The following is a 53,568-nucleotide window of genomic DNA, read 5'->3' on the forward strand; positions in this document are numbered from 1 at the left end:
GCCGTCCAGCCATCATCCAGCAGCAGAAGCGCGTTCATCCGCCGGTGCACCGCGCTGTTCCCCTGCCGGCGCATCGCCGAAAGGAAATAGGCCCGGTCCTCAGGGGTCAGCACAGCGCCAGACATGAACAGAGCGAATCAGCACACCCCGCGTCGCCGCAAGCTGAGTTCGGCGGAGTCGGGGTTTACAAGGGGGGCGCAGCCGCGCCCCCGCTTCCTCAGCGCATCGGCAGCGCGTACATCAGCCCGCCATTGGTCCAGAGATGGTTGGGCCCGCGCGGCAGCGCCACCGGCGTGTTCTCGCCCATGGTGCGCTCGTAGATCTCGCCATAATTGCCGATGGCGCGGATCACGTTGTAGGCCCAGGCGGGATCGAGCTTCAGCGCCTGGCCGAGTTCCGGCGTCACGCCCAGCAGGCGGCGCGTGTTGGGGTTGGTGCTGGTGCGGCGCATCTCCTCGGCGTTGGCGCGGGTGATGCCCTGCTCCTCCGCCTCGATCACGGCATAGGTGTACCAGCGCACCAGCTCGAACCAGTCCTCGTCGCCGCGGCGGACATAGGCGCCATAGGGCTCCTTCGAGAACCGCTCGGGCAGCACCACCCATTCGCGCGGATTCGCCATCTGCGAGCGCGCGGCGGCGAGCTGCGAGGCGTCGGAGCCGAAGGCGTCGCAGCGCCCCGCCTGCAGCGCGGGCAGCACCTGGTCCAGCCGCTCGAACACCACGGGGCGGAAGCGCACGTTCACGCTGCGGAAGTAGTCGGCCGTCACCTGCTCGTTGGTGGTGCCCTGGATCAGGCAGATCGTCGCGTCCGCCATGTCGCGCACGCGCTGCACGCCCATGTTGGCGCGCACCAGGAAGCCGTGGCCGTCGTAGAAATAGGTGGTGGCGTGGCGCAGACCGAGCGTGGTGTCGCGCAGCATGGTCTGCGTCGAGGTGCGGAACAGCACGTCCACCTCGCCCGAACCGAGCGCGGTGAAGCGCGTGGAGGAGGAGAGCGGCACGAAGCGCACGCGGTTCGCGTCGTTGAAGATGGCGACCGCGAGGCCCCGGCACAGCTCCACGTCGAGCCCCTGCCAGACGCCGCGGCTGTCGGGCAGGGCGAAGCCCGCCACGCCGGTATGGATGCCGCAGACAAGCGTGCCGCGCGCGCGCACCTGGTCGAGAGTGGGGCCGGCCTGCGCCGCGCCGCCGAACCCCAGAACGCACAGCGCCGCCAGCGCGGCGCGAAGCCCTCGCTTCCAGAACATCCTTGCCTTCCCCAACCCTGCGGATCGTTGAGCGCGATGGTCATGCTTCGCCGCAGCATGAGTCAACGGCGCGCGGGGCGGGTGACGAAGGTGTAACCGCGCGGCGAACCCATGCCGCGCAAATGGGCTCAGCGCGCCTGCTCCAGCGCGGCGTGGACGATGCGCCCATCCTCCATCGCCACGATGCGGTCCGCGAGGTCGAGGATGCGCGGATCGTGCGTCACGAGCAGGATGGGCACGCCATTGCCCTTCGCGAGGTCGCGCAGCAGGCGCACCACCTCCTGGCCCGTCTGCTTGTCGAGGGCGGCGGTGGGCTCGTCGGCCAGGATCAGCCCCGGCGCGCCGGCGAGCGCGCGGGCGATGGCCACGCGCTGGCGCTGCCCGCCCGAGAGCTGGGCGGGGCGCTTCTCCGCATGCCCGGCAAGGCCCACCGCCTCCAGCATCGCCCCCGCGCGCGCGAGGCGCTCGCGCTCGGAGAGCGCGCCGTCCAGTTCCAGCGCCATCGCGACGTTCTGCCGCGCGGTGAGGAAGCCGAGCAGGTTGTGGTTCTGGAAGATGAAGCCGATGCGCCGGCGCAGCCGCACCCGCGCGGCCTCGCTCGCGCCCAGCAGCTCCTGCCCCAGCACCCGGGCGGAGCCGAGCTGCATGGCGCGCAGCGCCCCGATGAGGGTGAGCAGCGTGGTCTTTCCCGAGCCCGAGGGGCCGGTGAGGATGACGATCTCGCCCGGCGCCACGCGCAGGTCCACCTCGCGCAGCACGAGCCGGCGCAGCTCCCCGCTGCCGTAGGCGAAGCTCACCTCGCGCAGTTCGACCGGGGCCTGCATCAGAACATGTCCGCCGGGTTCGCGTCGCGCAGCTTGCGCACGGCGAGCAGCCCCGCAGCGAAGCACATGCCGAAGATCAGCAGGAAGACGCCCAGCGCGCGCTCGGTGGTCATCACCAGCGGCAGGAAGGTGGCGCCCGCCACGAAATCGTAGAGGAAGAGGCAGAGCAGGAAGCCCGGAAGGAACCCCACCACCGCGAGGATGAGCGCCGCGCCCAGCACCACCCGCGCGAGGTAGCCGTCGCTGTAGCCCATGGCCTTGAGCGTGGCGTATTCGCTGAGATGCCCCGCGATGTCGGCGAACAGGATCTGATAGACGATCACCATGCCCACCACGAGGCCCATGACCGAGCCGAACAGGAAGATGAAGCCGATGGGCGTGCCTTCCTCCCAGTAGCGGCGCTCCTTCTGCACCAGCTCGGCATGCGTCAGCACGGCCACGTCGCCGGGCAGCAGGGCGCGCAGCCGGGCCTGCACGGCCGCGGGCTCCGCCCCCGGGCGGAGCTGGATGGCGACGAGGTCTATGTTCGAGGGCCGGCGCTCGAAGACCCGGCGGAAGTTCACCTCGCTCATCACCACATTGCCGTCCGCGCCGAAGGAGGGGCCGATCTCGACGAGGCCCACCAGCTCCATCTCGCGCCCGTTCAGCTCGATCGGGAAGGGCCCGCGCTCGCGGAACAGCCGCGCCACGGGGCCGAATTCCGGCCGCGAGCGCAGGTCGAAGGCGAAAGTGTCCGGCCGGGTCAGCGCCCCGGCCACCTGCTCGATGCCGGGGAAGCGCAGCGCCCCCGCCGCCGCGTCGAAGCCGATCACCTGCACGGCGCGCTTCGTGCCCGTCTCGGGATTCCGCAGCGTCACCTGCGTGAGATAGACGGGGATGGACTGCGCCACATCCGGATCGGCCAGGGCCTGATGGGCGCGGCTGCGCGGCATGCGCTCGGGGCGGAAGCTCGCCTCGGTCAGAGGGTGCCAGAGGAAGAGATCGGCGCGCAGCGCCTGCAGCAGGTTGGTCGCGCTGTCGAACAGCGCGCCCTTGAAGCCGAGCTGCATGAACACCAGCACGCAGGCGAACATCACCCCCGCGATGGCGGTGGCCAGCCGCGCGCGGTCGGCGCGAAGCTGCCGCCAGGCCAGGCGCAGCGCGAGGCCGAGCTGCGCGAGCGCCCCGGGCGCGCGCCGCTCCGGCCCCGGGGCGGGCGCGGCCTCGCCCGTGCGCTCGGGGGCCCAGGGCAGCAGGGCGGCAGGGGCGGGAATCTCGTTCATCGGCCGGCCAGCGGCGCGGGGCCGGGCAGGATGGCCACCTGCACCTGCATGTTGCTGCGCCGGCGCAGCAGCGCCGCCGCCTCCTCCGAGAGCGCAAGGCGCACCTCCACCGTGCGCGCGTCCACCGCCGCCACCGGGTCGGTGCCGGCCTGGGTGGTGCGCCGCACCTGCCAGCCGATCTCGCGCACCGTGGCGGCGAGGCGGCGCGGCTCGCCGGGCACGATCACCTCGGCCCGCGCGCCGGGCGCGACGCGGGGGAGGTCCGTCTCATAGACATCGGCCACCACCTCCATGCGCGTGAGGTCCGCCATCTCGAGCAGCCCCTCCGCGCCCACCCGGTCGCCGGGCCTGGCGAAGATGCGCAGGATGGTGCCGGCGATGGGCGCGTGCAGGCGCGAGATGGCGGCATCCGCCCGCGCCTTCTCCAGCGCGGCGCGGGCGGAGGCGAGGCGCGCCTCGGCGAGCGCGATGTCCTCCGGCCGGGCGGAGGAGAGGGTGGCGAGGTCGGCCTCGGCCTGGGCGCGCTCGGCGGCAAGGCGCTGCACCAGGAAGCGCGCCCGCTCGGCCACCGCCTCCGCGCCCGCGCCGGAGGGAACCAGGCGGTCGGCGCGGATCGCGTCGCGCCGGGCGATCTCCTCCTGCGCGGCGAGGCTTGCGATGCGCGCGCGCTGGGCCTCGATCTCGCTGGGGCGGGCGGCGTTGCGCAGCCGCTCCAGCGCGGCCTGCTGCTCGCGCAGCGCCGCCTCGGCCTGGGCCACGGCGGCGTCCTTCTGCGGCGCGTCGGCGAAGACGGCGAGGAGCTGGCCGGCGGCCACCTCGTCGCCCTCCTGCACATGCAGCTCGGCGAGGCGGTCGATGTTCATGCCCCCCGGCGCGGCGAGGCGGCGGATGCGCGAGGCGGGCTCCACCCGCCCCAGCGCGCCCACGCCGAGCGGCGCGGCCGGGGCCGCGGCGGCGGGGGCGGGCGGCGGCGGGGCGGGGCGCAGCGCCACCCAGGCGCCGGCCCCGGCCAGCACCGCCACCCCCGCGAGCAGCCAGAGGCGGCGGCTCATGCCGGCATCTCGGCGAGGCGCGAGAGGGCGGCGCGCAGCGCGGCCATCTCCTCGGCCTCGGGCGCATACATGCCGAACACCCGGGCCATGAACAGCCCGTCCCCGGCCGCCATCACCGCCAGGGCGTGGCCGGGCGGCAGCGCGTCCTGCCGCAGCCGGTCGCGGATGCGGCGGAACACGGCGCGGATGGGGTCGAGCAGCGCCGGGTCATGGTGGAAGGCGGCGAGGAAGACGGCCGCCGCGCGCTGGTGGTTCTCGCAGGCCGCCTCCGGGTGGTCGAAGATCCAGGCCAGCACCGCGCGGGTGGCGCGGGCGGGGTGCGGCGGCTCGGCCTCCAGCACCGCCAGGAACTCGGCCTCCACATGGTCGGCGAGGCGGTTGAGCAGCCCGGCCAGGAGCGCCTCCTTCGAGGCGAAATGGTAGAGCAGCCCCCCCTTGGAGACCCCGGCCTCGCGCGCCGCGGCCTCCAGCGTCAGGGCGGGCACGCCGCGCGCCTGCACGATGCGCTCGGCGGCGTCGAGGATGCGGGTGCGCGCATCCGCGGCCTCGGGGCCGCGGGGGCGGGGTTCGGCGGCGGGGCTCGATCCGTCGGGCATGCCGCTCAACTGGACCGTCCGGACGGTTTGTCAACCGTCCGGACGGTGCAGTCAGGCCAGCGGCCGCGCGGATCAGCCCGCCGGCGCGAGCAGCCGGTCGAGCAGCGCCTCCGCCTCCGCCTCCCGCTCCCAGGCGAGGCGGATGCTCACCACCCGCACCCCGTCGCGGAAGGGGGCGGGGATGCGCACCCAGTCCTTGCGGGTGGTGACGGGGATGGCGGAAAGGCGCTCCGCCTGGGCGAGGATGTCGCGCAGATCGCCCTCGTCGAAGGGGTAGTGGTCGGCGAAGCTCTCCGTGCCGGCCAGCACCGCCCCGCCCTGGCGCAGGGTCGCGAAGAATTTGCGCGGGTTGGCGATGCCGCAGAAGGCGAAGACGTTCTCGCCGGAGAGCTCGGCCATCTCCGGGCCGGGCACGAGATCGCAGCGCAGCACGGGCAGATCGGGCGGCAGCGCGGCGAGCGCGCCGGTCTCGTCGGGGCCGATCAGCACCGCCGCGCCGCAGCGCGCGGCGGCGGCGGCCACGCTCTCGCGCAGCGGGCCGGCCGGGATGACGCGGCCGTTGCCGAAGCCCGCATTGCCGTCGATGGTCAGCAGCGAGAGGGTCTTTTCCAGCGTCGGGTTCTGCAGCCCGTCATCCATCACGAGGCAGCCCGCCCCGGCAGCGATGGCGAGCCGCGCGCCCGCCGCGCGATCGGCGCTGACCCAGGTGGGGGCCACATCGGCCAGCAGCAGCGCCTCATCGCCCACCGCCTCGCTGTCGTGGCGGGCGGGGTTCACCTGCACCGGGCCCTTCACGCTGCCGGCATAGCCGCGCAGCAGGAAATGCGGGGCGCGCCCGCGCGCGGCGAGGCGACGGCCCATGTCGAGGGCCAGGGTGGTCTTGCCCGCACCGCCCGCTGTCGCGCCGCCGCAGCACAGCACGGGCACCGGGGCGCGCCAGCCGGGCCGCGCCATGCGGCGCGCCGTGGCGCCCGCGTAGATGGCCGCGAATGGGGAGAGCAGCCTGGGCCAGACCCCCCCGTCGCGGCCCCAGAAATCCGGGGCTCGCATGCCGATCGTCAGCGTTCCTTCCCTACCCTTCGGCCTTCTCGGCGCGCGGCCCGGCCCTGTCCGACCCGTGGCCGAGCAGGGCGAGCACCTCCTCGGCCAGCCGGCCGGGCAAATCCCGCGCCGGAGACACCGCCGCCGCCGCGGCCGCCGCCATGGCGGCCGCCTCCTCGGGTCTGGTTAGCACATCGGCCACGGCCGCCGCCAGCGCGGCGGGATCGGCGCCCACCCGCCGCGCCCCGCCCGCCCGCTCCAGCAGCGCCGTGGCCTCTGCGAAGTTCTCCATGTGCGGGCCGAGCAGGATGGGGCAGCCGAGCCGCGCCGGCTCCAGCGGGTTCTGCCCGCCATGCGGCACGAGGCTGCCGCCCACCAGCGCCACGTCGGCGAGCCGGTAAAGCAGGCCGAGCTCGCCCATGGTGTCCGCGATGTACACGCCCCCCGCATCGGGCGGCGCGCCCTGGCTGCGACGCGCCGCCCCGGGCGCGAGCGCGGCCAGCTCCGCCCCGCGCTCCGGGTGGCGGGGGGCGAGAATCGCCAGCAGCCCCGGGTGGCGCGGGCGCAGCAGCGCGGCGGCCTGCAGCACCAGCGCCTCCTCGCCCGGATGGGTGGAGGCGGCGAGCCAGACGGGCCGCCCGCCGATGGCCGCGCGCAGCGCCGCCAGCGCGCCCGGATCGGCCGGGAGGGGTTCGGCGGCGAGCTTGAGATCGCCCGGCGGCGCGAGGCGTGGCGCGCCCAGCGCCTTGAGCCGGGCCGCATCCTCGGCCGAGCGCGGCACGATCAGCGCGAAGAGCCCGAGCAGCCGCCGCGCGAGCCCGGGCGCGAAACGCCCCCAGCGCGCCGCCGAGCGCGCCGAGAGGCGGGCGTTCACCAGCACCAGAGGAACGCCCCGCGCCGCGCAGGCGGCAAGCGTGTTGGGCCAGAGCTCGCCCTCGATCCGCAGCGCGAGGGCGGGCCGCCAGCCCTCGAGGAAGCGCGCCACCCAGCCCGGCACGTCGAGCGGCGCATAGCGGTGGATCACGCGCCCCCGCAGAGCGGGGGAGAGCCAGCGCGGAAGCTCCGCCGCCGAGGTGGTGGTGCCGGTGGTGACGAGGAAGACGAGAGTCGGCGCGCGGGCGGCCAGGGCCTCCAGCAGCGGCAGCAGGGCGCGCGCCTCTCCCACGCTGGCCGCGTGCAGCCAGAGCAGCGGCCCCGGCGGGCGGGCCGCGCCATGGCCCTCGCGCTCGGGCAGGCGCGCCGCCTCCTCCTTCCCGCGCGCCGCGCGGCGGCGGAGATGCAGCCGCAGCAGCGGCGCGGCCAGCGTGGCCAGAAACCGCCAGGCGCCGAGCATCGCCGCTCAGCCGCGCCGGGTCCGGCCGAGCCGCGCATCGGCGGCGTCGCTGGCCGCATCCAGCGCGGCGGCGATGGCGGGCAGCGCCGCCGCGCCGCCGCCCGGGGGCACCCGCAGGGCCGGGCCGATCACCAGCGCGGCGCGGCCGAAGGGCAGCGGCAGCTCCATCCGGTCCCAGGTGGAGAGGCCCAGCGCGGGGCGCATCCGCGCGCCCACGGGAAAGACCGGCGCGCCGGAAAGCGCCGCGAGCTCCGCCACCCCCGGCGCGGGCTGGCGGCGCGGGCCGCGCGGGCCGTCCGGGGTGATGGCCACCGCCTCGCCCTGCGCCAGCAGCCGGGCGAGCTGCACGAGCCCCGCCCCGCCATGGCGCGAGGAGGAGCCGATGGCGAGCCTCAGTCCGAAACGCCCGACGATGCGCCCGATCAGCGCCCCGTCCCGGCTGGAGGAGACGAGCACATGCGCGCTCTCCGCGAGGCCGCGGCGGCGCACCTCCAGCATGAGCCAGGGCATGAGCGGCAGCGCCTCGTGCCAGAAGGCGAGGATGGCGCGGCCCTCGGCGCGATAGAGCGCCGCCGCCTCGTCATAGCCGATCAGCTCCCAGCGGGCGGTGCGATAGACCAGGGCGAGATAGGCGCCGAGCAGCCAGGTGGCCGCGGAGAGCACGGCCGGGCGCCGGATCAGCCGTCGGAGCATGGGCGGGGGGCGGGCATGGCGCGCGGGTCGCTCGCATGCCGCCGCCGCGCCGGCAAGAGGGGGGCGGCCCTCTCATGCCAGCGGCCGCTGATTTCCACTCCTGAGGAGCCGGTGCGGCCGCTGGCATGCCTCTGTTTCGGCGCGCAGCCGCCACGCCGGGTCCCACCGAAGCAAAGCTTCGATGGGTGCCCGCCAACTCTGCGCGCGATACGGTTGGCATGTCGTGCCGGCCGCATCAGCCCAGCATGGGTACGAGCTGGCTGCGAAAGGTCTCGGCGCAGGCGGGCCAGGAGAAGCGCTCGGCCTGGGCGCGGGCGCGGGTGCGCGGCACCTCCAGCGCGGCGAGGCTGGCGCGGCGCAAATCCTCGTCCAGCACCCCGCCCGGGCCCACCACGTCCTTGGGCCCCATCACCGGATAGGCGGCCACCGGCGTGCCGCAGGCCATGGCCTCCAGCAGCACGAGGCCGAAGGTGTCGGTGCGCGAGGGGAAGACGAAGACATCCGCGCCGCGATAGGCGTCGGCCAGCGCCGCGCCGTGCCGCCAGCCGGCGAAATGCACGGAAGGATGCGCAAGCTGCAGCGCCGCGCGCTGCGGCCCGTCCCCCACCACCACCTTGGAGCCGGGCAGCTCGAGCGCGAGGAAGGCGCCGATGTTCTTCTCCACCGCCACCCGCCCCGCGTAGAGAAAGACCGGCCGCGGCAGCCCGGCCCAGGCGTCGCGCGGGCCCTGGTCGGAGAACAGCGCGAGGTCCACGCCCCGGCTCCAGGGCAGGATGCGGCGGAAGCCGCGGGCGGCCAGCTCCTCGCGCAGGCTGGGCGTGGCGGCGAAGACGCCCTGCCCCGCGTTGTGGAACCGCCGCAGCCAGGCCCAGATCCAGCGCGGCGGAAGGCCGGTGCGCGCCGAGACGTATTCGGCGAAGCGCGTGTGGAAGCTGGTGGTGAAGCGCCAGCCCCTCTCCCGGCAGAGGGCGCGCGCGGCGAGGCCCAAGGGGCCTTCTGTGGCGATGTGCAGCGCCTCCGGCCGCGCCGCGTCCAGCATGGCCGCGAGCCGCGCGCGCGGCAGGAAGGCGAGGCGGATGTCGGCGTAGCCGGGCATGGGAAAGCTGCGGAAGCGGTCGGGGCCGATCACCTCCACCGAATCGCCCAGCGCCTGCATCTCCTGCATCACGCGCTCCAGCGTGCGGACCACGCCGTTCACCTGCGGCCGCCAGGCGTCCGTGACGATGACGACCCTCATGCGGAGCGGCGCATCAGGCGGGCAGCGCCTCGCGCTGGCGGGAGGGCGCGCGCTGCACCGCCGCCCAGTCGAGCAGCTCGAAGCGGCCGTCCTGGTGTTCGAGCAGCGCCGTGCAGCTTTCCACCCAGTCGCCGTCGTTCATGTACATCACGCCGTTCACCATGCGCATCTCGGCGTGGTGGATGTGGCCGCAGATCACCCCGTCATAGCCGCGGCGCCGCGCCTCTCCGGCCAGCGCCGTCTCGAAGCGGTCGATCGCCTTCACCGCCTCCTTCACCTGGCGCTTCAGCCACTGCGAGAGCGACCAGTAGGGCAGGCCCAGCCGCCGCCGCGCCAGGTTGAACCAGCGGTTCAGCACCAGCGCCGTGTCGTAGGCCCAGTCGCCCAGATAGGCGAGGAACTTGGCGTAGCGGATCACGCCGTCGAACTCGTCGCCGTGCAGGACGAGGAAGCGCCTGCCGTCCGCCGCCAGATGCTCGGCCTCGCGCACCAGCTTCACGCCCTGGATTTCGAGGCCGAGCCAGTCGCGGAACATCTCGTCGTGGTTGCCCGGGATGTAGATCACCTCGGTGCCGTTCTGCGCGAGGTCGAGCACGGCGCGGATCACCGCGTCGAACTCGGGGTGCCAGTACCAGGATTTGCGCAGCCGCCAGCCGTCCACCACGTCGCCCACCAAGTAGAGGCGCTCGCAGCGCACGCGCGAGAGGAAGTCGAGCAGCATGTCGGAGCGCGAGCCGCGCGTGCCGAGGTGGATGTCGGAGAGAAAGACGCTTCGCACGACCATCGGCGCTTCGCGGGTGGGCATTCCGGCCATCCGTGGGCTGTGGATGACGCGCGCAATGCGAGGGATTTCCGCGCTTCGCACGTGAAGCTTGCGTGACCTCCGCGCCCTGCGCATGTCTCGCGGACGACGCGGAACCGAAAGCGAATCGCCACGATCGCCCTGCTATCGGCTCCGGTTCATGTGGATCGTGTTCAACCCGACGGCAGGCGCCGCGCGGCGCCGCCGCCTGGAGCGCGCGGCCGCCCTTCTCCCCTCCGCCCGCATCGTCGAGACCGGCGCCCCCGGCGACGCCACGCGCCTCGCCGCGGGCGCGGCGGCGGAGGGCGCGCGGGTGGTGGTGGCGGCCGGCGGCGACGGCACCATCGCCGAGGTGGCGGCCGGGCTCGCGGGCAGCGGCGCCGCGCTCGGCATCCTGCCCTTCGGCACGGCGAATGTCCTGGCGCGCGAGCTCGGCCTGCCGCTCGATGCCGAGGGCGCGGCGCGCGTGATCGCCACGGGGCGGCGGGGGATGCTCCGGCCCGGCCTCGCGCGCGACGCGGCGGGGAACGCGCGGCTCTTCGTTCAGATGCTGGGGGTGGGCCTGGATGCGGCGGTGGTGCACGCGCTGCCGCCCGGGCTGAAGCGGCGGCTCGGCGCGCTCGCCTATGTGGTGCAGACGCTGCGGCTGCTGCCCAGGCACCCCTTCGCGCCGCTGCGCCTGCGCGCCGATGGCGGGCCCTGGGAGGAATGCGTGGCGCTGCTGGCGATGAAGGGGCGGCTCTACGCCGGGCCCTTCGTGGTGGCGCCCGAGGCGCGGGCGGGGATGGAGGGGTTCATCCTCGTCCTGCAGCGCCGCGGCGGCGCGGGGGCGGCGCTGCTCGCCGGGGCGGCGCTGCCGCTCGGCCTGCTGCCGCGCCTGCCCTTCATCGAGCGGCGCGCCTGCCGCGCGCTGGAGGTGGAGGGCGCGGGGCTGCTCGCCCAGGCGGATGGCGACGCCGCGCCCGCGCCGCCGCTGCGGCTCAGCGACGCGCCCGCGCCGCTGCCGGTGCTGCTGCCCCGATAAGGCAGGGGCTTCGCCCTTTCGCCCCCACCGTGCCGAGACTTCCCGAAGCCCCCGGCGCGCGCCGCGGGGCGAGGACGCGTTGGACAGGGACATCGGGCCGCAGGCCCCCGCGCGAACGACCCACCCGACGGCCACCGCCCGCCGCGCGGCGCGCTTTCGCCCGCGCCGCCCTGCCCGCCGCCCAGGCCGAGAGCCGCAACGCCGAGGCGCTGCTCGCCGCCGCCGAGGCGGGCCGGGAGGAGCTGCGCCTCATCGCCCGCCAGATCGAGGCGCTGGAGCCGCAGGCGCGCGAACTCGCCGCAGGCGCGCGAGCTCGCCACCGCGCGCGACGAGGCCGACCGCACGCGGCGCATGCCTCTGGACGGCGTGGTGAACCGCGTCTCCGTCGATCCGGGCGAATATGTGCTGGCGGGCCAGCGGATCATGCTGGTGCACGACCCCTCCGCCATCCGCATCGAGGCCGATGCGAAGCAGACGGAGCTGCGCCACTTCCGCATCGGCGCCCCGGTGCGCGTGACGCTGGATGCCTGGGGCTGGCGCGCGGTGTTCTTCCTCAGCCGCCAAGCGGCGCTCCTCAGCGCCCCAGCGCCGCGATCTCCTTCTCCAGCGCGGCGATCTCGCTGCGCAGGCGCTGCAGATAGGCGTCGCGCTGGGCGATTTCCGCGCGGGTCTTGAGCTTCCAGTTGTGCGCGGTGGTGATGTCCTGCCGCTTGCGGCGGATCAGTTCGCGCAGCTCCTCGCGCCGGGCGGCGCGATACTCGGCCTCCGGGTCGCGCAGGGTGGGCGGGGGCAGCGGGTCGAGATGCGGTCGGGGCGGGGCCTCCTCCGCGGCTGCGGGCTCGGGCGCGGGCGGCTCGGGCACCCAGAGCGCGCCGCCCGCCGCCACCGCCTCGAAGAGGCGGATCAGCACGGACCAGCGCATCAGCCGCGCCTCGGAGAGCGGAAGGGCCTCGGGCGCATCCTCCCCGCCGCGCAGCGTCCAGCCGGCGCTGCGCCGCGCCTCCACCGCCGCGCGGAAGCGCGCCGCGGCGCTTCTTCCGTAATGCTCGGCCAGGAAGCCCTCCACCTCGGCGAGGCCCGCCACCGGGAGGCCCCGGCGGTGGCGGCGCCAGGCGCGCATCACCTCGCGCGCGTCGAGCAGCGCCTCCAGCCGCTCCCAGGCGCCGTCATGGAAGGGCTCGGCAAGCCAGAGCCCCGCCCAGCGCAGCAGATAGGCGAGGCGGGCCGCGCCCTCGGCCAGCATCTCCGGCGCGCCGCCCCAGCGCAGCACGCCCCAGAGCGCCGCGGCCCCGAGCACGGCCAGCCCCGCCGTGACCGCGAGGGTGCCGGCGCTCAGCCCCACCGCGGCGAAGCCCAGCGCGGCGAGGGCGGCGGCGTCCAGCAGCAGCAGCAGCCCGGCGCGCAGCCGCGCCCGCAGCCCCACCCGGCGCGGCCGCCGCCGCCGCGTCATGCGCGAGGGGGCGGGGGCGGGCCGGGCGCCGGCCGCCGCGCCCTGGGCGGCCAGCAGGGCGCGCGAGCGGGCGAGCAGCCGCGCGACATCCTCCCGCCGCTCGGCAAGGCCGCTCTGCTCCAGCCGCGCGACCAGCGCGCGCAATTCCGCCTGGCGGGCCGCCTCCGCGCGCATCCGCACCTCCTGCGGCCACTCTGCGCGGCGGAGCTTGACAGGCGGTGAATCGGCGCGAACCCGCGGCCGCCCGCCGACCCGGCCTGCGCGATAGGTCCGGCGTGGCCGCCGGCCGTATCATACCAGCGGCCGCTGATTTCGACTCCTGAGGAGCCGGTGCGGCCGCTGGTATGCTTGTGTTTTGGCGCGCAGCCGCCACACCAACCCTGCGCGCGATACGGTCGGCATGTGATGCCGCCCGTATCACGCCGCGAGCGGCCCCGGATCCTCCCCGCCGGCGTAGCGCACCATCGCCGCCACGCGCGCGGCGATGGGCGGATGGGTGGCCCAGAGCGCCGGCCCGCGCGCCAGAGCGGCGTCGTCCAGCATCATCGCCCGCACCAGGCTGGGCAGTTCCGGCAGGGCGCTGCGCCCTTCGATGCGGCGCAGCGCGCGGATCATCGCGTTCGCGTCGCCGGTGAGGCGCACCGCCTCGGCATCCGCCTGGAACTCGCGGTTGCGCGACAGGGCGAAGCGCAGCACCGCCCCGAGCGCGGCCGCGAGCAGGATGAGCAGCAGCCCGACCAGCGCCGCCGCCCCCGCGCCCCCGCGCCGGTCGCCGCCGCCGCGCGGCAGACGGAAGCGCGCGCGGGAGAAGGCCTCGACGAAGAAGGTCAGCATCCCCGCGAAGATCGCCGCCACCACCCCGAGCCGCGCATCCCCGCCGCGGATGTGCGCGAGCTCATGCGCCAGCACGGCGCGCAGCTCCTCGCGGCCCAGCGCGTCGAGGAGGCCGCGCGTCACCGTCACCTGGCCCTCGGCGCGCGAGAGGCCGGAGGCGAAGGCGTTCAGCGCGGGCACCTCCATCACCGCCAGCCGCGGCATGCGCTCGCCGCGGCTGATGCACAGCGCCTCCATCTCGTTCCACAGCAGCGGCTCCTCGCGCCGCGTCACGGGGCGCGCGCCGGTCACGCCGTCGAGCAGGCGCTGGTGCGCGGCCCAGGCGATGGCGAACCACAGCAGCGCGAGCAGGAGGCCCGCGAGCAGGGCGCCCGGCAGCGCATTCCAGGCGAGGCGGAAGGCCTGCGCCTCCGTCTCCGCCACCCCGGCGGCGAAGAGCAGCGCGAGGCCGAAGATCAGCAGCGCCAGCAGAAGCGGGAAGCCCGCCAGCAGCAGCGCGCATTTCCAGTTGTTGTTCCAGACGCGGGTGGAGAGGCCGATGGCCCGCATCCCTCAGAACTTCACCTCCGGCGGGGCCTGGGTGGCGGCGCGCTCGGCCTCGCCCAGCTCGAAGAAGCCGCGCGGGGCGAAGCCGAGCGGGCGGGCGAGGAAGACCATGGGCAACTGCTCGGTGGCCGTGTTGTATTCCTGCACCGCGTTGTTGAAGAAGCGCCTTGCGGCGGCGATGCGGTTCTCGAGCTCCGACAGCTCGCGCTGCAGCTCGAGGAAGTTCGTGTTGGCCTTGAGCTCCGGGTAGGATTCCGCGAGCGCGAAGAGCTGCCGCAGCGCCCCCTGCAGCGCCCCTTCGGCCGCGCCCGCCGCCTCGGGCCCCTGCGCGGAGAGCGCGGCGTTGCGCGCGCGCACCACGGCCTCCAGCGTCTCGCGCTCATGGCCGGCATAGCCCTTCACCGTGGCGACCAGGTTCGGGATCACGTCATGCCGCTGCTTGAGCTGCACCTCGACATCCGCCCAGGCCTGGTTCGTGACCTGCCGCAGCGCGACCAGGCGGTTGTAGAGCAGCACCAGAAGCCCGACCGCCGCCAGGGCGAGGGCGAGAATGATCCATTCCATCGGCGGTCTCTCCTGCGGCGGCGCGCGCAGGCTAGCCGCATCGGCCCGCCCCCGCCCAGCGCCCCTTGCGCCGCGGGCCCGCTTGGCCTATGCGCGCCGCTTCAACGGCCGGGCCGCCATCGCGGCCTGCCGCATCCCACAAGGCCGCGCCATGAAGCCCGACACCCATCCCGACTATCACGAGATCACCGTCATCATGACGGACGGCAGCAGCTTCACCACGCGGAGCTGCTGGGGCAAGCCGGGCGACACGCTGCGCCTCGACATCGACCCGAAGAGCCATCCGGCCTGGACGGGCGTGCAGCGCATCATCGACACGGGCGGCCAGGTGGCCAAGTTCAACAAGAAGTTCGGCGGGCTCGGCATCAAGAAGTAGCCGCCCGGCGCGCCCGGCGGCCGCATCGCGGCCGGCGCCCCGCTCGCTTCGCGCGCCCCGCCGGGCTGGCCTCGGGCGGGGCGCGTCGCGTTGCGCCGCCCCCCTTGAAGCCGGGCGGCGGCCTGCCTAGCTCATGGATCGCCAGGGCGCCCGGACGGGGCCCTGGCGCGGACCCGAAGCGACGCCGCCCGCGTGGGGCGTCGCGGCAGGGCCGCCCCACACGAACCTTGCTCCTGAAGGGGGTTCCATGAACGCGATCGACTTCTCCCCGCTGCTGCGCACCGCCATCGGCTTCGACCGCTTCGCCCGCCTGCTCGACGGCGCGCGGATGCAGGCCGACGCCCAGGCCTACCCGCCCTACAACATCGAGGTGACGGGCGATGACAGCTACGTGCTCACCATGGCCGTGGCCGGCTTCGCGCCCGAGGACATCGAGGTGGTGGTGCGCGAGGACACGCTGACCATCAGCGGCAAGGCCAGCCAGCCCCAGCCCGAGACCGAGCGGCGATTCCTGCACCGCGGCATCGCCGGCCGCGCCTTCGAGCGCCGCTTCGTGCTCGCCGACCATCTCGTGGTCCAGGGTGCGCGGCTGGAGAACGGGCTGCTGCACATCGCCCTGAAGCGCGAGGTGCCCGAGGCTCTGAAGCCCCGGCGCATCGCCATCCAGACCGCCGCGCCCGCCGCGCGGCCGGTGATCGAGCAGGCGGCCTGATCCGCGGGCCGGCCAGGCGCCCATGCCCGAGGGGCCGGCGGGGGAGACCCTGCCGGCCCTTTTTCCTGCGGCCCTGTCGCGCAAGCGGCATGCGATGCCGCCCCCAATCATCGGGCGTTGCGCCCCCGCGCCGCCCGCCGCCAATATCCCCCGTGAAGCCGGTGCGGGGAGGCGCGGGATGCGGGCTGTGCGGCAGGGTGTGGCGGTGGCGGTCGCGGTCGCGGCCTCCGGCCTGGAGGCCGCGGCGCAGGACCGCGTGATCCGCCGCGAGACCTCCGGCGCCTGGCAGGTCGAGGAAAGCGCCCGCGGCAGCGAGCCCAACCTCTGCATGATGTCGAGCTCCACGCCGGATGGGCGTTCCTTCGCCGTCACCTTCCTCGGCGGGGCGAATGCGCTGACGGTGGTGGTCTCCAGCCGCGGCTGGCGCATTCCCTCCGGGCTGCGCGTGCCGATCCGCTACTGGATCGACGGCAACACCCCCTGGAACGCCCAGGCCCAGGCCTCGCGCGACGGGCAGGCGCTGGTCTTCACCATCGGGCGGGACACCATGGCCGAGTGGGAGCGCCAGTGGCGGCTGGGCGCGGTGATGACCATCAGCTTCCCGCAGGGAAACGAGGCGCCCTGGCGCTTCACCCTGACGGGCACCAACGCCGCCACCAGCCTGTTCGTGGCGTGCATGGGGCGGGCCAACGCCACCGCCCGCGCGCCCGGCGCGCCCTCGCAGCCGCATGGCGGCCCCTCGCAGCCCTTCGGCGCGCCCGCGCCCCAGCCCGCGCCGCCGGCCGGGCCGCCCACCAAGGGGGCCGCCCCGGCCCCCGTGCCCGCGCCGGGGCCCGCGCCAGCGCCCTCGCCCATGCCTGCCCCCGCCTTCCAGCCGCGCGCGGGCGAGCTGCGGACATGACGAGACGGCCGGCCTGACCGCCGCCCGGATCAGCCCTCCCGCCCGGCCTCCGGCAGCATGTGGCCGAAACGCTCCGCCTTGGTGGCGAGGTAGCGGTCATTCACCCCATTGCCCGCGAAGGCGTGCGCCTCGCGCCCCGCCACCTCGATGCCGCAGGCGGCCAGCGCCGCCAGCTTGTCCGGGTTGTTGGTGAGCAGCCGCACGCGCGGGATGCCGAGTTCGCGCAGCATGGTGGCGGCGACGAGGAAGTTCCGCTCATCCGCCCCGTAGCCGAGGGCGCGGTTGGCGTCGAGCGTGTCCAGCCCCGCATCCTGCAGCGTGTAGGCGCGCAGCTTGTTCACGAGGCCGATGCCGCGCCCCTCCTGCGCCAGGTAGAGCAGCACCCCGGCCCCCGCCTCCGCCATCCGGCGCAGCGCGCCGCGCAACTGCGGCCCGCAGTCGCAGCGCAGCGAACCGAGCAGATCGCCCGTGAAGCATTCGGAATGCACCCGCGCGAGCGGCGCGCCGCCCTCGGCCACCAGATGCTCGGGCGCGCCCACCAGCATGGCCAAGTGCTCGATGCCGCCATCGGCCGCGCGGAAGGCGACGATGCGCGTGTCCTTCGCGTCCTCCAGCGGCACATGCGCCTCGCCCACGCGGCGCAGCGTGGTGGCGGCCGAGAGCGGGTAGGCGGCGAGCGCCCCCGCATCGAGCGCCATGATCGCCCCGCCCTGGGGCGAGGCCCGCTCGCGCGCGGGCGCGGCGACCAGGGCGGGCAGCAGCCGGCCGAGCTTGGCGAGCGAAAGGGCGAGCGCTCCCAGCGCCGGGGTGGGGGCGCGCTCTCCCGGCTGGCCCTCGGGGCCGAGCAGCAGCTCGGCCGTCGGGTCCGCCAGGGCGCGCAGCCGCTCGGGGCTGGCGAGTTCCGCCGGCAGGCGCAGCGCCACCGCCTCGCCATCGGCCGAGAGGGCGGGCATGGGGCGATGCGCCAGCGCGGCCGCGCGCACGGGGGAGAGCAGCAGCACCGGCGGCGCGGCGGCGGCGGCCATGATCTCGGCGAGGCCCTGGGCCCCCACCGTCTCGGCCGCGGCGACCAGAAGCCCCGGCCCCGCGCCCCCCTGCACCAGCACCGGCGTGCCCCGGCGCAGGTCGGAGACGGCGCGGTGCACCGCGCGCATGGCCAGGGCCTCGGGCGGAAGGGGGGCTTCGCGGCGCTCCGCAGTGGCGGCTTGGGCGTTCATGTGAGAGGGCATTCCCTTCGACGCTTCAGACAGAGTTCCTTCGGAATGTGGCGCGCCGATGCCGACTGCCAGGGTGGGCGGATGAAGTTTTCTTCGTCTTGGCGCATGGTCCGGCCCATGGGCGTATGGTCGCGCCGCGCGGGCGGGGATTCGGTCGGGAAGGGGGCGGTTTCGACATGGCGGCGCGACGCCTTCTGCTGCTGACCGAGGATCCCGCGCTGGCCGCGCTGCTGCCGGCGCAGCTCGCGCAAGGAACGGAGTTCCGCGCCGAGCCCGAGCCCCCTTCGGCCGGCGAGGCGCGGCTCGCCGCCGCCGAGGGCCGGCTGGAGGCCACGCTGCTCGACGCCGACGCCCCCCCGGGCCCCGCCCATTGGGCCCCCCGGCTGCGCGCCGCCGGGGCCGGCCGGCCGGTGCTGGTGCTCGGCGCTGCAACCCCCCCCGAGGGCGCGGCGGACGCCCTGCCCAAGCCGCTGCGCCTGCCCGATCTCGTGGCCCGGCTGCGCAGCGCCCTGGCCGCCTTCGAGGCCTCGCCGGAGGCCACCATCCCGTTCGGCGGCCTCGCCTTCCACCCGGTCGGCCGCTTTCTCGCCGCGCCCGAGGGCCCGCGCATCCGCCTGACGGAAAAGGAGGCCGCCATCCTGCTGCACCTGCACCGGGCCGAGGGGCGCAGCGTGCCGCGCGCGGAGCTGCTGGGCGAGGTGTGGGGCTATGCGCGCAGCGTCAGCACCCACACGCTGGAGACGCACATCTACCGGCTGCGCCGGAAGATCGAGGCCGCGCCGGGCGGCGCGGGGCTGCTGGTGACGGAGGAGGGCGGCTACCGCCTCGGCGCCGCCCCCGCTTCCGGTCAGGCGAACTGCGCCGGGCGCGGCACGTAGAGGAAGCCCTCGCCGTCCCGGATGATGCGGCCGAAGCCGGGCCAGGGCACATGCACGCCGCCCATCAGGATGCGCTCCTCGGCCAGCATGGTCAGGGTGCGCACGCGGCTCTCGACGCCCATCGCCGAATCCACGTCCACGCCCACGCGCCAGCGCGGCCGGGCGAGCTGGATCACCATCTGGTGCGCGATGTCGCCCCAGATCAGGATGGACTGGTTCTGGCTGGTGACGCGGAAGCTGACATGGCCGGGCGTGTGGCCGGGCGCGGGCTCCAGGAAAACGCCCGGGATCACCTCCAGCCCCTGGCGCATCTCGACCGTGCGGATGCGGCCCGGATAGGGGCGGATGGCGCGGCGCGCCGCCTCGATGAAGCGCTGGCCCTGCGGCACCCGACTCTCCATCGCGGGGTCGGTCCAGAACTGGTGGTCGATCTGCGTGACCACCACCTCGGCATTGGGGAAGTTGCGCGTCGTGCCGTCATAGCTGAGGCCGAGCGCGTGCTCAGGGTGGATGTGCGTCAGCAGCACCGTGTCCACCTGCTCGGGCGTGTAGCCGGAGGCGCGCAGCGCGGCCAGCGTCTGGCCCGTGGTGGGGATGAAGCTCGAATGCCCGCCGCAGTCGATCAGCGCGAGGTTGCGGCCCGTGTTGAGCAGATAGGCGCCGACCGGCTGGTGCAGCCCCGCCTCGATGGCGAAGGCGCGCTCGCGCAGCGGTGCGATCTCGGCCGGGGTGCTGTCGGGGAAGAAGTTCTGGATATTGGCGTTGGTGCCCTGCATCGCGCCGTCGAGAAGGGTGGTCACCTCCACATCGCCCACCTTGAGGCGGTGGAAGCGCGGCGGCATCGGGCCGCGCTGCGGCGGAACCCCGTTGGCCTGGGCCGCGCCGGGCAGGGCGGCCAGGGTGGCGGCGCCCGCGGCGCCGAGCAGCGCGGCGCGGCGGGCCAAGGGCAGCGTGCTCTCGTTCATGAGGACCGTCTCCCGTTGCGGTGGCGCAAGTTCTACTGTGGCGGTCGGGAAATGTCAGCCCGTTCATCTTGTAACCATGTGTGACATCATCGCGTGTCGCCGGCAGGGAGCCGCCCCATGAAGGCCATCGCCTACCGCCACAGCCGCCCCCTCGGCGAACCCGACGCTCTGGAGGATGTGACGCTGCCCGCCCCGCCCGCTCCGCAGGGGCGCGACCTGCGCGTGCGGGTCGAGGCCGTCTCGGTGAATCCGGTGGACGCGAAGCTGCGCGCCAAGGCCGACCCGGGCGGCGAGCCGCGCGTGCTCGGCTTCGACGGCGCGGGCGTGGTGGAAAGCGCGGGACCGGACTGCACCCTCTTCCGCCCCGGCGACCGCGTGGTGTGGGCCGGCGTGCCCAACCGCCCGGGCAGCAACGCCGAACTCCAGCTCGTGGACGAGCGCATCGTCGGACGCATGGCGCGCTCCCTTTCCTTCGCCGAGGCGGCCGCCCTGCCGCTGACGACGCTCACCGCCTACGAGGCGCTGTTCGACCGGCTGCGCATCCCGCGCGCCACGCTCAGGCGGGGCGAGGCAGTGCTGATCCTGGGCGGCGCGGGCGGGGTGGGCTCCATGGCGGTGCAGCTCGCCGCGCGGCTCACGGGGCTCTCGGTCGTCGCCACCGCCTCCCGCCCCGAGAGCGCGGCCTGGTGCCGGGAACTCGGCGCGCAGCACGTGCTGGACCATGCGGGGGATCTCGTCGCGCAAGCGAAGGCGCTGGGGCTTTCGGTGCCCTGCATCTTCTCGACCACGCAGACGGCGCGGCACTGGCCCGCGCTGTGCGAAATCCTGGCGCCGCAGGGGATGATCTGCGCCATAGACGAGGCGCCGGGCCTCGACATCGCGCGGCTGCGGGCCAAATCCGCGGGGTTCCACTGGGAGGGGATGTTCGCCCGCGCCCTGTTCCGAACCCGCGACATGGCGCGTCAGCACGCCATCCTGAACGAGCTGGCCGATCTGCTGGAGGCGGGGGCGCTGCGCACCACCCTGACCCGGAACCTGGGCCGCATCTGCGCTGCGAGCCTGCTCGCCGGCCATGCGCTGGTGGAGGAGGGGCGGATGATCGGCAAGGCGGTGGCCGAGGGCTGGCCGGATTGACCCTGCCTGTCGAGGAGGCGCTGCCCGCCCTGCGCGCCGCGCTGGCCGAGGGCGCGACCGCCGTGCTGGTCGCGCCCCCCGGCGCGGGCAAGACCACGCGCGTGCCGCTCGCATTGCTCGAGGAGCCCTGGGCGCGCGAGGGCAGGCTTCTGGTGCTGGAGCCGCGCCGCGTCGCCGCCCGCGCCGCCGCCCGCCGCATGGCCGAGACGCTGGGCGAGCCGCTGGGCCGAACCATCGGCCTCGCCACGCGGCTCGATCGCGTCGTCTCCGCCGCCACGCGCGTCGAGGTGATCACCGAGGGGCTGCTGGTGCGCCGCCTGCAGTCCGACCCCGGGCTGGAGGGCGTGGCCGGGGTGCTGTTCGACGAGGCGCATGAGCGGCATCTGGAGACGGATCTCGGCCTCGCCCTCTGCCTCGACCTGCAGCGCGGATTGCGGCCGGAGTTGCGGCTGCTCGCCATGTCCGCCACGCTGGACGCGCGCGGCTTCTGCGACCTCATGGGCGCGCCGCTGATCGAGAGCGCGGGCCGGGCCCATCCCGTGCGCGTCGAGCACGCGAAGCGCGACATCCAGGACCCGCGCGACCTGCCCGAGGCCATGGCCGCCGCCATCCGCGGCGTGATGGCGCGCGAGGGCGGCGATGTGCTGGCCTTCCTCCCCGGCTGGGGCGAAATCCGCCGCACCGCCGAGCGCCTTGGCGGGATCGAGGCCGATGTGCTGCCGCTGCACGGCGAGCTTTCGCCCGCCGAGCAGGACCGCGCCCTCACCCTGGGCCCGCGGCGGCGCGTGGTGCTGGCGACCTCCATCGCCGAGACCTCGCTGACGGTGCCCGGCGTGCGCATCGTGGTGGATGGCGGCTTCCGCCGCGCCCCGCGGCTCGATCCGGCGACGGGGCTCACGCGCCTCGTCACGCTGCGCATCAGCCGCGCGGCGGCCGAGCAGCGGGCGGGGCGCGCCGGCCGCACCGGGCCGGGCGTGGCCATCCGCCTCTGGAGCGAGGCGCTGCACCGCGGCCTCGCCCTGCAGGACCGGCCGGAGATGCTGGAATCCGAGCTTTCCGCCCTCGCCCTCGACTGCGCGGCCTGGGGGGCGGACCCCGCGACCCTGCCCTTCCTCGACCCCCCGCCCCCCGGCGCGCTGGCCGCCGCCCGCGCCCTGCTGCGCGACCTGGACGCGCTGGACGAGGCGGGGCGCATCACGGCCATGGGCCAGCGCATGGCGCGGCTCGGCGCGCATCCGCGCCTGGCGCGCATGATGGCGGCGGCGGAGAACGAGGGCGAGGCCGCGCTCGCCGCCGACCTCGCGGCGCTGCTGGAGGAGCGCGACCCGCTGCGCCGCGCGAGCGCGCGCGGGGCACAGACGCGCGAGCCGCCGGCCGACATCACGCTGCGCCTCGACGCGCTGCACGGCCATGGCCGCGAGGAGGCGGACCCCCAGGCGCTGCGCGCCATCCGCCGCACCGCCGCGCTGCACCGCCGGCGGCTCGGCGTGCATGGCAACACCGCGCCCGAGGGCGATGCGGGCGCGCTGCTCGCCGCCGGCTTCCCGGACCGGATCGCGCTGAAGCGCGGCGCGATGGACGGCGCCTTCCGCATGGCCTCCGGCCAGGGCGCGCGGCTCAGCGTGGCGGACCCGCTGGCGAAATCCCCCCTGCTGGCGGTGGCGGACCTGGAACTGCGCGGGACGGAGGCGCGCATCCGCATGGCCGCGCCGATCTCCCGCGCCGCGCTGGAGGCGCGCTTCCCCGGGCGTTTCCGCACCGTCGAGGGCGCGGCCTTCGACGCGCGGGCGGGCGCGGTGCTGGCGCGGCGGCGGCTGATGTTCGGGCCCCTCGTTCTGGAGGAGACGCCGCTGCCCCAGGCGGACCCCGCCGTGATCGCCGTCGCGCTCGCCCGCGCCGCCGCCGAGCGCGGCTTCCGCGACCTCGACTGGAGCGAATCGGCGCGGCAGCTCCGCGCCCGCATCGCGCGGATGCGCGCCCTGGAGGGCGAGCCCTGGCCCGATGTGAGCGACGCCGCCCTGGCCGCGCGGGCGGAGGAATGGCTCGCCCCCTGGCTCTCGGGAATGACGAAGCTGGCCGAGCTCAAGGGCGTGGATGTGGCGCAGGCGCTGCTGCCGGGCGAGCTGCGCCGGCGGCTCGACGCCGCGCTGCCCGCGCGCATCGCCCTGCCCCAGGGGCGCAGCGCGGCGGTGGACTACACGGCCGAGATTCCCACGCTGGAGGCGCGCGCCCAGCACCTCTACGGGATGCGGGAGATGCCGAAGCTCGCCGAGGGGCGGGTGCCGCTGCAGGTGGCGCTGCTCTCGCCCGCCGGGCGGCCCATCGCCATCACCCGGGATCTGGCGGGCTTCTGGAAGACGGGCTGGGCCGATGCGCGCAAGGACATGCGCGGCCGCTACCCGAAGCATGACTGGCCGGAGGATCCCTCGGCGGTCTGAACGCGAAAAGGGCGGCGCCCGGCGGCGCCGCCCCCCCCCTGCTTCCTCGCCTGGCGCGCGGATCAATCCGCGCCGGCGATCTTGGCCTCCTTGGTCTCGCCGCGGGTCTTCCACAGCGAGAAGAGCACCCCGCCCAGGATCAGCGCGAGCGTGACGCCGAGCGAGATCGCGGGGTCGAGCTTGCCCACGATGTTGTTCCAGAAGATCTTGGCGCCGATGAACACCAGCACCATGGCGAGCGCGTATTTCAGATACTCGAAGCGGTGCACCATCGCCGCCAGCGCGAAGTAGAGCGCGCGCAGGCCGAGGATCGCCATGATGTTCGCCGTATAGACCACGAAGGTGTCGGTGGTGATGGCGAAGATCGCCGGCACGCTGTCCACCGCGAAGATCAGGTCGGCGATGTTGATGACCACGAGCGCGACGAAGAGCGGCGTGGCCGCCAGCACCATCCGGCCCTTGGCCTCGTCCCTCTCGCGCACGAAGAACTTCTGGCCGTGCAGCTCCTTCGTCACGCGCATGCGCTTGTTGAGGAACTTCACGACCGGGTTCTTCGACACGTCCGGGTCGCTTTCGGGCACCACCAGCATCTTGATGCCGGTGGCGATCAGGAAGGCGCCGAAGAAGTAGAGGATCCAGTCGTATTCCTGCACCAGCGCGGCGCCGACGCCGATCATGACGCCGCGCAGCACGATCACCGCGATGATGCCCCAGACCAGGGCGCGATACTGGTATTTCCGGGGGATCGCGAAGTAGGTGAAGATCAGGCTGATGACGAAGACGTTGTCGATGGACAGCGCCTTCTCGATGAAGAAGCCCGTGAAATAGGTGATGCCGGCATGGGTGCCGTCGCTGGTGGTGATGTGCCCGGCCTCATAGGCCCACCAGATGGCGCCGCCATAGACGATGGCGAAGCCGATGTAGAAGGCGGAGAGCACGAGGCTCTCCTTGATGTCCATCTCCTTGTTCTCCTTGTTGAGAACGCCGAGATCGAAGGCCAGCAGGGCGAGCACGACGGCGATGAAGCCCACCCACATCCAGATGGGCTTGCCGACCCATTCGAGGGCCAGAAATTCCATGACGCTTCTCCTCCGCGGCGGGTCGAATGCTTCCTGGCCGCCGCGATGTTGGCAGGAAGATCCGACATCGCGGTGAACGGGGGATTGCCCGCCCAGCCGCCAGAGGGGCCCGGATCGCGCCGCTACATGGCGCAGCCGTAACGCGGATGCAAGGGGGAACTGAACCGGGGCTGAACCGATCCGTGACGCTGCCGGAAGAAGGGCGCGGCCTCATTGCATCGCGCCGCGCCCCGCCCCACATGGCGGGCGCGGGACGGTTTGCGCTCGCGCCGCGCGCGCACTAGTTTCCCGGCACGAAAAAGCTCTCACGGGATCGAGGCGCGACGATGGGTTCCTTCAGCATCTGGCATTGGTTGGTCGTTCTGCTCGTCGTGCTGCTGCTCTTCGGCAGCGGCAAGATCAGCAGCCTGATGGGCGACCTCGCCACCGGCATCAAGTCGTTCAAGAAGAACATCAAGGACGACGAGAAGCCCGCCGACGCCTCGATGACGGCGGAATCCGCCCCGCCCGCCGCCCCGGCCGGCACCATCCCCGGCCCGCAGGGCGCGACCGCCACGGCGGCCCAGGCCCAGCCCGAGGGCGCCTCGGGCCCGCGCCCCGCGGCCTGATCGCGTCATCCCGCCAGGGCCGGCGCGCCCCCGCGCCGGCCTTTCGCATGTCATGACCCCCATTCCGATCGAGGCCATCGAGGCGATCCGCGCCGCCGGGCGCCGCATGGACGCGCGCGGCTGGGTTCCGGCCACCGCCGGCAACATCTCGCTGCGCCTCGCGGACGGGCGCATCGCCATCACCCGCTCGGGCGTCCACAAGGGCTTCATCCCCGAGGACGGGGTGATGACGGTGGACCTCGAGGGCAGGCCGGAGGCCTCCAACCTCCGCCCCTCGGCCGAGACGGGGCTGCATTGCGGCATCTACCGCCGCTTCCCCGGCGCGGGGGCGGCGCTGCACGGGCATTCCGTGGCCGCCACCACCCTCTCGCGCCGCCGCGGCGACCATGTGCTGCTCGCGGGCTATGAGCTGCTCAAGGCCTTCCCCGGCCTGGCCACGCATGAGGCCGCCATCCGCCTGCCCATCCTGGACAACGACCAGGACATCGCGCGGCTTCAGGCCCGGGTGGAACAGGTCTGGGATGCCGACCCCGCGCATCCTCCGGGCTACATCCTGCGCGGCCATGGCGTATATGTCTGGGCCGAGGACATGCCGGGGGCGCTGATGCGCCTCGAGGCGCTCGAATTCATGCTGGCCTGCGAACTCGAAGCCGCGCGCCTGCCCTGACCACCCCGCTTGGAAGGGAGAGACCGCCATGAGCCGCCTCACCGTCTGGGACGCCGACACCAAGGCCGAGCTGCTCCGCACCGAGAACCCGGAGGAGATCGCCGCCACCCTCAAGGCCGTGGGCGTGCGCTTCGAGCGCTGGCCCGTGGCCGATCTGCCCGAGGGCGCCGGGCCCGAGCAGGTGCTCGAGGCCTATCGCCCGCGCCTCGACGCCTTCCTGGCCGAGACCAAGGCCGGCACGGCGGACGTGATCCAGCTCACGCCCGACCACCCGATGAAGGACGCGCTGCGCGACAAGTTCCTCAAGGAGCACACCCACACCGAGGACGAGGTGCGCTTCTTCCACGAGGGTGCCGGCAATTTCGTGCTGCACATGAACGGCAAGGTCTATGACGCCCACTGCACGAGGGGCGACCTGATCAGCGTGCCCGCGAACACCCGCCACTGGTTCGACAGCGGCGAGGCGCCGCGCTTCACCGTGCTGCGCGTCTTCACCGACAGCTCGGGCTGGACGCCGCACTATACCGGCACGGACATGGCCGAGCGCTTTCCCGTCGTCGTCGGATAGTCTCGGGGCGGGGCCGGCGGCCCCGCCTCCCCCGCGCGGACGCCCCGATGATCACGCATCTGCTCACCGACATCGAGGGCACCACCACCTCGATCGCCTTCGTCCATCGCACCCTCTTTCCCTACGCCGCCGAGGCGCTGGAAGGCTTCCTCGCGGCGCATGGCGAAGACCCCGAGGTCGCGGCCCTTCTCGCCGAGGTGCCTGGCCCCGACCGCCTCGCCACGCTGCGCGAGTGGATGGCGCGCGACGTGAAGGCCACGCCGCTCAAGGCGTTGCAGGGGCTGATCTGGCGCGCGGGCTACGCCTCGGGCGCGCTGCGCGGCCATCTTTGGCCCGATGTGCCGGGGGCGCTGCGCGCCTGGCGGGCGCGCGGCCTGCGCCTCGCCGTCTATTCCTCCGGCAGCGAGGAGGCGCAGCGCCTGCTGTTCCGGCACTCCGAGGCGGGCGATCTCGAACCCCTCTTCGAGGGCTTCTTCGACACGCGCATGGGCGGCAAGCGCGAGGCGGAGAGCTACGCGCGCATCGCCGCCGCCTGGGGCGCGCCGGCGGGGGCCGCCCTCTTCCTCTCCGACGTGGCGGAGGAGCTCGACGCCGCCCGCGCCGCGGGCTTCGCCACCTGCCAGCTCGTCCGGCCCGAGGACGGGACCACCCCTTCGGGCCGCCACCCGGAAGCCCGTGATTTCAACGATGTGACAGCCCGCCTCGGCGGGTGACAGGCCGCCCGCCCACCGCTACACGCCCCCCACGTCCCGACAGCGCGGAGCCTCGTGCATGCTCACGACCTACACCGTCGAGAACGGCAAGCTCGCCCTGCGCGAGGGCATGCGCGAGGCCGAGGCGCTGCGCGCCGCCGTCTGGATCGACCTGCTGAACCCGACCCTGGAGGAGGAGCGCAGCGTCCAGGACGCGCTGGGCTTCGAGCTTCCCACCCGCGAGGAGATGCAGGAGATCGAAAGCTCCTCCCGCCTCTACCGCGAGGGCGACGTGCTGTTCCTCACGGCGAGCTTCCTGCACGGCGCCGACACGGAGGACTACGCCTCCTCCCCCATCACCTTCGTGCTCTCGCCCTCGGCGCTGGTCACGGTCCGGCACGCCACGCCCAAGGCCTTCATGGTGTTCGGCGCGCGCTGCCAGCGCACGCCCGCCCAGCTCCTCACCAGCCCGGACGCGGTGATGCTGCACCTGTTCGAGCAGATCGTGGACCGGCTGGCCGACATCCTGGAGCGCACGGGTGCGGACATGGACCGCGCCATGCACGCCGCCTTCAAGACCGCGCGCAGCGGCGAGAAGGTGGACAAGAAGGACCGCGACCTGCGCGCCGCCCTGCTCTCGCTCGGCACGGTGGGCGAGGTGACCGCCCGCACCGCCGAGACGCTGCTCGGGCTCACCCGCATCCTCACCTTCGTCAGCGCCGAGAAGGCGAACGCGGTGCGCAAGGAGAACCAGCCCCTGCTCAAGACGCTGGTGCGCGATGTGCGCAGCCTGGCCGAGCACGGCAACTCCCTGAACCACAAGGCGACCTTCCTGCTGGACGCCGTGCTCGGCATCATCAACGTCGAGCAGATGAACATCATCAAGACCTTCACCGTGGTCAGCGTGGCGCTGATGCCGCCCACGCTGATCGCCAGCATCTACGGAATGAACTTCCAGTTCATGCCCGAGCTGGAATGGACCCTGGGCTATCCGCTCGCCATCGTGATGATGCTGGCCAGCGCCATGGGGCCGATCTGGTATTTCCGCCGCAAGGGCTGGCTGTAGCGGCGCTACATCTCCTCGCCTTCGGCCGCGCGGATCAGCTCGCGCAGCCGCTCGGCCCCGCCGGGCAGGCGCGGATGGATGGCCAGCGCGGCCTCGAAGCTGCGCAGCGCGCCGCGCGCGTCGCCCGCCTCCTCCTGCAGGCGCGAGAGGGTGACGAGGGCGGGGAAGTGGCGCGGCTCCAGCCGCAGGCATTCGCGCAGATCGGCCGCCGCCGCCGCCGCGTCGCCCGCCGCCGCATGGGCCTGGGCGCGCCAGTGCCAGGCGTCCGCGAGGCCGGGGGCCAGCACGATCGCCGCGTCGAAATCCTCCAGCGCATCGGCCGGGTTGCTGGCGCGCAGGTTGCGGATGCCGCGGTTGAGCAGCAGCGCCACCGCCGCCGTGGCCTGCCGCGCCCAGAGCTGGCGCACCACCGATTCGGCCAGCCGCGCGCCCTGCTCGTCGGGGGCTTCGCGCAGCGCCTCGAAGGCGCGATCGAGGTCGCGCGCCAGCGCGGCCCCGGGCCCTGACGGGGCTTGTGCCGCGGCGGGGCCCGCGAGCAGGATCAGGCACAGCAACGCGGCGAGGGCGTGGCGCATGGCCGGATGTTCCGCGCCCCCGCGCCCCCGCGCAAGGACCAAGAGCGCCCGTGACCCAGGCCCTGATTCCCGCCGCGCCGCTCGACCCCGACGCCGTGCTCGACCGCGCGGCGGCGGAGTATCTGGCGGCCCGCGGCGCGCTCACCACCGCCCTCGACCGCGCGGCGAGCGCCGTCCAGCGCGGCATGATGCGCCTGCCGCCGGAGATCCAGCGCCTCGCGGCCGAGCGCGCGCGCGAGGGGCTGGAGCTGGCCTGGCGCGTCGCCATCCTCGGCCTCGACCCCGAGACGCGGCGCGAGCACGGGGCGGCCTACCGCCTCACCGGCGCGCTCTCCGGCGCGCTGGGCGGCTTCGGCGGGCTGCCGACCACCCTGGCCGAGCTGCCGGTCACTACCAGCCTCATCATGCGCTCGGTCGCCGACATCGCGCGGGCGCGGGGGCTCGATCTCGGCGCGGAGGAGGTGCGGCGCGCCTGCATCGAGGTCTTCGCCTTCGGCGGCCCGCTGGAGGAGGATGACGACGCCGACCTCGCCTTCTGGATGACGCGGCTGGCGGGGCAGGAGGTGGCGCAGCTCATCGCCGCCGTCATCGCGCGCTACGCGCCGGTGCTGGTGACGAAGCTCGGCGCCCAGGCCGCGCCGCTGGTGGGGGCGGCGGTGGGGGCCGGGCTCAACCTCGTCTACATGGCCTTCTACCAGCGCATGGCGCGGGTGGTGTTCGATCTGCTGCCGCTGGAGCGCGCCCTGGGGCGCGAGGCCGCGCGCCGCGCCTTCGCCGCGCGGGTGGACGCGAAGCGCCGCGCCCGCGGGGAGGATGCGCGGTTCCGGCGCTGATGCGGGCGGCATGACATGCCGACCGTATCGCGCGCAGGGTTGGCGTGGCGGCTGCGCGCCAGAACACAGGCATGCCAGCGGCCGCACCGCAGCTTCAGGAGTTAAGATCAGCGGCCGCTGGTATGAGGCCCGCGGCACACAGGCGTGATGCGGGCGGCATGTCGCGCCGGCCGGATCACCCCCGCCCCAGCCGCAGCCCCGTCTCGCGCACGATGGAGCGGAACTTCTCCACCTCCGCCGCCACGAAGGCGCGGGTGCTCTCGGGGCTGGAGGGCTCGGCCGGGTCGATGCCCGCGGCGGCGAGGCGCCGGCGCAGCTCGGGATCGGCCAGCGCCTCCATCGCCGCGCGGTTCAGCCGCTCCACGATGGGGGCGGGGATGCCGCGCGGGCCCTGCAGCACGTTCCAGGTGATGATGTCGAAGCCCTCGAGCCCCGCCTCGTGCAGGCTCGGCACCTCGGGAAGCTGCGGGTGCCGCGCGCGGGAGGTGACGGCGAGCGGACGCGAGGAGCCGTCGCGCAGATGCGGCAGGGCGCTGGCCAGCACTTCGAAGGAGAAGTCGATCTCCGCCTTCTTCATCGCCTCCAGCACGGCCGCGCCGCCGCGATAGGGCACGTATTCGCCCCGGAAACCCGCGCGGTGGGCGAAGAGCTCGCCCGTCAGGTGGCCGATGCCGCCGGAGCCCGAGCTGCCCCAGAGCAGCGGCGCGCGCGCGGCCTTCGCGGCGGCCGCCAGCTCCGCCACGCTGCGGTGCGGGGAGCTGCCCGGCACGGCCACCACCAGCGGCCCGCCGCCCAGGATGGCGATGTGCGTGAAATCCGCCACCGGATCGTAGCGCACCGTCTCGGGCAGGGCGGCCGGGTTGGTCGCGTGCGAGGAGGCGGAGGACATGGTGAGCAGATGCCCGTCCGGGTTCTGCCGCGCCACGAACTCCGCCCCCACCGAACCGCCCGCCCCGGGCCGGTTCTCCACGATCATGCGCGCCTGGGGGCCGAGGCGCGGGGCCATGCGCTCGATCAGCAGCCGCGTGCCGATGTCCACCGAGCCGCCGGGCAGGAAGCCGACGACGACGCTGATCGGCCGGTCCGGCCAGGCGGGCTGGGCGAGGGCCGGCGCGGCGGCCAGCAGGGCGGGCGTGGCGAGCAGGGCGCGGCGGCGCATGGCGTTCTCTCCCGAGGGTTTTCCCGGGAGATACGCCCCTCAGCCGCGCCGGTCGAGGGCGGCGGGGCGCGGCCCGCCCGCCATCCAGTCCAGCAGCTCCACCGTGTGCACCACCGCCATCCCCTCGCCGGCGAGCTGCGTCATGCAGCCGATGTTGCCGGCGGCGATCACCTCGGCGCCGGTGCGCTGCAGGTTCTCGAGCTTGCGCGCGCGGAGCCGGCCGGCGATCTCGGGCTGCATCAGGTTGTAGGTGCCCGCGCTGCCGCAGCAGAGATGCGCCTCCGCCGGCTCCTTCACCGCGAAGCCGGCGCGGGCGAGGAGCTGCTTGGGCAGCGCCGTGATCTTCTGCCCGTGCTGCAGCGAGCAGGCGGAGTGGTAGGCGACGGTGAGGCCCGGCGGCTCGCGCGTCGGCGCATAGCCGAAGCGGTCCAGCACCTCGGTGATGTCCATGGCGAGGGCGGCGACGCGGGCGGCGGCCTCGGCCTCGGGCTCCGTGCGGAACATGAAGCCGTAGTCCTTCAGCGTGGTGCCGCAGCCCGAGGCGTTGACCACGATGGCGTCCAGCCCCTCGCCCGCGATCTCGGCCGACCAGGCGGCGATGTTGGCGCGCGCGGCGGCCATGGCGGGATCGTGCTGCCCCATGTGGTGCGTCAGCGCGCCGCAGCAGCCCTGGCCGGGGGTGATCACCACCTCGAGCCCCATGCGCGTGAGCAGGCGGATGGTCGCCTCGTTGATGGCGGGGTTCAGCACCTTCTGCGCGCAGCCCGTCAGCAGGCCGACGCGGCCGCGGCGCGGCCCCTGGGCGCGGTGCACCTGCGCCTCCTGCATCGGGCTCGGCGGCGGCAGGGAGGCGGGGGCGAGGGCGAGCATGGCGCGCAGCCGCTGCGCCGTGGCCGAGCCGCCCGGGATCAGCCGCGCGAAGGGGCGGCCCAGCCGGGCGGCGCGCAGCGCCGCGCGGAACAGCCCGGGCCGCGGCAGCACCGCGCCCAGCACGCGGCGCAGCAGCCGCTCGGGCCAGGGGCGCGTGTAGGTCTCCTCGATGTGGCGGCGCGCATGGTCCACCAGGTGCATGTAGTGCACGCCCGAGGGGCAGGTGGTCATGCAGGAGAGGCAGGAGAGGCAGCGGTCGATGTGCCGCGCCTCCAGCTCCGTGGCCGGGCGGCCGTTCTCCAGCATGTCCTTGATGAGGTAGATGCGCCCGCGCGGGGAATCCAGCTCGTCCCCCAGCAGCAGGAAGGTGGGGCAGGTGGCGGTGCACATGCCGCAATGGACGCAGCTGCGGAGGATCCTGTTCGCCTCCGCGATGTCCGGGTCCTGGAGCTGTTCGGCGGTGAAGCTGGTCTGCATCCGGCGGGGTCAGAGGCGCGTGAGGGTGAGGGCGAGCAGCAGGGCCCCCAGCACGCCCATCGCCGCCGGCCCCGCCACGCCGACGTGATAGGCGTTCTCCGGCCGCTCGCACAGGGCCGCGGAGACGCGCCAGGCGGCGCGCGCGAAGCCCAGGCAGGCAAGGAGCGCGCCCAGCACCGCCAGCAGCGCCGTCGCCAGCCCCGGATGCCGCGCCTCGAAGCCGCGCCCGGCCTCGATCACCGCCACCACGGCCGGCGTCATCTCCACCGTCGCCAGCAGGGCGGCGGCGAACCAGGCGGCGGCGCCCGCGAAGGCGTAGGGCAGCACCGCGGGCAGCCAGCCCAGCCCCGGCGCGGTGCCGTAGCGTTGCATCTGCGCCAGGGTGAAGGTGGCGAGCATGAGGGCGAGCGGAATCCAGATCATGCGGGGCGGCCTTTCCTGAGCCTGGGCGCGGCGCGACGGGCGGGCCGCAAGACCCAGCACCGCGCTCGGATATGACGGCCAAACCGGGCTTGCAAAGCCCCGCGGACGTGTTCCGCCCGGATCAGGCCCGCATCCGCCCCGGGTTCAGGATCCCCGCCGGATCGAGCACCGCCTTCACCCGCGCGCCGATGGCCGCCAGCGCCGGCGCCTCCTCCGGCAGCACGGGCAGGGCGGCGCGCAGCGCCTCGGGCGCGCGGAACAGGGCGAAGGCGCCGCCCGCCGCCGCGCGCGTCACCGCCGCATGGGCCGCCTCCGTCGCCGGCCCCGCCACCCAGACGAGCCCCCCGCCCCAGTCGAGCAGCAGCTTCGCCCCGAAGGCCGCGCCCAGCGCCGCGCAGGCGGCCGGCGCGGCCGAGGGGGCGAGGGAGAGGCGCCACACCGCCTCCTCCGGCGCGGCGGCCAGCGGCTCGGCGTCGCGCACCGCGCGCCAGAGCGCCACCGAGGCCGCCTCATCGAGCCGCGCGACCTCGCCGAAGCCGCCCAGCGTCTCGCTCAGCCGATCGAGCCGGTAGCGCACCGAGGGGGCGAGATCCTCCACCCGCACCAGCGCCAGGCAGCCCGTCAGCGCCCCGAACCCCGCGGGCAGCAGCGCCGCGCCCGAGACGCCGAAGGGCGAGCCCAGCGCGGCCGAGAGAGCGCGCACCCCGGCCGCGATGTCCGGCACGCGCAGGGCCAGGCTGCCCGAGGTCTCGGCCCGGGGCAGCACCTTGAGCGTGATCTCGGTCAGCACGCCCAGCGTGCCGTGCGCGCCGGTGAGCAGCTTGCACAGGTCGAGCCCGGTGACGTTCTTCAGCACCCGCCCGCCGGAGCGGAACACCTCGCCCTCGCCGGTGACGGCGCGGATGCCGAGCACATGGTCGCGCGTCGCGCCCCAGGCGATGCGGCGCGGCCCCGAGAGATTGGCCCCCACCACCCCGCCCAGCGTGGCGGGCAGATCGCCGCCGAAGAGCGGGCGCGGATCGGGCGGCTCGGCGATGAGCTGCTGGTTGTGCGCGGCGAGCGCCGCCTCGATCTCCGGGATGGGCGTGCCCGCGCGGGCGCTGATCACGAGCTCCGTGGGCCGATAGAGGGTGATGCCGGTCAGCGCGCGGGTGGAGAGGGTGCGCGCGGCCTGGACAGGCCGCAGCATGGCGCGCTTGGTGCCATGGCCCTCGACGGCGAGCGGCTCGCGCGCCGCGGCCGCGGCGCGCAGCGCGGCCGCGACCTCCTCCTCGGTGGCGGGGAGCATCACGCCGCGCGCCTTTCCCCGTCCGTCAGCGGGAACACCTTGGCGGTGTTCAGCAGCCAGCCGGGATCGAAGGCGGACTTGATGGCGCGCTGCAGATCGAGCTCGGCGGCGGTGAACTGCACCCCCATGAGGTCGCGCTTCTCCACGCCCACGCCGTGCTCGCCGGTGAGGCAGCCGCCCACCTCGACGCAGAGCTTCAGGATGTCGGCGCCGAAGGCCTCGGCCTTGCGGAAGCTCTCGGGGTCGTTGGCGTCGAACATGATCAGCGGGTGCAGGTTGCCGTCCCCCGCGTGGAATACGTTGGCGACGCCGAGGCCGTATTGCGCGCTCATCTCGCCGATGCGCTTCAGCACGAAGGGCAGCGCGCCCGTGGGGATGGTGCCGTCCATGCAGAGATAGTCGGGGCTGATGCGCCCCACCGCGCCGAAGGCCCCCTTGCGCCCCTTCCAGATGGCGAGGGACTGCTCGGCGCTTTCGGCCAGCTTCATGCTGCTCGGCGAGAAGCGCGCGCAGATGTCGCGGATCATGCCGAGCTGCATGTCCTGCTCGGCCTCCGAGCCCTCCACCTCGATGATCAGCATGGCCTCGGCGTCCAGCGGGTAGCCGGCATGGGCGAAGGCCTCGCAGGCATGGATGCAGGGCTTGTCCATGAACTCGAGCGCGACGGGGATGATTCCGCTGCCGATGATCGCGGCCACCGCCTGGCCGGCCACCTCGACGGAATCGAAGGCGGCGAGCATGGCGCGCGCGCCCTCGGGCGAGCGCAGCAGCCGCACCGTCACCTCGGTGACGATGCCGAGCTGCCCCTCGCTGCCGGTGATGAGGCCGAGCCAGTCATAGCCCGCGGCGTCGAGATGGGCGCCGCCGATGCGCAGCACCTCGCCCTCGATGGTGACGAAGGTGAGGCCGAGCAGGTTGTTGGCCGTCACGCCGTATTTCAGGCAATGCGCGCCGCCCGAGTTCATCATCACATTGCCGCCGATCATGCAGGCGAGCTGCGAGGACGGGTCGGGCGCATAGAAGAAGCCCTCGGCCTCCACCGCCCTGGTGATGCCGATGTTGGTCACCCCCGCCTCCACCACCGCGTAGCGGTCGGGCAGGTTCACCTCCAGGATGCGGTTCATCCGCATCAGGCCGATCACCACCGCATCCGCCAGCGGCAGCGCGCCGCCCGAGAGGCTGGTGCCCGCCCCGCGCGGCACCACCCGGATGCCGTTCGCGTGGCAGTAGCGCAGCACCGCCGCCACCTCCTCCGTGCTGCGCGGCAGCACGACGGCGAGCGGCATCTGCCGATAGGCGCTGAGCCCGTCCGTCTCATAGGGCTTGAGGCGGATGGGTTCGCCGATCACCGCATCCCCGGGCAGCAGCCGCGCGAGATCGGCCAGGATGGCGGGGCGGCGGGCGAGGATCTCGGCCTTGGGCTCGGGCAGTCGGATCATGGGGCGGGGTCCGGGAGGCTGCGGCGGAAGATGCGGCCTCCGCCGCCCCGCCGCAAGGCGCGGCGCTCAGCGCGGCGCGGCCTCTCCGGCCTCCACCGTGCGCCCGGCGCGGTGGCGGCGCATCAGCCAGAGGCCGAGGCCGATGCTCCCCGCCAGCAGCGCGGCCGAAAGCGCCATCTGCCAGGCCCCGTCCACCCGCACCCCCTTGCCGAGCAGGGCGAAGACCAGCGTCTGCGGCAGGTAGCCCAGCGCCGAGGCCAGCAGGAAGGGCGCGGCCGCCACCCCCGCCATGCCCGCCAGCAGGTTCAGCGCGAGGTTGCTGCCCACGGGAAAGAGGCGCAGCGCCAGCGTCGCGCCGAAGGCGTTCTCGCGCAGCAGCCCGACCATGGGGCGCAGCCGCGGGCCGAAACGCCCGGCCAGCCGCCGCTCCACCCAGCCCTGCCCCACGGCGCGCGCCCAGAAGAACACCCCCGCGCAGCCAAGCAGCGTGGCGAGCAGCGCGAGCGCGAGGCCCAGCGCCGCGCCGAAGGCGTAGCCGCCCAGGAAGGCCACCGCCTGGCGCGGCATCCCGGCCGCCGTGGCCGCCGCGCCCGCCAGCACGAAGAGCGTCTCGCCCAGCAGCCCCTGGTCGCGCACATAGCGGTCCACCCACTCGGTGCCGGGGGCGGCGCCGATCTCGCGCAGCAGCAGCCCGCCGAGCACCAGCCCCGCCACCAGCAGCAGCAGCTTGCCGAGCGCGGCGCGCGTCACGGCTCGATCACCTCGGGCCGGCGGCCCCGGCGCTGCAGCCAGGCGACGCCCAGCACGTCCAGCACGCTCACCGCCAGCCGGTCGAAGGTGCCGTAGTTGGAGCGCCCATGCCGGCGCGGCCGGTGGTTGACCGGCACGCTCACCACCCGCGCCCCCGCGCGCAGGGCGAGCGCGGGGAGGAAGCGGTGCATGTGGTCGAAATGCGGCATCTCGAGGAAGAGCGCGCGCGGGAAGACCTTGAGCCCGCAGCCGGAATCGGGTGTGGCGTCCCGCAGCAGCCGGGCGCGGATGCGGTTGGCGAGGCGCGAGGTGAGGCGCTTCACCGCCCCGTCGCGGCGGGTGACGCGATGGCCCGCCACCAGCACGCGCGGCCCCTCGCGGGCGGCCACGGCCAGCAGGGCGGGGATGTCGGCCGGGTCGTTCTGCCCGTCGCCGTCCAGGGTGGCGATCCACTCGCCGCGCGCCGCCTTCACGCCCGTGATCACCGCGGCGGACTGGCCGCAGCCCTGGCGGTGGCGCAGCACGCGCAGGGGGGCGGCGCGCGCGGCCTCGGCGAGGATGGCGGGGGTGGCGTCGGTCGAGCCGTCGTCCACGCAGAGGATTTCGTGCGCAACCCCGGCCAGGGCGGCCTCGATCTCGCCGATCAGGGGGCCGATGTTCTCCGCCTCGTTGCGCACGGGGATCACGACCGAGACACGGGGCGCTTCCAGCATCGGCGGGGCGTTACCAGCGCGGGCAGGCGGCCACAAGGGAAGGGGATTCGCGCGGCGCGTGCATTTCCATGGGTTAACCGGGGCGGGTGGGCGTAATATGTGAGGCCCATGCCCTTCGACGCACGGACCTTCCCCGCCCTCTCCCCGGCCGAGCGCGGCGACCGCAACAACCCCCGCGCGGTGGCCCTCTGGCTGCTCGCCGTGGCGGGGCTCATCTGGATCATGGTGGCCATCGGCGGCGCCACGCGGCTGACCGGCTCGGGCCTCTCGATCATGGAGTGGGCGCCGCTCTCCGGCACCCTGCCCCCGCTCTCGGAGGCGGAGTGGCAGAGGCTTTACGACCTCTACCGGACCATCCCGCAATACCACCTGCTCAACGCCGGATTCGGGATGGAAGGCTTCAAGCGCATCTTCTGGCTGGAATGGATCCACCGCTTCTGGGGGCGGCTGATCGGGCTGGCCTATCTGCTTCCCTTCCTGTGGCTGTGGTGGCGCGGCGCGATCCCTCGCGCGCTGATGCCGCGGCTGTGGCTGCTGTTCTTCCTGGGCGGGCTGCAGGGGGCGATCGGCTGGTTCATGGTCGCCTCCGGCTTCGAGGCGGACCGCACGGCCGTCTCGCCCTACCGGCTGGTGCTGCACCTCTCCATGGCCTTCCTGCTCTTCGGGCTGATCCTCTGGACGGCGCTCGGCCTGCTGCGGCCCGCGCCCGAGCGCCTGCCGCCCGAGGCCGAGGCCGCGCGCGGGCGGGTGCGCCGGCAGGTGCAGGCCGTGTTCTGGCTGGCGGTGGCGACCATGCTCGCGGGCGGCTTCGTCGCCGGCATCCGGGCGGGCTTCACCTACAACACCTTCCCGCTGATGGACGGGCGGCTGATCCCGGCCGGCTATCTCGACCTCTCGCCGCTGTGGAAGAACCTGACGGCGAACATCGCGGCGGTGCAGTTCAACCACCGGCTGCTGGCGACGCTGACGGGCCTCGCCGCGGCCGGCGCGGCGCTGGCGGCCTGGCGGCATCTGCCGCCGGGGCGGCTGCGCGGCCTGGTCTGGCTGCTGGCCGGTGCCGTGGCCGCGCAATACGCGCTGGGCGTGCTGACGCTGCTGCATGTGGTGCCGGTGGGGCTCGGCACCCTGCACCAGACGGTGGCGGTGGGGGTGCTCGCCGCCGGGCTGGTGGCCTGGCACGGGCTGCGGGCGCCGCGGACATGACGCTGGAAGCGGCCTGGGATCTCCATCGGGGCGTCCTGGCCGCGCTGCCGCTTCCGCTGCTCGCCTTCGACGCCGAGGGCCGGCTGTTCCACGCCAACCCCGCGCTGCACGAGGCGGCGGGAACAAGGCCCTGCGATCTGCCGCCCGGGCTCGGGCGGGCGGAGACGCTGCGCCGCCTCGCCGCCGCCGGGCTGTTCGGCCCCGGGCGCGGGGAGCCGCCCGAGGGGCTCGCACCGGGCATGCGCTTCGCCAACGCCGCCGGCCGCCGCTTCGCCTGGGCCGAGGCGCCGCTGCCCGGCGGCGGCCAGATCGCGCTGCTGCGCGACCTCGGGGATGTCGCCGAGGCGCTGGAGGCCGCCGAGCGCGAGGCGCGCGACATCCAGGCCGTGCTCGACCGGCTGGGCAGCGGCGTCGCGGTCTATGGGCCGGAGGGGCGGCTGCGCCTCTTCAACGCCACCTTCCCCAGGCTGGTGGGGCTGCCCGCCTCGCTGCCGCGGCCTGGCCTGCCCTTCCAGTCCCTGCTGGAGGCGCAGATCGCGGCCGGCGATTACCGGGCCGAGGATGTGCCGCGCGTGCTCGCCAACCTGCGCGAGGGCCGCCCGCCGCGCGACGCCACGCATGAGCGCGAGCGCGCCAATGGCCGCGTCCTGCGCATCCGCAACCAGGGCCTGCCCGATGGCGGCTGGCTCGCGGAGGTGCTGGACATCACCGCCGAGCGCCGGGCCGAGCAGGAGGCGCGCCAGCGCGCCGCCATGCAGGAGGCGATGCTGGAGGCGCTGCCCGTCGGCGTGGCCGTCTACGGGCCGGACCGCGTGCTGCGCTTCGTCAACGCCGCCTACAACCGCATCCTGGCCGACACCCCCGCCCGGGTGGGCGAACATCTGCGCGACATCCTGACGCGCCGCGCCCTGGCCGGCGAGTTCGGCGAGGCGGACCCCGAGGCGGAGGTGGCGGCCCGTCTGGAGCGCGTGGACCGCCCGCTGCGCTTCGAGTGGCGGCGGCCGAACGGCGCCATCCTCGCCTTCAACAGCGTGCCCCTGCCCGATGGCGGCCACGCCGTGGTGGTGACCGACATCTCCGAGCTCTCGGCCGCCCAGGCGGAGGCCCGCGCGCGGGCCGAGCAGCTCGCCACCACCCTGGAGACCACGCGGCACGGCATCGCCATGTTCGACGCCGAGGGGCGGGTGGTGCTCGCGAACCGCCTCGCCGCGCATTTCTGCGACGTGCCGGCCGAGCGCTTCGTCCCCGGCGTGCATGTCAGCGAGCTGCGGCGCATCCAGTTCGACCGCGGCATCTACGAGCGCCGCCCGGGGGACGAGGCGGCGCTGCAGGCGCACATCCACGGCCCGCTCAAGGCCCCCGATCGCTACCGGCGGCCCGGCCCGGGCGGAACGGTGGTGGAGGTGATCACCGACCCGCTGCCCGGCGGCGGCTTCGTGCGCAGCTACAGCGACGTGACCGCCCTGGTCCGCGCCGAGGAGGAGGCGAGCGCGCGCGCCGCCACGCTGCAGACGGTGCTGGACAGCATCCGCCACGGCGTCATCCTCTACGACGAGGAAGGCTATGTGCGCGTGGCCAACGCGCTGGGCGCGAAGCTGGCCGGGCTGCCGCCCGAGGCGGTGAAGCCGGGCGTGCATTTCGACACGCTGCGCGACATGCAGGCCGCGCTGGGCGAGCACGGCGAGGGGCCGGCGCGCGACGCCTATCTCCGCCACCGGGTGCGCGAACCCTGGAAGGGGGACGGCACCTACATCCGCCGCCGGCCGGACGGCACCATGGTCGAGGTCCGCACCGACCTCACGCCCGGCGGCGGCTGCGTGCGCACCTTCACCGACATCACGCCGCTGGCCGCCGCGCAGGCCGAGCTCGCGCAGCGCAACGCGATGATGCGCGCCATGCTCGAGAACATGCGCCACGGCATCGCGCTGTTCGACGCCGAGCACCGGCTGATCGCCGCCAACCGTCTGATCGGCGAGATGATGGGGGTGGGCGACATCCCGCTCGGAACGCCGCGCGCCGAGATCACGCGGCTGCAGGCCGAGCGCGGCGAGTTCGGGGAGGGGCCGGCGCGCGAGGAGCATCTGCGGCGCTTCTCGGAGATGGACTGGAACAGGCCGCACCGCTACCGCCGCACCCGGCCGGACGGCACGGAGCTCGAGGGCGTGGTGAGCCCCGTGCCCGGCGGCGGCTTCGTGCTGACCCTGACCGACATCACCGAGCGCGTGCGCGCCGAAGCCGAGATCGAGCGCCGCGCCGCCATGCTCGCGGGCATCGTCAACGCCGCGCGCCAGGCGCTGACGCTCTTCGACGCCGAGGGCCGCGTGATCGCCGCGAACGACCTCGCGGCGCAGATCGCGGGCTTCCGCAAGGCGGAGGAGATCGTCGGCCTCACCCATGCCGAGCTGGTCGCGGCCACGCGCCGCGTGGAGGGGGCGACGGGGCCGCAGGGCTTCAACCTCGATCCGAGCCTCGCCTACAACCGCATCGACCGCTCGCGCCCCGTGCGCTACCAGCGCCGCCGGGCGGATGGGCGCGTCATCGAGGTCTCCTCCGACCCCGCCCCCGGCGGCGGCTATGTGGTGGGCATTGCGGACATCACCGAGCTCGTGGAGGCGCGGGAGGCGGCGCAGCGCCGGGCCGAGGTGCTCTCCGCCGCGCTCAACGCCACGCGCCACACCATTACCCTCTACGACCGCGATCAGCGGGTGGTGGCCACCAACCGCTTCGCCGCGGAGCTCGCCGGCTTCGAGAACGCCGAGGCCATGGTGGGGCTGACGCTGCGCGAAGTGCTCTCCCGCCAGGCGCAGAGGGAGCACCCCGATGATCCGGCGGCGCAGGCGCGATTCCTGGACGCCTATCTCGGCTTCGACCGCACGGTACCGCAGCGCTACCAGCGCCGCCATCCCGATGGGCGGGTGTTCGACGTGCAGTCCGACCCCACGCCCGATGGCGGCTTCGCCGTCTCGGTCGCCGATGTGACGGAGCTGGTGCGCGCGCAGGAGGAGGCGGAGCGCCGCGCCCTGGTGCTGCAGGCGATGATCGACAACAACCGCCACGGCATCGTGCTCTACGACAGGGAGCACCGCCTGGTGGCGGCGAACGCGCTGGCGGGCGAGCTGATGGGCGTGCCCGACCTCCTCTCCCGCCCCGGCACGCCGCATGTGGAGATCCTCGCCGCGCAGCGCGCCCGCGGGATGTACGCCGACGCCGAGGGCGGGGCGGCGACGGAGCGCGCCTTCCTCGCCGTGGACCGCACCCGGCCGCACCGCACCCAGCGCACCCTGCCCGACGGCCGGCGCTTCGACATCGCCTCCGACCCCACGCCCGATGGCGGCTTCGTCGTCTCCATCGCCGATGTCACCGCCCTGGCGCGGGCCGAGGCGGAGGCCGAGCGCCGCGCCGGGCTGCTGCGCACCATGCTGGACAACAACAGCTCCGGCATCCTGCTCTACGACAGGGAGCACCGGCTGGCCGCCTTCAACCGGCTCGCCGCCGAGATGATGGCGCTGCCCGACCTCGACTCGCTCGTCGGCCGGCATTTCCACGAGATCCTCGACCTGCAGCGGGCGCGCGGCAATCTCGGCCCCGGCGAGACGGGCGAGGAGCACTGGAAGCGGCTGCGCAGCCTCGACCGGCGCCTGCCCCACCGCGACCGCCGGGTGACGGGCGACGGGCGGGTGCTCAACTACGCCTCCGACCCCACGCCGGACGGCGGCTTCGTGATCTCCCTCACTGACGTGACGCCGCTCGCCCGCGCGCAGCAGGAGGCCGCCGAGCGCGCGGCCATCCTCGGCGTGATGCTGGGCAACATCCGCCACGGCATCGTGCTCTTCGACCGGGAGGGCAGGCTGGTGGCGCGCAACGACAAGCTGCTCGAGATGCTCGACCTGCCGGAGCGGATGATGCGGCCCGGCCTCAGCGAGCGCGAGATGGTCGCGTACATGCACGCGCGCGGCGATTACGGCGAGGGCCCCGCGGCGGAGGCGCGCATGGCGGCCATCCTCGCGCGGCGGCGCGACGTGCCGCACAGCTCCGTGCGCCGCCGCCCGGACGGGCGCATCCTCGAAGTCGTCTCCGACCCCACGCCCGATGGCGGCTTCGTCCTCACCTACACCGACGTGACCGAGGACCGCCGCATCCGCGAGGAGCTGGAGGCCGCGCGCGCGGCGGCGGAGGCGGCGAGCCTCGCCAAATCCCGCTTCCTCGCCACCATGAGCCACGAGCTGCGCACGCCGCTGAACGCCGTGATCGGCTTCTCCGAGGTGCTGCGCGCCGATGCGCCGCCCGAGCAGACCGAGGAGTTCGCCCGCGCCATCCAGGAGGCGGGGCGGCATCTGCTCTCGCTGATCGACGACATCCTCGACGTCACCCGCGCCGAGAGCGGGCAGCTTCCGGTGAGCCTCGAGGCGGTGGCGCTCGGCCCGCTGCTCGCGGGGGTGGAGCGCATGCTGCGCCCGGCGGCGGAGAAGGCGGGCCTCAGCCTCTCGCTGCGCCTGCCCGAGCGGCCGCCCCGGCTGCGGGCGGACGAGCGCCGGCTGCGCCAGGTGCTGATCAACCTCGTCAACAACGCGCTGAAGTTCACCCCGGCGGGCGGGGAGGTCAGCCTCTCGCTGCGGCAGGGCGAGGACGGCGTGACCATCGAGGTGGCCGATACGGGCATCGGCATCGCCGCGGCGGATCTCTCGCGCGTCTTCGAGCCCTTCACCCAGCTCGACAGCCAGCTCGCCCGCCGCTACCCGGGCGCGGGGCTCGGCCTCTATCTCTGCCGCGTGCTGGCCGAGGCGCAGGGCGCGAGCCTGACGCTGGAGAGCGAACCCCAGCGCGGCACCCGCGCGCTGCTGCGCTTCCCCGCCGCCTCCCTCCTCCCCGACGCCTGAAACGGATCGCCATGCCGCTGGACACGCCGCTCTCCACGACCGACCGTCTTTTCCACGCCGATCTCGACCCTGAGACCGCGCTGCGCCGGCTGCGCGAAGCCACCGCGGGCTGCGAGGACGGGGAGCTCTTCCTCGAATACCGCGAGAGCGAGGCGATCGGCCTCGAGGACGGGCGCATCCGCGCCGCGAGCTACGACGTGCAGCGCGGCTTCGGCCTGCGCGCCGTGCAGGGCGAGGCGGCGGGTTACGCCCATGCGGGCGAGATCAGCGAGGCGGCGCTGGCGCGCGCGGCCGAGACGGTGAAGGCGGTGCGCCAGGGGCGTTCGGGCGTGCTCGACATCGCGCCGCGCGCCACCAACGCGCGGCTCTACGAGCCCGCCAACCCGCTGCTCGCCATGGATTTCGCGGCCAAGACGGCGCTGCTGCTGGAGCTGGACGCGCATGCGCGCGCGCTCGATCCGCGCGTGGTGCAGGTGATGGCCTCGCTCTCGGGCGAGTGGCAGGCGGTGCAGATCCTGCGCCCCGACGGCGCGCGCGTGGCCGATCTGCGCCCGCTCGTGCGCTTCAACGTGAGCGTGGTGGTGGAGCAGGGCGGCCGGCGGGAGACGGGCGGCTTCGGCGCCGGCGGGCGCTTCGCCTATGCGCGCGTGCTGGAGAATGGCGGCTGGCAGCGCGGCGTGGCCGAGGCGCTGCGCCAGGCGCTGGTGAACCTCGAGAGCGAGCCCGCCCCGGCGGGCGAGACGGAGGTGGTGCTCGGCCCCGGCTGGCCGGGCATCCTGCTGCACGAGGCGATCGGTCACGGGCTGGAGGGCGACTTCAACCGCAAGAAGACCAGCGCCTTCGCGGGGCTGATCGGCACGCGCATCGCCGCCCCCGGCGTGACGGTGGTGGATGACGGCACGATCCCGGACCGGCGCGGCTCGATCACGGTGGACGACGAGGGCACGCCCTCCTCCCGCACCGTGCTGATCGAGGACGGCTATCTGCGCGGCTTCATCCAGGACCGGCAGAATGCGCGGCTGATGGGGGTGGCGCCCACGGGCAACGGACGCCGCCAGTCCTACGCGCATGCGCCCATGCCGCGCATGACGAACACCATCATGCTCTCGGGCGCGCATGAGCCGGCCGAGATCATCGCCTCGGTGAAGCGGGGCATCTACGCCGTCAACTTCGGCGGCGGGCAGGTGGACATCACCAGCGGCAAGTTCGTCTTCTCGATGAGCGAGGCCTACCGCATCGAGAACGGAAAGCTCGGCGCCCCGGTGAAGGGGGCCACGCTGATCGGCAACGGGCCGGACGCCCTGACGAAGATCACCATGATCGGCAATGACAGCGGCATGGACCCGGGGATCGGCACCTGCGGCAAGAACGGCCAGGGCGTGCCGGTGGGGGTGGGGCAGCCCACCCTGAAGATGACCGGCCTGACGGTGGGCGGGACGAGCCTTTAGCCGGTTCTCGGCGGGGCGTCAGGACCGGGCGGGAGGGGTGGTGGAGCCAAGGGGAGTCGAACCCCTGACCTCTTGAATGCCATTCAAGCGCTCTCCCAACTGAGCTATGGCCCCCCGGGGAGTGGCGGGCGTATAGCCCCCACCGCCGCGCCCCGCAACCCCACCCGCGGCCTTTCTTGCGCCGGGCATCGCGGCTAGCTTCCCCCCGACCAGCACGCGAGGAATTGGCGAGATGCGAAAGGTCTATCCCGACGCGACGGCGGCGCTTGCCGGCCTGCTGCGCGACGGCATGGTGATCCACTCCGGCGGCTTCGGCCTCTGCGGCATCCCCGCCGCGCTGATCGATGCGGTGAAGGAGAGCGGGGTGAAGAACCTCACCGTCGTCTCCAACAACGCCGGCATCGACGATGTGGGGCTGGGCAAGCTGCTGCGCACCCGCCAGATCCGCAAGATGATCGCGAGCTATGTGGGCGAGAACGCGGAGTTCGCGCGCCAGTATCTCGCGGGCGAGCTCGAGATCGAGTTCAACCCCCAGGGCACGCTGGCCGAGCGCATCCGCGCCGGCGGCGCGGGCATCCCCGCCTTCTACACGAAGACCGGCGTGGGCACCGCCGTGGCCGAGGGCAAGCCCACCGCCGAGTTCGACGGCGAGACCTATGTGATGGAGCGCGGCATCGTGGCCGACCTCGCCCTCGTCCACGCCTGGATGGGCGACACCGAGGGCAACCTGATCTACCGGCGCACCGCGCGGAACTTCAACCCGGTCATGGCCACCGCCGCGAAGGTGACGGTGGCGCAGGTGGAGCATCTGGTCCCCGCCGGCCAGCTCGACCCCGACCACATCCACACCCCCGGCATCTACGTGAAGCGCATCGTCGCGCTGCCGCCGGGCTACGAGAAGCTGATCGAGAACCGCACCGTCCGCCCGCGCAGCGCCGCCGCCGCCGCCGGCAGCGACCCGACCGCCTGAGAGGAGACGCCCCATGCCCTGGACCCGCGACGAGATGGCGGCGCGCGCGGCGCGCGAGCTGCAGGACGGCTTCTACGTCAATCTCGGCATCGGCATCCCCACCCTGGTGGCCAACCACATCCCGCCCGGCATCTCCGTGCAGTTGCAGAGCGAGAACGGGATGCTCGGCATCGGCCCCTTCCCCGAGGAAGGCAGCGAGGACCCCGACATCATCAACGCCGGCAAGCAGACCGTCTCGCTGCTGCCCACCTCCAGCATCTTCTCCAGCGCGGATTCCTTCGCGATGATCCGCGGCGGGCACATCGACCTCTCCATCCTGGGCGCGTTGCAGGTGGCCGCGAACGGCGACCTCGCGAACTGGATGATCCCCGGCAAGATGGTGAAGGGGATGGGCGGCGCGATGGACCTGGTGGCCGGCGTCAAGCGCGTCATCGTGCTGATGGAGCACACCGCCGGCGGCAAGCCCAAGCTGCTCAAGCAGTGCACCCTGCCGCTGACCGGCCAGCGGGTGGTGGACATGGTGATCACCGACATGGGGGTGTTCACCCTGGCCCGTCGCGGCCCCACCGATCTGCGCCTGATCGAGCTCGCCCCAGGCGTGACGCTGGAGGCGATCCGCGCCGCGACCGAGGCGGAGTTCACCGTGGCCCTGCCGGCCCAGGCCGCGGCCGGCTGAACGCCCGCCCCGGCGCGCCCGTGACCTGGCTGCGCCGCTTCTGGCCCGAGGCGCTGCTGGCGCTGCTGCTGGCGCTTCCCTGGGCGGCGCTCTTCGCGCTGGGCTTCGTCTGGCTCTGGAACGAGGGGCGGGTGCTGGAATGGGCGCTCGCCTCCGCCGCCCTGCTGCTGGCGGGGCTGCCCCTGCGCCGGCTGGTCCGCCGCCGCGCCGAGGCGCGCCTCGCGCCCGATCTCTCGCCCGATCCGCGCTGGGACGCGGAGGAGGAGGAGGCCTGGGCCAAGGTCAAGGCGCTGGCCGAGGCCACGCCCCCGCTGGGCTGGGAGGAGGCGGCGCGCGCGGAATCGCTCGCGCGCGAGACGATCGTCCTCGTCGCCCGCCACTTCCACCCGAAGGAGGCGGACCCGGTGGCGCATGTCACGCTGCCGGAGGCGCTGCTGCTGGGCGAGCTCGTCTCGCGCCGGCTGCGCCGCTGGGTGCTGGAGAACGGGGCGATGGCGAGCCGGGTTCGCGTCAGCCGGGTGCTCTGGGCCAAGCGGCAGTATGACCGCTACGGCGCCCTCGCCGCCACCGCCTGGAAGATCGGCGAGCCGCTGTGGCGCGCCTTCCGCTTCGCGAAGAATCCGCCCGTTGCCGTCGCGCAGGAGGTGAGCCGCGCTCTGGGCGGCCAGGCAGCCAACCTGCTGGGCGAGCGGCTGCGCCGCGTGGCGACGCAGGAGCTGATCCTGCGCACGGGCCGCACGGCGATCGACCTCTACGCGGGGCATCTGCGCCGCTCGGCCTCCGAGCTCGCGGCCCTTATCCGCGAGGACGCCGCCGCCGCCGAGGCCGAGCCCCCGCCGCGCCTGCTGCTGGCGGGGCCGGAGAATGCGGGGAAATCCTCGCTGCTCAACGCGCTCGCCCGCGCCACCCGCGCGCATGTGGACGAGGCGCCGAGCCGCGGCGCGCTGCGCGAGCATCTGGTCGAGGCGCCCGGCCGCCCCGCCTTCATCCTGGCCGAGCTGCCGCCGGCCGAGCTGGAGCAGCGCTTCCTCGGCGAGGCGCGGCGGGCGGACATGATCCTCTGGGTGGCCTCCGCCACCGCGCGGGACCGGCGCGCCGAGCAGCAGGCGCTCGCCGCGCTGCGCGGCTGGGCGGCGGGGCAGAAACGCCGGCGCGTGCCGCCCTTCCTGCTGGCGATGACGGGGTGCGACCGGCTGGGCCACCCGCTCAGCGCCTCCGCCCCGGGGGTGGTCGCCGCCCGCGCGGCGCTCGCGGAGGCCCTCGAACTGCCGGAGGAGGACGTGATCCCGCTCGCCCTGCCCGAGGGCATGGCGGCCTGGAACCTCAACGCGCTCGAGGAGCGGCTGGAGGCCGAGCGGGAGCGCGCCCGCCAGGTGCGCGAGGCGCGGCTGGCCGAGCGCGACCACCGCCGCCCCCTGCTGCGCGAGCTGCAGGCGCTGGGCCGCGGCGCCTGGAAGGGCGCGCGGCGCCTTTTCGGCGGGGGCTGAGGCGCGCCGCCAATATCAGGCCGCGACGGGCAGTTTCATCCGCTCGGCGATCTGCACCGCGTTCAGCGCAGCGCCCTTGAGGAGCTGGTCGCCGCAGAGGAAGAGGTCGAGCCCGCGCTCGCCGAAGACCGGATTCGCGCGGATGCGCCCCGCCTCCACATCGTCCTGGCCCGTTGCGGTCAGCGGCATGGGGTAGCGCTGCAGCGCCGGCTCATCCACCAGCTTCACGCCGGGGGCGCGCGCCAGCACCTCGCGCGCGGCCTCGGGCGTCACCGGGCGCTCGGTCTCGATGGTCACGGCCTCGGCGTGCACGCGCATGGTGGGGATGCGCACCGCGGTGCAGGAGACGGGCAGATCGGGCAGCCCCATGATCTTCCGGCTCTCCCAGACCACCTTCATCTCCTCGCGCGTGTAGCCGTTGGGCTGGAAGGCGTCGATCTGCGGGATGACGTTGAAGGCGAGCGGGTGCGCGAACACCTCGTGCCGCGCGGGCTGGCCCTCGACCAGCACGCGGCGCGTCTCGCGCTCCAGCTCCGCCATCCCCTCCGCCCCGGCGCCCGAGGCCGCCTGGTAGGTGGAGACGATCACGCGGCGCAGCCCGAAGGCCTGGCGCAGCGGCTCCAGCGCCACCACGAGGATGGCAGTGGTGCAGTTGGGGTTGGCGATGAGCCGCGCCTCGCCGATGGCCTCGGCGTTCACCTCCGGCACCACCAGCGGCACATCGGGCTCGAGCCGCAGCGCGGAGGAGTTGTCCACCACCGCCACGCCCTCGGCGGCGAGCGCCCGCGCGTGCTGCTTGGCGAAATCGCCCGAGACGGCGAGCAGGGCGAGGTCGAGCGTCCGGGCCGCCTCGGGGCTGAAGGCCTCGATGGTCACTTCGCCGAAGGGTGTGGCGACTTTCGTGCCGGCGCTGCGCTGGGAGGCGAAGAGCTTGAGTTCCGTCACCGGGAAGCGGCGACGGCCGAGCACCTCGACGAGTTCCTGACCCACGGCGCCCGAGGCACCGATCACGCCCACACGCATGGCATGGCTCCTTTCGCGCGGCGAGCATTACGGCTTCGCGTCGCCGCGCGGAAGGCCCGCGCGGCATGGCTGGGGCGCGCGGGGCGTTCCCCTGCGCGGGCGGGGCGGTCTAGGCTTTCGGGGCAGAGGAGGAACGAGCCGCATGCCCAGCCGTCGCAACACCCTGGTGGCGGGGCTTGCCACCGCGGCCGCCCTGCCGGGCGGCGTCACACGCGCGCAGGCCCAGCAGGCCCCGCAGCCCCAGCAGCCGCCGGCCGCCCCGGCGCTGCCCTATCGCGCGCATACGATCCGCACGCCGGACGGGCTCTCCCTCGCCGCCTACGAATACGGCAACCCGAACGGCATCCCCATCCTCTTCATCCATGGCTACGCCCAGGCCGCCCTCTCCTGGGACCGCCAGACCCGCGACCCGGAGCTGGCGCGCGACTTCCGCATGGTGGCGCTCGACCTGCGCGGCCATGGCATGAGCGACAAGCCCGTGGGCAACGAGCACTACCGCACCGGCAAGCTCTGGGCGGACGACATCCAGGCCACCATCGCGCAGCTCGGCCTCGACCGGCCGGTGCTGGTGGGCTGGTCCTATGGCGGGCGGGTGATGGGGGACTACATCACCGAATACGGCACGGGGCGCATCCGCGGCATGAACTGGGTGGCGGCCACCAGCTCCACCGCCGACACCTCGCGCTTCGGCCGGGCGGTGCGGCATCTGGGCGCCATGACCAGCACGGACCCCGCCACCGCCATCCAGGCCACCATCGCCTTCCTGCGCGACTGCTTCGAGGTGCAGCCCAGCGCCAACGACTTCGAGGTGATGCTGGCCTTCAACATGATGGTGCCGCGCCATGTGCGCGTCGGCCTGGGCGGGCGGGCCATCACCTTCGAGGACCGGCTGCGCCGCGTGGATGTGCCCGTGCTGGTGACCCATGGGGTGCTGGACAAGGTGTCCGACATCAGCATGGGCCGCCACACGGCGGCGCTCGTGCCCGGGGCGCGGCTCAGCGAATACGCCTTCATCGGCCACGCCCCCTTCTTCGAGGACGCGCCGCGCTTCAACCGGGAGCTGGCGGCCTTCGCGCGCGGTTAGCGCGCCGGCGGGGGCGGGATGGTCGGAGCGGCGGGATTCGAACCCACGACCCCCAGTCCCCCAGACTGATGCGCTACCAGGCTGCGCTACGCTCCGACCGTGCCGGGGCCTTTATCACCCGGGGGGCGCTTGGCAAAGGGGGCGGGCGCGGGGCAGGGCTGCGCGCGCCTCAGCGCCGGATGTCGGAACGCCCCGTCAGCCGGCCCTGGGCGTCGTAGTGGCGCTGGGTGTCGCCGCGCGTCTCGGTGCGGCCGGTCAGCCGGCCCTGGGCGTCGTAATGGCGCTGCGTGTCGCCGCGGATTTCGGTGCGGCCCGTGGCGCGGCCCTGGGCGTCATACTGGCGGATGGTGTCGCCGCGCTGCTCGGCCCGGCCGGTGGCGCGGCCCTGGGCGTCGTAGAAGCGCTGCGTGTCCCCCCGCAGCTCGGTGCGGCCGGTGCTGCGCCCCTGCGCGTCGTAGTGCCGCAGCGTGCCGCCGCGCTGCTCGCTCCGCCCCTCGAAGCGCCCCTGCGCGTCGTGGTCGCGCCGGGTCTGCGCCTCGGCGGGGATGGAGAGCAGCAGGGCGGCGAGGAAGGCGGGCCACATGCGCAGGAGGCTGCCGAGGCCATGTGGCGGCATCAGGGCAGCAATCGGGCGATGGTGACCTCGCGCAGCGTGCGGTCCTCCAGTTCGAGCGAGGTCGGCACCGCGTGGCGCGAAAGGGGCGCAAGGCCCTCGCGCGGCAGATAGGCCCGGCCCGGATCGGCCAGCAGCACCCGCACCCCCGCCGCCGCCATGGCGCGCAGCCAGGGGAGGATGTGCGCCGTCATCGGCGCCTCGTAGCAGACATCGCCGGCGAGGATCACGTCCCAGCGCGCGGGCTGGCCGACCACGTCCTGGGCGAGCGACTCCACCGCCACCCCGTTCAGCGCGGCGTTGAGGCGCACCGCCTCCGCCGCGATGGGGTCGATCTCGGCGGCCTCCACCCGCGCCGCCCCGGCCATGGCGGCGGCGATGGCCGCGATGCCGCAGCCGGCCGCGAAATCGAGCACGCGGAGGCCGCGCACCGTCTCCGGCGCGTCGAGGAGCGCGCGCGCCAGCGCCTGGCCGCCCGGCCAGGCGAAGGCCCAGAAGGGCGGCTCCACCCCATGCGCGGCGAGGAAGGCCTCGGTGGCCTGCCAGATGGGCGTGATCTCGGTGGCGAGGTGCAGCGCGATCTCGGGCACCAGCGGCGCGGCCGCCACCGTGGTCTGCGCGCGGATGAAGTCGCGCGCCGTCACATCCGCCCGAGCAGGATGGCGAGGGCGACGGCGAGCCCCACCTCGCGGTTCGCCTTGAACAGCACCAGGCAATGCGCGGGGTCGCGGATGTCGAGCGCCGCGACCTGCCGCGCCAGCAGCGCCGCCGGCAGCAGCAGCGCCGCGAAGTAGGGCACGGCGAGCCCCGCGAGCCAGCCCGCGAGCCCGAGCAGCGCGAGCGTCATCGCATAGCAGGCGGCGAGGAAGGGGCGCGTGCGCTCGCCGAAGCGCAGCGCGGTGGAGCGGATGCCGACCAGCGCGTCGTCCTCGCGGTCCTGGTGCGCGTAGATCGTGTCGTAGCCGAGGATCCAGAAGATGGCGGCGGCGTAGAGCGGCAGCGCCCAGAGCGGCAGCGTGCCGGTGGCCGCCGCCGGCCCCATCAGCGCGCCCCAGCCGAAGGTGAAGCCGAGCACGAGCTGCGGATAATCCGTCACGCGCTTCGCGAGCGGATAGAGCACCACCGGCAGCAGCGAGAGCACGCCGAGCCAGATCGCCGCTGCGCGAAGCTGCAGCAGGATCGTCAGCCCGATGACGCAGAGCGCCGCGAGGAAGGCCACCGCCTGGCGCGGCGAGACCGCGCCCGAGGCGAGCGGCCGGCCGCGCGTGCGCTCCACGCGCCTGTCCAGGTCGCGGTCCCACAGGTCGTTCACCACGCAGCCCGCGCCGCGCATCACGAAGGCGCCGAGGAAGAAGAGCAGCGTCAGCCACGCGCCCTCCGCCCACGAGGCGGCGCCGAGCGCGATGCCCCAGAGCCCGGGCAGGAAGAGCAGCCAGGCGCCGATGGGCCGGTCGGCGCGCATCAGCAGCGCATAGGGCCGCCAGGCGGCGGGCAGCCGCGCGACCCACCCCCCGCTGCGGATGTCGGTGTAGCCTTGCACGGCGGCAGTCAGCACGGCACAGGGGCGCATGTCCATCCCGCGGATTCACGTGGCCGGCGCGCTGGCGGAAGGGGCGGAGGTCGCGCTCACGCCCGCGCAGGCGCATCACCTGGGCGTGGTGCTGCGCCGCACACCTGGCGCCGCGCTGCTGGCCTTCAACGCGCGCGAGGGCGAGTTCGACGCCACCCTCGCCGTCCTGCGCAAGGAGCGCGGCGCGCTGCGAATCGGGGCGCGCCGCCGCGCCCCCGCGCCGGAGGCGGAGATTCGCGTCCTGATCGCGGCGCTGAAGCGCGAGGCGATGGACTGGGCGGTGGAGAAGGCCACCGAGCTCGGCGCCACGCGCATCCTGCCCGTGCTGACGCGCCGCTGCGTGAGCGAGCGGGCGAATGTCGAGCGCCTCTCGGCCATCGCCCGCGCCGCGGCCGAGCAGTGCGAGCGCCTCTCCGTGCCGGAGGTGGAGGAGGCGCGCCCGCTGCACGCGCGGCTCGATGGCTGGGACGGCGCGCCGCTCATCGTCGCCGCCGAGCGGCGGGAGGCGCCGCCCCTGCATGACAGGCTCGCGACGCTCGATGCGCCCTGCGGCTTCCTGGTCGGCCCCGAGGGCGGCTTCGACCCGGCCGAGCTTGACGATCTGGCCCGGCGCCCCTTTGTATCGCTTGCCTCGCTGGGCCCGCGCATCCTGCGCGCGGAGACGGCGCTGGTGGCGGGCCTCGCGGCGATCATGCTCTCGCTCGACGCCCGATGCCGAGTTCAGGAACGAAAGCGACCCGATGTCCAATCCCGGCCAGGCTGATCCGACGCCGATCACCTCCGCGCGTCAGCTCGCCGAGTGGTTCGCCTCGGGCGCGAAGCCGCGCGCGCGCTGGCGCATCGGCACCGAGCACGAGAAGTTCGGCTTCCGGCGCGACACTCTGGCCCCGCCCGGCTACGAGGAGCGCGGCATCCGCGCCGTTCTCGAAGGCATCATGGCCAAGGGCTGGGATCCGATCGAGGACCAGGGAAGGCTCATCGGCCTGACGCGCGGCGCGGCCTCGGTGAGCCTGGAGCCGGGCGGGCAGCTCGAGCTCTCCGGCGCGGCGCTCGCCAACCTGCACGAGACGCGCATCGAGCTCGCCGCGCATCTGCGCGACGTGCACGAGGTGGCGGCGCCGCTCGGCCTCGGCTTCGCGGGGATGGGCTTCCACCCGCTCGTCGCGCGCGAGGCGATGCCCTGGATGCCCAAGTCGCGCTACGCGATCATGCGGCGCTACATGCCGCTGAAGGGCGCGCTCGGCCTCGACATGATGCTGCGCACCGCCACCGTGCAGGTGAACCTCGACTTCGCGGACGAGGCGGACATGGTGGAGAAGCTGCGCGTCTCGCTCGCGCTGCAGCCGCTCGCCACCGCGCTCTTCGCCTGCTCGCCCTTCCTGGAGGGGCGGCCCTCGGGCTTCCTCTCGCTGCGCGGCCGCGTCTGGACCGACACGGACCCCGACCGCACCGGCATCCCCGCCTGCGTCTTCGAGGAGGGATTCGGCTTCGAGCGCTTCGCCGAGTTCGTGCTCGACGTGCCCATGTATTTCGTCGCGCGCGAGGGCAGGCTGCTCGACGTGGCGGGCGCGAGCTTCCGCGACTTCATCGCCGGGCGCGTGCCCGCGCTGGCCGGCATCCCCGCCACCATGGGCGATGTGCAGGACCACGTGACCACCGTGTTCACCGATGTGCGCCTGAAGCGCTATCTGGAGATGCGCGGGGCGGATGCGGGCAGCGCGCCCATGCTGCTCGCCCAGCCCGCCTTCTGGGTGGGGCTGCTCTACGACGACGCGGCGCAGAAGGCCGCGCGCGCGCTGACCCGCGGCTGGACGCTGGAGGAGATCCGTCAGCTTCGCCTCGATGCGCCGCGCGAGGGGCTCGCCGCGCGCATCGCCGGCCGGAGCCTGCAGGAGGTGGCGCGCGACGCGCTGGCCATCGCGCGCGACGGGCTCACGGCGCGCGGGCTGGGGGAGGAGGCCTATCTCGCCCCGCTCGACGAGATCGCGCTGAGCGGCAAGACCCAGGCGGAGCGCCTGCTCCAGCTCTACCATGGCCCCTGGGGCGGCGACGCGCGCGCCGCCCTGCCCTTCGCGGAGCTCTAGATGCTGCGCGGCCGGCGCATCCTGCTGATCGTCTCGGGCAGCGTGGCGGCCTACAAGGTGCTGATCCTCGCCCGGCTGCTGCGCGCCGAGGGCGCGGAGCTGCGCGCGGTGCTCACGGCCGGGGGCGCGCGCTTCGTCACGAAGGAATCCCTCGCCGCCATCACCGGCGCGGCGGTGCAGGACGATCTCTGGGCCGCGGAG

At 74.3% G+C, this 53,568-nt stretch carries 52 protein-coding genes and 2 tRNA genes (1 of these 54 only partly in view); 24 read left to right on the forward strand and 30 right to left on the reverse strand.

From position 1 onward, the window contains the following. Positions 1-217 precede the first annotated feature (217 nt). The 10 genes from H596_RS0113195 to H596_RS0113240 all read right to left on the reverse strand — a co-directional run bounded on the left by H596_RS0113195 (position 218) and on the right by H596_RS0113240 (position 10,089). Positions 218-1,246, reverse strand: coding sequence for an amino acid ABC transporter substrate-binding protein (locus H596_RS0113195; protein ID WP_027285294.1), 1,029 nt, complete (start codon positions 1,244-1,246; stop codon positions 218-220). 128 nt (positions 1,247-1,374) lie between these two features. Then, complete coding sequence (locus H596_RS0113200) at positions 1,375-2,070, reverse strand: ATP-binding cassette domain-containing protein (RefSeq protein WP_037301385.1); 696 nt, start codon at positions 2,068-2,070, stop codon at positions 1,375-1,377. Then, complete coding sequence (gene devC / locus H596_RS0113205) at positions 2,070-3,332, reverse strand: ABC transporter permease DevC (RefSeq protein ID WP_084602773.1); 1,263 nt, start codon at positions 3,330-3,332, stop codon at positions 2,070-2,072. Before devC ends, H596_RS0113200 begins: the two co-directional genes overlap by 1 nt. Further along, the gene (locus H596_RS0113210; RefSeq protein WP_027285297.1) at positions 3,329-4,384 is read right to left on the reverse strand and encodes an HlyD family efflux transporter periplasmic adaptor subunit; all 1,056 of its coding nucleotides are present in this window, start codon (positions 4,382-4,384) and stop codon (positions 3,329-3,331) included. Before H596_RS0113210 ends, devC begins: the two co-directional genes overlap by 4 nt. After that, positions 4,381-4,980, reverse strand: a complete 600-nt coding sequence (locus tag H596_RS21505) for a TetR/AcrR family transcriptional regulator (protein WP_051212983.1) — start codon at positions 4,978-4,980, stop codon at positions 4,381-4,383. Before H596_RS21505 ends, H596_RS0113210 begins: the two co-directional genes overlap by 4 nt. 72 nt (positions 4,981-5,052) lie before the next feature. After that, entirely contained in the window at positions 5,053-6,030 is a 978-nt protein-coding gene (lpxK, locus tag H596_RS0113220) for a tetraacyldisaccharide 4'-kinase (RefSeq protein ID WP_027285298.1), read from the reverse strand. Between the two features lie 22 nt (positions 6,031-6,052). Beyond that, the gene (locus H596_RS0113225; protein WP_037301386.1) at positions 6,053-7,354 is read right to left on the reverse strand and encodes a 3-deoxy-D-manno-octulosonic acid transferase; all 1,302 of its coding nucleotides are present in this window, start codon (positions 7,352-7,354) and stop codon (positions 6,053-6,055) included. 6 nt (positions 7,355-7,360) lie between these two features. After that, positions 7,361-8,047, reverse strand: a complete 687-nt coding sequence (locus tag H596_RS0113230) for a lysophospholipid acyltransferase family protein (protein ID WP_027285300.1) — start codon at positions 8,045-8,047, stop codon at positions 7,361-7,363. A 235-nt stretch (positions 8,048-8,282) separates the two neighbouring features. Then, entirely contained in the window at positions 8,283-9,284 is a 1,002-nt protein-coding gene (locus H596_RS0113235; protein ID WP_027285301.1) for a glycosyltransferase family 4 protein, read from the reverse strand. A gap of 13 nt (positions 9,285-9,297) precedes the next feature. Then, positions 9,298-10,089, reverse strand: coding sequence for a UDP-2,3-diacylglucosamine diphosphatase (locus H596_RS0113240; protein WP_027285302.1), 792 nt, complete (start codon positions 10,087-10,089; stop codon positions 9,298-9,300). A 157-nt stretch (positions 10,090-10,246) separates the two neighbouring features. Between H596_RS0113240 and H596_RS21510 the strand changes: the two genes are divergently transcribed. Next, positions 10,247-11,110, forward strand: a complete 864-nt coding sequence (locus H596_RS21510) for a diacylglycerol/lipid kinase family protein (RefSeq protein ID WP_037301389.1) — start codon at positions 10,247-10,249, stop codon at positions 11,108-11,110. Positions 11,111-11,461: 351 nt separating this feature from the next. Further along, on the forward strand, positions 11,462-11,785 hold the full coding sequence (locus tag H596_RS24985) for an HlyD family efflux transporter periplasmic adaptor subunit (RefSeq protein WP_084602777.1): 324 nt from the start codon (positions 11,462-11,464) through the stop codon (positions 11,783-11,785). Here the strand turns inward: H596_RS24985 and H596_RS0113250 are convergent. The 3 genes from H596_RS0113250 to H596_RS0113260 form a co-directional block, all read right to left on the reverse strand. Beyond that, complete coding sequence (locus H596_RS0113250) at positions 11,685-12,734, reverse strand: hypothetical protein (protein WP_027285303.1); 1,050 nt, start codon at positions 12,732-12,734, stop codon at positions 11,685-11,687. The two genes, H596_RS24985 and H596_RS0113250, sit on opposite strands and share 101 nt — an antisense overlap. A gap of 243 nt (positions 12,735-12,977) precedes the next feature. Further along, on the reverse strand, positions 12,978-13,943 hold the full coding sequence (locus tag H596_RS21515) for a M48 family metalloprotease (protein WP_037301392.1): 966 nt from the start codon (positions 13,941-13,943) through the stop codon (positions 12,978-12,980). Between the two features lie 3 nt (positions 13,944-13,946). Next, a complete protein-coding gene (locus H596_RS0113260; RefSeq protein WP_027285304.1) occupies positions 13,947-14,504 on the reverse strand; it encodes a LemA family protein in 558 nt (185 codons plus the stop codon). A gap of 151 nt (positions 14,505-14,655) precedes the next feature. Between H596_RS0113260 and rpmE the strand changes: the two genes are divergently transcribed. The 3 genes from rpmE (at position 14,656) to H596_RS24380 (ending at position 16,493) form a co-directional block, all read left to right on the forward strand. After that, the gene (gene rpmE / locus H596_RS0113265; protein WP_027285305.1) at positions 14,656-14,880 is read left to right on the forward strand and encodes a 50S ribosomal protein L31; all 225 of its coding nucleotides are present in this window, start codon (positions 14,656-14,658) and stop codon (positions 14,878-14,880) included. Positions 14,881-15,127: 247 nt separating this feature from the next. Continuing rightward, entirely contained in the window at positions 15,128-15,592 is a 465-nt protein-coding gene (locus tag H596_RS0113270; protein ID WP_027285306.1) for an Hsp20 family protein, read from the forward strand. 178 nt (positions 15,593-15,770) lie between these two features. After that, on the forward strand, positions 15,771-16,493 hold the full coding sequence (locus H596_RS24380) for a hypothetical protein (RefSeq protein WP_156910121.1): 723 nt from the start codon (positions 15,771-15,773) through the stop codon (positions 16,491-16,493). A 29-nt stretch (positions 16,494-16,522) separates the two neighbouring features. On the opposite strand, the gene H596_RS21520 is transcribed toward H596_RS24380, so the two are convergent. Next, on the reverse strand, positions 16,523-17,710 hold the full coding sequence (locus H596_RS21520) for a GTP cyclohydrolase II (RefSeq protein ID WP_037301394.1): 1,188 nt from the start codon (positions 17,708-17,710) through the stop codon (positions 16,523-16,525). A gap of 176 nt (positions 17,711-17,886) precedes the next feature. Here H596_RS21520 and H596_RS0113285 point away from each other — a divergent pair, with 176 nt between their 5' ends. Next, entirely contained in the window at positions 17,887-18,588 is a 702-nt protein-coding gene (locus H596_RS0113285; RefSeq protein WP_027285308.1) for a response regulator transcription factor, read from the forward strand. Here H596_RS0113285 and H596_RS21525 read toward each other — a convergent pair. Further along, complete coding sequence (locus H596_RS21525; protein WP_051212985.1) at positions 18,558-19,553, reverse strand: MBL fold metallo-hydrolase; 996 nt, start codon at positions 19,551-19,553, stop codon at positions 18,558-18,560. The genes H596_RS0113285 and H596_RS21525 overlap by 31 nt on opposite strands. Before the next feature lie 117 nt (positions 19,554-19,670). Between H596_RS21525 and H596_RS0113295 the strand changes: the two genes are divergently transcribed. Continuing rightward, entirely contained in the window at positions 19,671-20,687 is a 1,017-nt protein-coding gene (locus H596_RS0113295; RefSeq protein WP_027285309.1) for a zinc-binding alcohol dehydrogenase family protein, read from the forward strand. Then, positions 20,684-23,125 carry an ATP-dependent helicase HrpB gene (gene hrpB / locus H596_RS0113300; RefSeq protein WP_245584012.1) on the forward strand — a complete coding sequence of 814 codons (2,442 nt, stop codon included), beginning with the start codon at positions 20,684-20,686 and terminating at the stop codon, positions 23,123-23,125. Before H596_RS0113295 ends, hrpB begins: the two co-directional genes overlap by 4 nt. A gap of 62 nt (positions 23,126-23,187) precedes the next feature. On the opposite strand, the gene H596_RS0113305 is transcribed toward hrpB, so the two are convergent. Continuing rightward, complete coding sequence (locus tag H596_RS0113305) at positions 23,188-24,204, reverse strand: TerC family protein (RefSeq protein WP_027285311.1); 1,017 nt, start codon at positions 24,202-24,204, stop codon at positions 23,188-23,190. A 326-nt stretch (positions 24,205-24,530) separates the two neighbouring features. On the opposite strand from H596_RS0113305, the gene H596_RS0113310 reads away from it, so the two are divergent. From H596_RS0113310 to H596_RS0113330, 5 genes are read left to right on the forward strand one after another with little or no spacing between them, the layout of a single operon-like run. Further along, positions 24,531-24,812, forward strand: a complete 282-nt coding sequence (locus tag H596_RS0113310; protein WP_027285312.1) for a twin-arginine translocase TatA/TatE family subunit — start codon at positions 24,531-24,533, stop codon at positions 24,810-24,812. Between the two features lie 52 nt (positions 24,813-24,864). Beyond that, entirely contained in the window at positions 24,865-25,479 is a 615-nt protein-coding gene (locus H596_RS0113315; RefSeq protein ID WP_027285313.1) for a methylthioribulose 1-phosphate dehydratase, read from the forward strand. Positions 25,480-25,507: 28 nt separating this feature from the next. After that, positions 25,508-26,047, forward strand: a complete 540-nt coding sequence (locus tag H596_RS0113320; protein WP_027285314.1) for a 1,2-dihydroxy-3-keto-5-methylthiopentene dioxygenase — start codon at positions 25,508-25,510, stop codon at positions 26,045-26,047. 47 nt (positions 26,048-26,094) lie between these two features. Further along, on the forward strand, positions 26,095-26,760 hold the full coding sequence (gene mtnC, locus H596_RS0113325) for an acireductone synthase (protein ID WP_027285315.1): 666 nt from the start codon (positions 26,095-26,097) through the stop codon (positions 26,758-26,760). A gap of 58 nt (positions 26,761-26,818) precedes the next feature. Continuing rightward, positions 26,819-27,805 (forward strand): magnesium transporter CorA family protein, encoded by a 987-nt coding sequence (locus H596_RS0113330; protein ID WP_027285316.1) that lies wholly within the window; start codon positions 26,819-26,821, stop codon positions 27,803-27,805. A 5-nt stretch (positions 27,806-27,810) separates the two neighbouring features. On the opposite strand, the gene H596_RS21530 is transcribed toward H596_RS0113330, so the two are convergent. Next, positions 27,811-28,380, reverse strand: a complete 570-nt coding sequence (locus tag H596_RS21530; protein ID WP_051212987.1) for a tetratricopeptide repeat protein — start codon at positions 28,378-28,380, stop codon at positions 27,811-27,813. A gap of 50 nt (positions 28,381-28,430) precedes the next feature. Here H596_RS21530 and H596_RS22990 point away from each other — a divergent pair, with 50 nt between their 5' ends. Continuing rightward, positions 28,431-29,213 carry an EcsC family protein gene (locus H596_RS22990; RefSeq protein WP_051212989.1) on the forward strand — a complete coding sequence of 261 codons (783 nt, stop codon included), beginning with the start codon at positions 28,431-28,433 and terminating at the stop codon, positions 29,211-29,213. Positions 29,214-29,388: 175 nt separating this feature from the next. Here H596_RS22990 and H596_RS0113345 read toward each other — a convergent pair whose 3' ends face one another. From H596_RS0113345 to H596_RS0113375, 7 genes are all read right to left on the reverse strand, one after another. Beyond that, positions 29,389-30,372: a Bug family tripartite tricarboxylate transporter substrate binding protein gene (locus tag H596_RS0113345; protein ID WP_027285317.1), complete on the reverse strand. Its 984-nt coding sequence runs from the start codon at positions 30,370-30,372 to the stop codon at positions 29,389-29,391. Between the two features lie 39 nt (positions 30,373-30,411). After that, positions 30,412-31,719 (reverse strand): glycolate oxidase subunit GlcF, encoded by a 1,308-nt coding sequence (glcF, locus tag H596_RS0113350; protein ID WP_027285318.1) that lies wholly within the window; start codon positions 31,717-31,719, stop codon positions 30,412-30,414. A 9-nt stretch (positions 31,720-31,728) separates the two neighbouring features. Continuing rightward, positions 31,729-32,142 (reverse strand): hypothetical protein, encoded by a 414-nt coding sequence (locus tag H596_RS0113355; protein ID WP_027285319.1) that lies wholly within the window; start codon positions 32,140-32,142, stop codon positions 31,729-31,731. A 121-nt stretch (positions 32,143-32,263) separates the two neighbouring features. Beyond that, complete coding sequence (locus H596_RS0113360) at positions 32,264-33,430, reverse strand: FAD-binding protein (RefSeq protein WP_037301397.1); 1,167 nt, start codon at positions 33,428-33,430, stop codon at positions 32,264-32,266. Further along, complete coding sequence (locus tag H596_RS0113365; RefSeq protein ID WP_027285321.1) at positions 33,430-34,869, reverse strand: FAD-linked oxidase C-terminal domain-containing protein; 1,440 nt, start codon at positions 34,867-34,869, stop codon at positions 33,430-33,432. Before H596_RS0113365 ends, H596_RS0113360 begins: the two co-directional genes overlap by 1 nt. A 66-nt stretch (positions 34,870-34,935) precedes the next feature. Next, positions 34,936-35,619 carry a TVP38/TMEM64 family protein gene (locus H596_RS0113370; RefSeq protein ID WP_027285322.1) on the reverse strand — a complete coding sequence of 228 codons (684 nt, stop codon included), beginning with the start codon at positions 35,617-35,619 and terminating at the stop codon, positions 34,936-34,938. Next, positions 35,616-36,332 carry a glycosyltransferase family 2 protein gene (locus H596_RS0113375; RefSeq protein ID WP_027285323.1) on the reverse strand — a complete coding sequence of 239 codons (717 nt, stop codon included), beginning with the start codon at positions 36,330-36,332 and terminating at the stop codon, positions 35,616-35,618. Before H596_RS0113375 ends, H596_RS0113370 begins: the two co-directional genes overlap by 4 nt. Positions 36,333-36,440: 108 nt before the next feature. Here H596_RS0113375 and H596_RS21540 point away from each other — a divergent pair, with 108 nt between their 5' ends. The 3 genes from H596_RS21540 to tldD are packed head-to-tail and all read left to right on the forward strand — an operon-like array spanning position 36,441 to position 43,860. Continuing rightward, positions 36,441-37,535, forward strand: coding sequence for a COX15/CtaA family protein (locus H596_RS21540; protein ID WP_037301400.1), 1,095 nt, complete (start codon positions 36,441-36,443; stop codon positions 37,533-37,535). Beyond that, complete coding sequence (locus H596_RS0113385) at positions 37,532-42,412, forward strand: PAS-domain containing protein (protein ID WP_027285324.1); 4,881 nt, start codon at positions 37,532-37,534, stop codon at positions 42,410-42,412. Before H596_RS21540 ends, H596_RS0113385 begins: the two co-directional genes overlap by 4 nt. A gap of 11 nt (positions 42,413-42,423) precedes the next feature. Then, positions 42,424-43,860: a metalloprotease TldD gene (gene tldD, locus H596_RS0113390; protein ID WP_027285325.1), complete on the forward strand. Its 1,437-nt coding sequence runs from the start codon at positions 42,424-42,426 to the stop codon at positions 43,858-43,860. A gap of 38 nt (positions 43,861-43,898) precedes the next feature. Here tldD and H596_RS0113395 read toward each other — a convergent pair. Next, positions 43,899-43,974: transfer RNA gene (locus tag H596_RS0113395), tRNA-Ala, on the reverse strand. Between the two features lie 118 nt (positions 43,975-44,092). On the opposite strand from H596_RS0113395, the gene H596_RS0113400 reads away from it, so the two are divergent. The 3 genes from H596_RS0113400 to H596_RS0113410 are packed head-to-tail and all read left to right on the forward strand — an operon-like array spanning position 44,093 to position 46,993. Beyond that, complete coding sequence (locus tag H596_RS0113400; protein WP_027285326.1) at positions 44,093-44,830, forward strand: CoA transferase subunit A; 738 nt, start codon at positions 44,093-44,095, stop codon at positions 44,828-44,830. A 13-nt stretch (positions 44,831-44,843) separates the two neighbouring features. After that, positions 44,844-45,506, forward strand: coding sequence for a CoA transferase subunit B (locus H596_RS0113405; protein ID WP_027285327.1), 663 nt, complete (start codon positions 44,844-44,846; stop codon positions 45,504-45,506). A gap of 20 nt (positions 45,507-45,526) precedes the next feature. Next, positions 45,527-46,993 carry a GTPase gene (locus H596_RS0113410; protein WP_027285328.1) on the forward strand — a complete coding sequence of 489 codons (1,467 nt, stop codon included), beginning with the start codon at positions 45,527-45,529 and terminating at the stop codon, positions 46,991-46,993. A 15-nt stretch (positions 46,994-47,008) separates the two neighbouring features. Here the strand turns inward: H596_RS0113410 and H596_RS0113415 are convergent, their stop codons facing one another. Then, positions 47,009-48,016, reverse strand: a complete 1,008-nt coding sequence (locus H596_RS0113415) for an aspartate-semialdehyde dehydrogenase (RefSeq protein ID WP_027285329.1) — start codon at positions 48,014-48,016, stop codon at positions 47,009-47,011. A gap of 142 nt (positions 48,017-48,158) precedes the next feature. On the opposite strand from H596_RS0113415, the gene H596_RS0113420 reads away from it, so the two are divergent. Then, positions 48,159-49,100, forward strand: coding sequence for an alpha/beta fold hydrolase (locus H596_RS0113420; RefSeq protein ID WP_169579877.1), 942 nt, complete (start codon positions 48,159-48,161; stop codon positions 49,098-49,100). A gap of 19 nt (positions 49,101-49,119) precedes the next feature. Here the strand turns inward: H596_RS0113420 and H596_RS0113425 are convergent. From H596_RS0113425 to ubiA, 4 genes are all read right to left on the reverse strand, one after another. After that, positions 49,120-49,196 (reverse strand) — tRNA-Pro (locus H596_RS0113425). A 73-nt stretch (positions 49,197-49,269) separates the two neighbouring features. Then, complete coding sequence (locus H596_RS0113430) at positions 49,270-49,683, reverse strand: type IV secretion protein Rhs (protein WP_245584013.1); 414 nt, start codon at positions 49,681-49,683, stop codon at positions 49,270-49,272. A 32-nt stretch (positions 49,684-49,715) separates the two neighbouring features. Continuing rightward, the gene (locus tag H596_RS0113435) at positions 49,716-50,357 is read right to left on the reverse strand and encodes a class I SAM-dependent methyltransferase (protein WP_027285332.1); all 642 of its coding nucleotides are present in this window, start codon (positions 50,355-50,357) and stop codon (positions 49,716-49,718) included. Beyond that, positions 50,354-51,289: a 4-hydroxybenzoate octaprenyltransferase gene (ubiA, locus tag H596_RS0113440; RefSeq protein ID WP_408735279.1), complete on the reverse strand. Its 936-nt coding sequence runs from the start codon at positions 51,287-51,289 to the stop codon at positions 50,354-50,356. Before ubiA ends, H596_RS0113435 begins: the two co-directional genes overlap by 4 nt. Here ubiA and H596_RS21545 point away from each other — a divergent pair. The 3 genes in view from H596_RS21545 to coaBC are tightly spaced (each overlapping or abutting the next) and all read left to right on the forward strand, a layout consistent with a single transcriptional unit that may run on beyond the window. Continuing rightward, complete coding sequence (locus H596_RS21545) at positions 51,282-52,046, forward strand: 16S rRNA (uracil(1498)-N(3))-methyltransferase (protein ID WP_051212994.1); 765 nt, start codon at positions 51,282-51,284, stop codon at positions 52,044-52,046. The two genes, ubiA and H596_RS21545, sit on opposite strands and share 8 nt — an antisense overlap. Continuing rightward, positions 52,024-53,367 (forward strand): glutamate--cysteine ligase, encoded by a 1,344-nt coding sequence (locus tag H596_RS0113450; protein WP_027285334.1) that lies wholly within the window; start codon positions 52,024-52,026, stop codon positions 53,365-53,367. The genes H596_RS21545 and H596_RS0113450 overlap by 23 nt, the downstream gene beginning before the upstream one ends. Continuing rightward, positions 53,368-53,568 carry the 5' end (the start) of a bifunctional phosphopantothenoylcysteine decarboxylase/phosphopantothenate--cysteine ligase CoaBC gene (coaBC, locus tag H596_RS0113455; RefSeq protein WP_027285335.1) on the forward strand. 984 nt of this gene lie beyond the right edge of the window, so only the first 201 of its 1,185 coding nucleotides appear in the window; the start codon lies at positions 53,368-53,370; its stop codon lies beyond the right edge, outside the window.

It is taken from the genome of Rubritepida flocculans DSM 14296 (assembly GCF_000425365.1).
GTDB classification, from domain to species: Bacteria; Pseudomonadota; Alphaproteobacteria; order Acetobacterales; family Acetobacteraceae; genus Roseococcus; species Roseococcus flocculans.

What these genes read in the sequence shown, in the direction of transcription:
- H596_RS0113360 (WP_037301397.1), bottom strand. Translation starts at nt 33,430, where the DNA reads ATGCTCCCCGCCACCGAGGAGGAGGTCGCGGCCGCGCTGCGCGCCGCG.
- H596_RS0113200 (WP_037301385.1), bottom strand. Translation starts at nt 2,070, where the DNA reads ATGCAGGCCCCGGTCGAACTGCGCGAGGTGAGCTTCGCCTACGGCAGC.
- H596_RS0113405 (WP_027285327.1), top strand. Translation starts at nt 44,844, where the DNA reads ATGCCCTGGACCCGCGACGAGATGGCGGCGCGCGCGGCGCGCGAGCTG.
- H596_RS0113415 (WP_027285329.1), bottom strand. Translation starts at nt 48,016, where the DNA reads ATGCGTGTGGGCGTGATCGGTGCCTCGGGCGCCGTGGGTCAGGAACTC.
- H596_RS0113330 (WP_027285316.1), top strand. Translation starts at nt 26,819, where the DNA reads ATGCTCACGACCTACACCGTCGAGAACGGCAAGCTCGCCCTGCGCGAG.
- H596_RS0113235 (WP_027285301.1), bottom strand. Translation starts at nt 9,284, where the DNA reads ATGAGGGTCGTCATCGTCACGGACGCCTGGCGGCCGCAGGTGAACGGC.
- mtnC (WP_027285315.1), top strand. Translation starts at nt 26,095, where the DNA reads ATGATCACGCATCTGCTCACCGACATCGAGGGCACCACCACCTCGATC.
- H596_RS0113225 (WP_037301386.1), bottom strand. Translation starts at nt 7,354, where the DNA reads ATGCTCGGCGCCTGGCGGTTTCTGGCCACGCTGGCCGCGCCGCTGCTG.
- H596_RS21510 (WP_037301389.1), top strand. Translation starts at nt 10,247, where the DNA reads ATGTGGATCGTGTTCAACCCGACGGCAGGCGCCGCGCGGCGCCGCCGC.
- H596_RS0113285 (WP_027285308.1), top strand. Translation starts at nt 17,887, where the DNA reads ATGGCGGCGCGACGCCTTCTGCTGCTGACCGAGGATCCCGCGCTGGCC.
- H596_RS0113250 (WP_027285303.1), bottom strand. Translation starts at nt 12,734, where the DNA reads ATGCGCGCGGAGGCGGCCCGCCAGGCGGAATTGCGCGCGCTGGTCGCG.
- H596_RS0113365 (WP_027285321.1), bottom strand. Translation starts at nt 34,869, where the DNA reads ATGATCCGACTGCCCGAGCCCAAGGCCGAGATCCTCGCCCGCCGCCCC.
- H596_RS24380 (WP_156910121.1), top strand. Translation starts at nt 15,771, where the DNA reads ATGCGGGCTGTGCGGCAGGGTGTGGCGGTGGCGGTCGCGGTCGCGGCC.
- H596_RS0113450 (WP_027285334.1), top strand. Translation starts at nt 52,024, where the DNA reads ATGTCCAATCCCGGCCAGGCTGATCCGACGCCGATCACCTCCGCGCGT.
- tldD (WP_027285325.1), top strand. Translation starts at nt 42,424, where the DNA reads ATGCCGCTGGACACGCCGCTCTCCACGACCGACCGTCTTTTCCACGCC.
- H596_RS21515 (WP_037301392.1), bottom strand. Translation starts at nt 13,943, where the DNA reads ATGCGGGCCATCGGCCTCTCCACCCGCGTCTGGAACAACAACTGGAAA.
- H596_RS0113260 (WP_027285304.1), bottom strand. Translation starts at nt 14,504, where the DNA reads ATGGAATGGATCATTCTCGCCCTCGCCCTGGCGGCGGTCGGGCTTCTG.
- H596_RS21530 (WP_051212987.1), bottom strand. Translation starts at nt 28,380, where the DNA reads ATGCGCCACGCCCTCGCCGCGTTGCTGTGCCTGATCCTGCTCGCGGGC.
- H596_RS0113320 (WP_027285314.1), top strand. Translation starts at nt 25,508, where the DNA reads ATGAGCCGCCTCACCGTCTGGGACGCCGACACCAAGGCCGAGCTGCTC.
- H596_RS21545 (WP_051212994.1), top strand. Translation starts at nt 51,282, where the DNA reads ATGTCCATCCCGCGGATTCACGTGGCCGGCGCGCTGGCGGAAGGGGCG.
- H596_RS0113310 (WP_027285312.1), top strand. Translation starts at nt 24,531, where the DNA reads ATGGGTTCCTTCAGCATCTGGCATTGGTTGGTCGTTCTGCTCGTCGTG.
- H596_RS0113240 (WP_027285302.1), bottom strand. Translation starts at nt 10,089, where the DNA reads ATGCCCACCCGCGAAGCGCCGATGGTCGTGCGAAGCGTCTTTCTCTCC.
- rpmE (WP_027285305.1), top strand. Translation starts at nt 14,656, where the DNA reads ATGAAGCCCGACACCCATCCCGACTATCACGAGATCACCGTCATCATG.
- H596_RS0113375 (WP_027285323.1), bottom strand. Translation starts at nt 36,332, where the DNA reads ATGCTGGAAGCGCCCCGTGTCTCGGTCGTGATCCCCGTGCGCAACGAG.
- H596_RS0113430 (WP_245584013.1), bottom strand. Translation starts at nt 49,683, where the DNA reads ATGTGGCCCGCCTTCCTCGCCGCCCTGCTGCTCTCCATCCCCGCCGAG.
- H596_RS0113295 (WP_027285309.1), top strand. Translation starts at nt 19,671, where the DNA reads ATGAAGGCCATCGCCTACCGCCACAGCCGCCCCCTCGGCGAACCCGAC.
- H596_RS0113315 (WP_027285313.1), top strand. Translation starts at nt 24,865, where the DNA reads ATGACCCCCATTCCGATCGAGGCCATCGAGGCGATCCGCGCCGCCGGG.
- H596_RS21520 (WP_037301394.1), bottom strand. Translation starts at nt 17,710, where the DNA reads ATGAACGCCCAAGCCGCCACTGCGGAGCGCCGCGAAGCCCCCCTTCCG.
- H596_RS0113305 (WP_027285311.1), bottom strand. Translation starts at nt 24,204, where the DNA reads ATGGAATTTCTGGCCCTCGAATGGGTCGGCAAGCCCATCTGGATGTGG.
- H596_RS0113230 (WP_027285300.1), bottom strand. Translation starts at nt 8,047, where the DNA reads ATGCTCCGACGGCTGATCCGGCGCCCGGCCGTGCTCTCCGCGGCCACC.
- H596_RS0113195 (WP_027285294.1), bottom strand. Translation starts at nt 1,246, where the DNA reads ATGTTCTGGAAGCGAGGGCTTCGCGCCGCGCTGGCGGCGCTGTGCGTT.
- H596_RS0113210 (WP_027285297.1), bottom strand. Translation starts at nt 4,384, where the DNA reads ATGAGCCGCCGCCTCTGGCTGCTCGCGGGGGTGGCGGTGCTGGCCGGG.
- H596_RS0113400 (WP_027285326.1), top strand. Translation starts at nt 44,093, where the DNA reads ATGCGAAAGGTCTATCCCGACGCGACGGCGGCGCTTGCCGGCCTGCTG.
- H596_RS0113345 (WP_027285317.1), bottom strand. Translation starts at nt 30,372, where the DNA reads ATGCGCCGCCGCGCCCTGCTCGCCACGCCCGCCCTGCTGGCCGCCGCG.
- H596_RS21540 (WP_037301400.1), top strand. Translation starts at nt 36,441, where the DNA reads ATGCCCTTCGACGCACGGACCTTCCCCGCCCTCTCCCCGGCCGAGCGC.
- H596_RS0113420 (WP_169579877.1), top strand. Translation starts at nt 48,159, where the DNA reads ATGCCCAGCCGTCGCAACACCCTGGTGGCGGGGCTTGCCACCGCGGCC.
- H596_RS0113270 (WP_027285306.1), top strand. Translation starts at nt 15,128, where the DNA reads ATGAACGCGATCGACTTCTCCCCGCTGCTGCGCACCGCCATCGGCTTC.
- glcF (WP_027285318.1), bottom strand. Translation starts at nt 31,719, where the DNA reads ATGCAGACCAGCTTCACCGCCGAACAGCTCCAGGACCCGGACATCGCG.
- H596_RS0113355 (WP_027285319.1), bottom strand. Translation starts at nt 32,142, where the DNA reads ATGATCTGGATTCCGCTCGCCCTCATGCTCGCCACCTTCACCCTGGCG.
- devC (WP_084602773.1), bottom strand. Translation starts at nt 3,332, where the DNA reads ATGAACGAGATTCCCGCCCCTGCCGCCCTGCTGCCCTGGGCCCCCGAG.
- lpxK (WP_027285298.1), bottom strand. Translation starts at nt 6,030, where the DNA reads ATGCGAGCCCCGGATTTCTGGGGCCGCGACGGGGGGGTCTGGCCCAGG.
- H596_RS0113385 (WP_027285324.1), top strand. Translation starts at nt 37,532, where the DNA reads ATGACGCTGGAAGCGGCCTGGGATCTCCATCGGGGCGTCCTGGCCGCG.
- ubiA (WP_408735279.1), bottom strand. Translation starts at nt 51,289, where the DNA reads ATGGACATGCGCCCCTGTGCCGTGCTGACTGCCGCCGTGCAAGGCTAC.
- H596_RS21505 (WP_051212983.1), bottom strand. Translation starts at nt 4,980, where the DNA reads ATGCCCGACGGATCGAGCCCCGCCGCCGAACCCCGCCCCCGCGGCCCC.
- H596_RS21525 (WP_051212985.1), bottom strand. Translation starts at nt 19,553, where the DNA reads ATGAACGAGAGCACGCTGCCCTTGGCCCGCCGCGCCGCGCTGCTCGGC.
- H596_RS24985 (WP_084602777.1), top strand. Translation starts at nt 11,462, where the DNA reads ATGCCTCTGGACGGCGTGGTGAACCGCGTCTCCGTCGATCCGGGCGAA.